Origin of the sequence: Photobacterium sp. GB-50 (assembly GCF_003026755.1) — a bacterium.
Classification (GTDB): Bacteria; Pseudomonadota; Gammaproteobacteria; order Enterobacterales; family Vibrionaceae; genus Photobacterium.
In genome coordinates this window covers 115,344-167,760 of record NZ_PYNX01000008.1, presented here as the reverse complement: position 1 = coordinate 167,760, position 52,417 = coordinate 115,344, and the positions used below count along the sequence as shown (strand labels likewise).

Annotated in this window: 47 protein-coding genes and 2 pseudogenes (1 of these 49 running past the window's edge); 29 read left to right on the top strand and 20 right to left on the bottom strand. The window is 39.9% G+C overall.

Going from position 1 to position 52,417, the window contains the following annotated elements; translation table 11 throughout:
- The first annotated feature begins 187 nt into the window (after window positions 1-187).
- Window positions 188-616 (top strand): hypothetical protein, encoded by a 429-nt coding sequence (locus C9J41_RS12635; RefSeq protein WP_107247964.1) that lies wholly within the window; start codon window positions 188-190, stop codon window positions 614-616.
- A 659-nt stretch (window positions 617-1,275) separates the two neighbouring features.
- Window positions 1,276-2,748 (top strand): group II intron reverse transcriptase/maturase, encoded by a 1,473-nt coding sequence (gene ltrA, locus C9J41_RS12630; RefSeq protein WP_199194440.1) that lies wholly within the window; start codon window positions 1,276-1,278, stop codon window positions 2,746-2,748.
- 265 nt (window positions 2,749-3,013) lie between these two features.
- On the opposite strand, the gene C9J41_RS12620 is transcribed toward ltrA, so the two are convergent.
- On the bottom strand, window positions 3,014-4,759 hold the full coding sequence (locus C9J41_RS12620; RefSeq protein WP_107294659.1) for a DEAD/DEAH box helicase: 1,746 nt from the start codon (window positions 4,757-4,759) through the stop codon (window positions 3,014-3,016).
- Window positions 4,760-4,934: 175 nt separating this feature from the next.
- Here C9J41_RS12620 and C9J41_RS12615 point away from each other — a divergent pair, with 175 nt between their 5' ends.
- Together C9J41_RS12615 and C9J41_RS12610 are read left to right on the top strand one after the other, a co-directional pair.
- A complete protein-coding gene (locus C9J41_RS12615) occupies window positions 4,935-6,005 on the top strand; it encodes an FAD:protein FMN transferase (RefSeq protein ID WP_107247929.1) in 1,071 nt (356 codons plus the stop codon).
- 226 nt (window positions 6,006-6,231) lie between these two features.
- Entirely contained in the window at window positions 6,232-6,645 is a 414-nt protein-coding gene (locus C9J41_RS12610) for a GNAT family N-acetyltransferase (RefSeq protein WP_233217923.1), read from the top strand.
- A gap of 145 nt (window positions 6,646-6,790) precedes the next feature.
- On the opposite strand, the gene C9J41_RS22115 is transcribed toward C9J41_RS12610, so the two are convergent.
- From C9J41_RS22115 to C9J41_RS12585, 5 genes are all read right to left on the bottom strand, one after another.
- Window positions 6,791-6,913, bottom strand: a complete 123-nt coding sequence (locus C9J41_RS22115; RefSeq protein WP_255418318.1) for a hypothetical protein — start codon at window positions 6,911-6,913, stop codon at window positions 6,791-6,793.
- 33 nt (window positions 6,914-6,946) lie between these two features.
- On the bottom strand, window positions 6,947-7,903 hold the full coding sequence (locus C9J41_RS12600; protein WP_107294658.1) for a DUF3137 domain-containing protein: 957 nt from the start codon (window positions 7,901-7,903) through the stop codon (window positions 6,947-6,949).
- A gap of 20 nt (window positions 7,904-7,923) precedes the next feature.
- On the bottom strand, window positions 7,924-8,487 hold the full coding sequence (locus tag C9J41_RS12595) for a LemA family protein (protein ID WP_107247926.1): 564 nt from the start codon (window positions 8,485-8,487) through the stop codon (window positions 7,924-7,926).
- A gap of 165 nt (window positions 8,488-8,652) precedes the next feature.
- Window positions 8,653-9,147, bottom strand: a complete 495-nt coding sequence (locus C9J41_RS12590; RefSeq protein WP_107288128.1) for an N-acetyltransferase — start codon at window positions 9,145-9,147, stop codon at window positions 8,653-8,655.
- A 310-nt stretch (window positions 9,148-9,457) separates the two neighbouring features.
- A complete protein-coding gene (locus C9J41_RS12585) occupies window positions 9,458-10,297 on the bottom strand; it encodes an isopenicillin N synthase family oxygenase (RefSeq protein ID WP_107247924.1) in 840 nt (279 codons plus the stop codon).
- Window positions 10,298-10,527: 230 nt separating this feature from the next.
- On the opposite strand from C9J41_RS12585, the gene C9J41_RS12580 reads away from it, so the two are divergent.
- From C9J41_RS12580 to C9J41_RS12570, 3 genes are all read left to right on the top strand, one after another.
- The gene (locus C9J41_RS12580) at window positions 10,528-10,893 is read left to right on the top strand and encodes a hypothetical protein (RefSeq protein ID WP_107294657.1); all 366 of its coding nucleotides are present in this window, start codon (window positions 10,528-10,530) and stop codon (window positions 10,891-10,893) included.
- 112 nt (window positions 10,894-11,005) lie between these two features.
- Window positions 11,006-11,701 carry a 16S rRNA pseudouridine(516) synthase RsuA gene (rsuA, locus tag C9J41_RS12575; RefSeq protein WP_107247922.1) on the top strand — a complete coding sequence of 232 codons (696 nt, stop codon included), beginning with the start codon at window positions 11,006-11,008 and terminating at the stop codon, window positions 11,699-11,701.
- 235 nt (window positions 11,702-11,936) lie between these two features.
- Complete coding sequence (locus C9J41_RS12570) at window positions 11,937-13,127, top strand: Bcr/CflA family multidrug efflux MFS transporter (RefSeq protein ID WP_107208726.1); 1,191 nt, start codon at window positions 11,937-11,939, stop codon at window positions 13,125-13,127.
- Between the two features lie 109 nt (window positions 13,128-13,236).
- Here C9J41_RS12570 and C9J41_RS12565 read toward each other — a convergent pair whose 3' ends face one another.
- The gene (locus C9J41_RS12565; protein ID WP_107294656.1) at window positions 13,237-14,436 is read right to left on the bottom strand and encodes a glycosyl hydrolase family 18 protein; all 1,200 of its coding nucleotides are present in this window, start codon (window positions 14,434-14,436) and stop codon (window positions 13,237-13,239) included.
- A gap of 409 nt (window positions 14,437-14,845) precedes the next feature.
- Here C9J41_RS12565 and C9J41_RS12560 point away from each other — a divergent pair, with 409 nt between their 5' ends.
- The gene (locus C9J41_RS12560) at window positions 14,846-15,499 is read left to right on the top strand and encodes a DUF2913 family protein (protein ID WP_107262126.1); all 654 of its coding nucleotides are present in this window, start codon (window positions 14,846-14,848) and stop codon (window positions 15,497-15,499) included.
- A 112-nt stretch (window positions 15,500-15,611) separates the two neighbouring features.
- Here the strand turns inward: C9J41_RS12560 and C9J41_RS12555 are convergent, their stop codons facing one another.
- Complete coding sequence (locus C9J41_RS12555) at window positions 15,612-16,784, bottom strand: MFS transporter (protein WP_107208723.1); 1,173 nt, start codon at window positions 16,782-16,784, stop codon at window positions 15,612-15,614.
- Between the two features lie 211 nt (window positions 16,785-16,995).
- Between C9J41_RS12555 and C9J41_RS12550 the strand changes: the two genes are divergently transcribed.
- The 4 genes from C9J41_RS12550 (at window position 16,996) to C9J41_RS12535 (ending at window position 21,352) form a co-directional block, all read left to right on the top strand.
- Window positions 16,996-17,772, top strand: a complete 777-nt coding sequence (locus C9J41_RS12550; RefSeq protein WP_107208722.1) for a helix-turn-helix domain-containing protein — start codon at window positions 16,996-16,998, stop codon at window positions 17,770-17,772.
- 346 nt (window positions 17,773-18,118) lie between these two features.
- On the top strand, window positions 18,119-19,294 hold the full coding sequence (locus C9J41_RS12545; protein ID WP_107288123.1) for a PcfJ domain-containing protein: 1,176 nt from the start codon (window positions 18,119-18,121) through the stop codon (window positions 19,292-19,294).
- A 39-nt stretch (window positions 19,295-19,333) separates the two neighbouring features.
- The gene (locus C9J41_RS12540) at window positions 19,334-20,122 is read left to right on the top strand and encodes a helix-turn-helix domain-containing protein (protein WP_107208720.1); all 789 of its coding nucleotides are present in this window, start codon (window positions 19,334-19,336) and stop codon (window positions 20,120-20,122) included.
- A gap of 45 nt (window positions 20,123-20,167) precedes the next feature.
- Window positions 20,168-21,352, top strand: coding sequence for an MFS transporter (locus tag C9J41_RS12535; protein WP_107294655.1), 1,185 nt, complete (start codon window positions 20,168-20,170; stop codon window positions 21,350-21,352).
- 52 nt (window positions 21,353-21,404) lie between these two features.
- Here C9J41_RS12535 and C9J41_RS12530 read toward each other — a convergent pair whose 3' ends face one another.
- Together C9J41_RS12530 and C9J41_RS12525 are read right to left on the bottom strand one after the other, a co-directional pair.
- Window positions 21,405-22,091 (bottom strand): peptidoglycan DD-metalloendopeptidase family protein, encoded by a 687-nt coding sequence (locus C9J41_RS12530; RefSeq protein WP_107291442.1) that lies wholly within the window; start codon window positions 22,089-22,091, stop codon window positions 21,405-21,407.
- Entirely contained in the window at window positions 22,088-23,338 is a 1,251-nt protein-coding gene (locus C9J41_RS12525; protein WP_107294654.1) for an MFS transporter, read from the bottom strand. Before C9J41_RS12525 ends, C9J41_RS12530 begins: the two co-directional genes overlap by 4 nt.
- A gap of 289 nt (window positions 23,339-23,627) precedes the next feature.
- On the opposite strand from C9J41_RS12525, the gene C9J41_RS12520 reads away from it, so the two are divergent.
- From C9J41_RS12520 to C9J41_RS12505, 3 genes are all read left to right on the top strand, one after another.
- Window positions 23,628-24,113: a GNAT family N-acetyltransferase gene (locus C9J41_RS12520; RefSeq protein WP_199194439.1), complete on the top strand. Its 486-nt coding sequence runs from the start codon at window positions 23,628-23,630 to the stop codon at window positions 24,111-24,113.
- A gap of 403 nt (window positions 24,114-24,516) precedes the next feature.
- The gene (locus C9J41_RS12515) at window positions 24,517-25,041 is read left to right on the top strand and encodes a GNAT family N-acetyltransferase (protein WP_005530754.1); all 525 of its coding nucleotides are present in this window, start codon (window positions 24,517-24,519) and stop codon (window positions 25,039-25,041) included.
- A gap of 851 nt (window positions 25,042-25,892) precedes the next feature.
- The gene (locus C9J41_RS12505) at window positions 25,893-26,645 is read left to right on the top strand and encodes a class I SAM-dependent methyltransferase (RefSeq protein WP_158259303.1); all 753 of its coding nucleotides are present in this window, start codon (window positions 25,893-25,895) and stop codon (window positions 26,643-26,645) included.
- A 222-nt stretch (window positions 26,646-26,867) separates the two neighbouring features.
- Here C9J41_RS12505 and C9J41_RS12500 read toward each other — a convergent pair whose 3' ends face one another.
- Entirely contained in the window at window positions 26,868-27,926 is a 1,059-nt protein-coding gene (locus tag C9J41_RS12500) for an IS91 family transposase (protein ID WP_107294652.1), read from the bottom strand.
- Window positions 27,923-28,813, bottom strand: a complete 891-nt coding sequence (locus C9J41_RS12495; protein WP_107294651.1) for a site-specific integrase — start codon at window positions 28,811-28,813, stop codon at window positions 27,923-27,925. The genes C9J41_RS12500 and C9J41_RS12495 overlap by 4 nt, the downstream gene beginning before the upstream one ends.
- Window positions 28,814-29,008: 195 nt before the next feature.
- Here C9J41_RS12495 and C9J41_RS12490 point away from each other — a divergent pair, with 195 nt between their 5' ends.
- On the top strand, window positions 29,009-29,611 hold the full coding sequence (locus C9J41_RS12490) for a bifunctional 2-polyprenyl-6-hydroxyphenol methylase/3-demethylubiquinol 3-O-methyltransferase UbiG (protein WP_107288019.1): 603 nt from the start codon (window positions 29,009-29,011) through the stop codon (window positions 29,609-29,611).
- A 219-nt stretch (window positions 29,612-29,830) separates the two neighbouring features.
- Here C9J41_RS12490 and C9J41_RS12485 read toward each other — a convergent pair.
- Window positions 29,831-29,989: pseudogene (locus C9J41_RS12485) on the bottom strand (integrase); the annotation flags it as partial.
- Window positions 29,990-30,193: 204 nt separating this feature from the next.
- Between C9J41_RS12485 and C9J41_RS12480 the strand changes: the two are divergent.
- Window positions 30,194-30,946 (top strand): SDR family oxidoreductase, encoded by a 753-nt coding sequence (locus C9J41_RS12480; RefSeq protein WP_107294650.1) that lies wholly within the window; start codon window positions 30,194-30,196, stop codon window positions 30,944-30,946.
- A 147-nt stretch (window positions 30,947-31,093) separates the two neighbouring features.
- Window positions 31,094-31,636, top strand: coding sequence for an N-acetyltransferase (locus C9J41_RS12475; RefSeq protein WP_199187152.1), 543 nt, complete (start codon window positions 31,094-31,096; stop codon window positions 31,634-31,636).
- 220 nt (window positions 31,637-31,856) lie between these two features.
- Here C9J41_RS12475 and C9J41_RS12470 read toward each other — a convergent pair.
- Window positions 31,857-32,015, bottom strand: a pseudogene (locus C9J41_RS12470) (integrase); the annotation flags it as partial.
- A 199-nt stretch (window positions 32,016-32,214) separates the two neighbouring features.
- Here C9J41_RS12470 and C9J41_RS12465 point away from each other — a divergent pair.
- Window positions 32,215-32,688, top strand: coding sequence for a GNAT family N-acetyltransferase (locus C9J41_RS12465; protein WP_107294649.1), 474 nt, complete (start codon window positions 32,215-32,217; stop codon window positions 32,686-32,688).
- 445 nt (window positions 32,689-33,133) lie between these two features.
- On the opposite strand, the gene mdtD is transcribed toward C9J41_RS12465, so the two are convergent.
- Window positions 33,134-34,513, bottom strand: a complete 1,380-nt coding sequence (mdtD, locus tag C9J41_RS12455; protein ID WP_107247674.1) for a multidrug transporter subunit MdtD — start codon at window positions 34,511-34,513, stop codon at window positions 33,134-33,136.
- A gap of 215 nt (window positions 34,514-34,728) precedes the next feature.
- On the opposite strand from mdtD, the gene C9J41_RS12450 reads away from it, so the two are divergent.
- Complete coding sequence (locus C9J41_RS12450; RefSeq protein WP_107208227.1) at window positions 34,729-35,034, top strand: hypothetical protein; 306 nt, start codon at window positions 34,729-34,731, stop codon at window positions 35,032-35,034.
- A gap of 93 nt (window positions 35,035-35,127) precedes the next feature.
- On the opposite strand, the gene C9J41_RS12445 is transcribed toward C9J41_RS12450, so the two are convergent.
- The 3 genes from C9J41_RS12445 to C9J41_RS12430 all read right to left on the bottom strand — a co-directional run bounded on the left by C9J41_RS12445 (window position 35,128) and on the right by C9J41_RS12430 (window position 38,364).
- Window positions 35,128-35,703 (bottom strand): hypothetical protein, encoded by a 576-nt coding sequence (locus tag C9J41_RS12445; RefSeq protein WP_107288015.1) that lies wholly within the window; start codon window positions 35,701-35,703, stop codon window positions 35,128-35,130.
- Between the two features lie 131 nt (window positions 35,704-35,834).
- Entirely contained in the window at window positions 35,835-36,335 is a 501-nt protein-coding gene (locus C9J41_RS12440) for a hypothetical protein (RefSeq protein WP_107290768.1), read from the bottom strand.
- Between the two features lie 673 nt (window positions 36,336-37,008).
- The gene (locus tag C9J41_RS12430; RefSeq protein WP_107288013.1) at window positions 37,009-38,364 is read right to left on the bottom strand and encodes a CynX/NimT family MFS transporter; all 1,356 of its coding nucleotides are present in this window, start codon (window positions 38,362-38,364) and stop codon (window positions 37,009-37,011) included.
- Window positions 38,365-38,458: 94 nt separating this feature from the next.
- Between C9J41_RS12430 and C9J41_RS12425 the strand changes: the two genes are divergently transcribed.
- The gene (locus C9J41_RS12425; protein ID WP_107290769.1) at window positions 38,459-39,247 is read left to right on the top strand and encodes a helix-turn-helix domain-containing protein; all 789 of its coding nucleotides are present in this window, start codon (window positions 38,459-38,461) and stop codon (window positions 39,245-39,247) included.
- A gap of 919 nt (window positions 39,248-40,166) precedes the next feature.
- On the top strand, window positions 40,167-41,738 hold the full coding sequence (locus C9J41_RS12420) for a BCCT family transporter (RefSeq protein ID WP_107294648.1): 1,572 nt from the start codon (window positions 40,167-40,169) through the stop codon (window positions 41,736-41,738).
- Between the two features lie 136 nt (window positions 41,739-41,874).
- Here the strand turns inward: C9J41_RS12420 and C9J41_RS12415 are convergent, their stop codons facing one another.
- Entirely contained in the window at window positions 41,875-43,335 is a 1,461-nt protein-coding gene (locus tag C9J41_RS12415) for an SDR family oxidoreductase (RefSeq protein WP_107208234.1), read from the bottom strand.
- A 281-nt stretch (window positions 43,336-43,616) separates the two neighbouring features.
- Here C9J41_RS12415 and C9J41_RS12410 point away from each other — a divergent pair, with 281 nt between their 5' ends.
- Window positions 43,617-44,984 carry an MATE family efflux transporter gene (locus tag C9J41_RS12410; protein ID WP_107208235.1) on the top strand — a complete coding sequence of 456 codons (1,368 nt, stop codon included), beginning with the start codon at window positions 43,617-43,619 and terminating at the stop codon, window positions 44,982-44,984.
- A 71-nt stretch (window positions 44,985-45,055) separates the two neighbouring features.
- Here C9J41_RS12410 and C9J41_RS12405 read toward each other — a convergent pair whose 3' ends face one another.
- Window positions 45,056-46,189 (bottom strand): cupin domain-containing protein, encoded by a 1,134-nt coding sequence (locus tag C9J41_RS12405; RefSeq protein ID WP_107208236.1) that lies wholly within the window; start codon window positions 46,187-46,189, stop codon window positions 45,056-45,058.
- A 402-nt stretch (window positions 46,190-46,591) separates the two neighbouring features.
- Here C9J41_RS12405 and C9J41_RS12400 point away from each other — a divergent pair, with 402 nt between their 5' ends.
- The 6 genes from C9J41_RS12400 to C9J41_RS12375 all read left to right on the top strand — a co-directional run.
- Entirely contained in the window at window positions 46,592-47,263 is a 672-nt protein-coding gene (locus C9J41_RS12400; protein ID WP_105060132.1) for an ABC transporter ATP-binding protein, read from the top strand.
- Entirely contained in the window at window positions 47,244-49,703 is a 2,460-nt protein-coding gene (locus C9J41_RS12395; RefSeq protein WP_107294647.1) for an ABC transporter permease, read from the top strand. The genes C9J41_RS12400 and C9J41_RS12395 overlap by 20 nt, the downstream gene beginning before the upstream one ends.
- Complete coding sequence (locus C9J41_RS12390) at window positions 49,703-50,794, top strand: lipocalin-like domain-containing protein (protein ID WP_107294646.1); 1,092 nt, start codon at window positions 49,703-49,705, stop codon at window positions 50,792-50,794. Before C9J41_RS12395 ends, C9J41_RS12390 begins: the two co-directional genes overlap by 1 nt.
- 117 nt (window positions 50,795-50,911) lie before the next feature.
- Window positions 50,912-51,322 (top strand): GFA family protein, encoded by a 411-nt coding sequence (locus tag C9J41_RS12385; protein WP_107208239.1) that lies wholly within the window; start codon window positions 50,912-50,914, stop codon window positions 51,320-51,322.
- 21 nt (window positions 51,323-51,343) lie between these two features.
- A complete protein-coding gene (locus C9J41_RS12380) occupies window positions 51,344-51,694 on the top strand; it encodes a hypothetical protein (protein ID WP_107208240.1) in 351 nt (116 codons plus the stop codon).
- Window positions 51,695-51,781: 87 nt separating this feature from the next.
- Window positions 51,782-52,417, top strand: the 5' portion of a protein-coding gene (locus tag C9J41_RS12375; RefSeq protein ID WP_107294645.1) for a hydroxymethylglutaryl-CoA reductase. The gene runs 624 nt beyond the window's last position; 636 of the gene's 1,260 nt are visible here — the first part of the coding sequence; it begins with the start codon at window positions 51,782-51,784; its stop codon lies beyond the right edge, outside the window.

Below are 52,417 nucleotides of genomic sequence, written 5' to 3'. Positions count from 1 at the left end.
TATCAAAGGAGAAGCTTACAAAATGTTTTATGTTTCTGATGGGAGGTCTACTATGATGGCAATTAATTGTCCAATTAGTTACTTAAATACTAATGTTGGGGATTGAATACTATCAGACTAAATAAGCTAAGTATAAAGTTCACATACAAATAGTTATGCAAATGAGCTTACAGGGAAGTAAATAGAAGTGAAAAAAGGTGATAAAGTATTTTATACTTTTTTAGTTATTATAGTTTTAGTTAATTTTTACATATTCAGGGGTAAATGGAATGACGACAGATTTTCACAGATAGAATCTCTAAGTGCTAATTCAAACTACAGTGCGCCACCTTATGCCGAAAAATATGGCGTGGCTTTACACGGAAAGTTAGGTGCCATGTACGATTGCTTAACGAAATATCGTTTGACAAGTATTAGAAGATACACCAAAGGCAAAGTAGGTCCGTCGGGGGGTATTGATATAAAGGTTGATGAGTATGAATTGTACTTAGGTTTCAATGATGGTGAAGTAGTTACTTCTACTCTAAAAAAGTATAACCATAGAGGTGAGTTTGAGTATGTAACTAGATCGGTCGCTGTGAATTGCGATATCGAGTTGCTGAATAAATTAGAGTAACTGAACTAATATTATGCCTCCCTTATTTTTCCTAATACCTACCAGCCCGAATACAGCAGAGTCCCTAACTCGTTTCTGTCCGTGCGACCTGAAGTCGTATGAAGCGTTGTTCACCGCTTTATGAGTGAACCGTCTGTATCACCAGATGAACCTACGAGCCTGAATAAAGCAGCGGCTCGGACAATGTAACGAAACTTGGCCGTTTGGCTGAGTGGGAAAAGAATCGTGAGAGGGCGTTCCTCCTGAAAACCACAATTCGGGTAAGTGCTAGGTAGTCAGTATGATGAACGTATGTGAATCCATCCAAGGTGCGTTAAACGATGAAGCAGCGGAAGTGGTTAATACGCTGTGGCCAAAATGGCAATGAGAGTCGGAAAGAAGTTGGACAGTATTCTTTCGTGATCACAGTACTCTCCGCACTATAGTGGGCATCTAAGCTGACATTTTACGTGACATACGGAACAGGGTAAGCCTGTATCATTCCCTCTGGGAAAGCCTTTGTGGCCGATAGTGATGCAGGTATAGGAGGTCGGAAAAAGCGAAAGCTACATTGTAATGATGTAGATACAGACTCATGTCTGATCACGAAAGTGAGCCCACTTCCTACTGGTCTCCCTTTACGAGAGAGTTTGAAGAATTTTATTCAAGGAGAAAAGCAAATGGTGATCTCGAAAGAGATTAGTGCATCTTCTGACGGTGCTCAATGGCAGTCAATAGACTGGAAATCCGTTGAAGCGCACGTATTAAAGCTTCAAATGCGTATCGCAAAAGCAACTAGAGAAAAGAAATACGGTAAGGTGAACTCCTTACAGTGGCTCTTAACTCATTCTCGCTCAGCTAAGCTTCTTGCGGTTAGGCGAGTATCTCAAAACAAAGGCAGTAAAACGCCTGGAATAGATGGTGTCATCTGGAACACAGATGCACGCCGTATGAAAGCAGTCAATCAGCTTAGTCGCAAGACTTATAAAGCGAAGCCACTTAAACGTATCTACATTCCCAAAAAGAACGGCAAACTCAGGCCATTAGGCATTCCATGCATGGTTGATAGAGCGCATCAAGCACTCCACCTACTAGCACTAGAGCCTGTGTCTGAAACACTTGCTGATCCCAATAGTTATGGATTTAGATCTAATCGCAGTACTGCTGACGCAGTCAGTCAATGCTTCAAATGTTTGGCTCTAAAGAAATCAGCTAAATGGATACTTGAAGGGGATATCAAAGCCTGTTTCGACAAGATCGGCCATCAATGGCTTCTTGATAACATCGCTGTAGATAAGCGAATGTTGAAACAATGGCTAAGGTCTGGCTTTATGGACAAAGGTCTGTTCTATGATACTGATGAGGGTACACCACAAGGCGGAATCATATCTCCGACCTTGATGTTAATGACTCTCTCAGGGCTAGAGCAGTGCATAAAATCCACTGCGCTCAAAAAGAGCGCTAGAGCCAACTTTATTGGTTATGCGGATGATTTCGTGGTCACCTGCTCATCAAAGGAAGTGCTAGTGAACGATATCAAACCGTTGATTGCTGACTTTTTGGCAGAAAGAGGGTTAACCCTCTCCGTAGAGAAAACGAAGCTTACTCACATTGATGATGGCTTTGACTTTCTGGGCTTCAACCATAGGAAGTACAAAGGAAAATTGCTTATTAAGCCGAGCAAATCCAACACGCTGTTATTTTTGAGAAACCTACGTGAACTCATCAAAAAGCACGCAACCATTCCTGTTAACGATCTTATCAAGTTGATAAATCCGAAACTCAGGGGATGGGCGAATTACTATCGCCACTGTGTTGCTAAGCAGATATTCGGGTATGTCGGCCACAATCTATTCCAAGCATTATGGCACTGGGCAGTTAGACGTCATCCAACCAAGTCCAAGGACTGGGTTGTTCATAAATACTTCCTTAACCGTAAAGGCCAATGGCAATTTCACGGTTGGCAGAAAGTCATGAACATGGATTGCCTGTTTAACCTATTCCAAATAGCAAAAGTGCCCATCGAGCGACATGTAAAAATCAAGAGTGCCGCTACGCCCTTTGATCCTCAATACCAAGAATACTTGGCAAAGAGAAAATCAAAGAAGCAATGCCGCAACTCTTGGCATGAACCTGCTCTCGCTGCTTTGTAAGTTGCTGGGTGCCAATCGGTGCCTTAGTGGAGGCTTGAGCCGTATGCAGTGAAAGTTGCACGTACGGTTCTTAGAGGGACGGCACTTGGTAACAAGTGTCGTCTACTCGACACAAATGAGTTAGTAGTTAAGCTAACTCATTTGTGAACACCAAGAAAGGGGTTGATTTGTGATTCATGGCAACACTGGCCGTACGCCTAGTAATAAAACGCCTGATTCATTCAAAAAAGAGATTCAGCGTCTCATCTAAAAAAGTATTACGACTTCAGTCTTTCTGATATTGATCTAAATCGAACAACTTGTCTCGAATAGCCCAAAATCGACCATTCTTACGGGCGATTACAATTTCAGGTGGACGTAAACGGTGCTCGTTATTGGCCACTTTTGTTGGGGCGGTATCGGTGAATGGGCGGTGACGATCCACTAAATGAGGATTAATAAAACGCTTAAGAAACTCTTGCTTCTGGGTTTTATTGGAAAGCGTCCACACTTCATTAATTTCATTACCTTCATCGCCGACATAAACCACTTTTAACTGAGGTTTATCGAATTTATTCTTGCCTGGCTCTAAACGCATGTCAGTACACTTCATGATCATGGCGTCTTTAAGTTTTAACGCCTCACGCAGTTTTTTATCAGGATCAACCATGACCGCATCACAAAGATGGCAGCGTCTTGCGGCGATATCGTTATCAGCGCCACATTCTTCGCAGTATTTAGCGCGGAAACGATAACCACATTCTTCACGCTCGCCTGTTTCATCATCTTCAAAATAGCCTTGGCAACGACGTCCATAGTGCTCAACTAAAAAGCCTGCGGGATCGAGTTTGCCCCAAAAGCTGTTTTTAAAGCCACAAGCAGGGCAAGGTACCATTACGACTTCACTCTCTGAGTTGGGTTTTGGATCACCTACTTCAGGTTGGTACAAATCGTAACAGTTACCCGCATACTCCAATACTAAACAGTCTTTTTTACCATCAGCTAAACGTAAGCCTCGACCAACAATTTGCTGATATAAGCTGATAGATTCTGTTGGGCGAAGAATAGCAATTAAATCTACATGCGGCGCATCAAAGCCAGTCGTTAACACTGAAACGTTAACTAAGTATTTAATCTTTTGCGCTTTGAAATCATTGATGATGCGATCGCGTTCATCAAGAGGGGTATCACCAATCACCAACGCAGCATTTTCACCGGATAAGTAACCCATGATTTCTTGGGCGTGATTAACGGTTGAGGCGAATATCATCACACCTTTACGATCTTTGGCGTACTCAATCACTTGTTCAATGATCATTGGTGTTGCACGCTCTGATTTTCCAATCACGCTATCTAAATCGGCTTCTTTGTAGTGGCCTGTCGATGAAGGGGTAATAGATGAGAAATCATAACCAATCACTGCCATATCCATGATTTTGGGCTCGGTTAAAAAGCCTTCATCTAATAGGTAGCGGATCGGTAATTCAAAAATACAGTCTCGGAAGAAGCGATCTTGTTCAGTACGAACCTGACCTCGGGTATGGTATTTGTAAATCCAGCCCATGCCTAAGCGATAAGGTGTCGCAGTTAAGCCAAGAATTTTAATGTTTGGGTTTACGTCTTGAACGTGCTTGATAACTTTGCGATAAGCACTGTTTTCATCGTCAGGTACACGGTGACATTCATCAATGACCAATAATGAAAATTGTTCTTTGAATTTATCTAAGCTGTTTGCCATTGATTGCACAGAAGCAAATACCACTTGTTGGTCGGTTTCTTTTCGCCCTAATCCAGCAGAAAAAATAGAGGCTTTTAAACCGTAACTTTCATATTTGGCATGGTTTTGCTCTACCAACTCTTTTACGTGGGTTAACACGAGAACACGCCCACGAGCAATACGTGCAAGCTCTGCGACGACAAGGCTTTTACCTGCGCCTGTGGGTAGAGCTAATACTGCTGGGGTGTTGTGTTTACGAAAATAGTGGATAGTGGCGTTAACACTGTCTTGCTGATAAGGACGAAGGGTATACATAGAAACTATTCTGGCGTAACTGAAAACCTAACTAGTGTACATTTAACCAGTGATTTGGCAAAGCCTTCATTCATTGTTCGCAGGTGACGCTAGATGCGGTGTTTTGCCTCTGTCTAGTAGTGTTTGGTAACTATTGGTAAACTTTACATACATTATGTATCAATAAGGTTTTTGTATGTTTACGAAAACGTCGAATGTTTTCCTGAAGCGAAGCTGCGCTGCGTTATTTACACTGTCTGCAACTATGATGTTGTCGGGTTGTAGTGAGCCTCCAAAGTTAGAAAAAATCGCGGGCTATGCAGAAGGCACTAGCTACCATGTGAGTTATTGGTCTAAAGATGATGTTTCATCGGCGAAGGTACAAGCCCAGTTTAATAAAGCATTAGACGCGATTGATAAAGAATATTCAACGTATCGCGGTGATTCGTATATTTCTAAGTTTAATAAGAGCACTTCAACAGAGTGGCAACCTGCGTCGAAAGATTTTATTTATATGTTGTCTATAGCAAAGGCGATCAATAAAGAAAGTCATGGTTGTTATGATCCCACTATTCAGCCTTTATATAAACTTTGGGGCTTCCAAAGCGATAAATTAAATGTGCCAACAGCCGCCGAGATTGCAAAGGTACGTGCTGATATTGGTATTGATAAAATTGAAATAGATCCTGAACACTTACGTATTAGAAAAACCATTCCCCAGTTGCAGATTGATTTATCTTCAATGGGTGAAGGTTATGCGATTAGCCGTTTAAGCCAAATTTTAGAGTCGGATGGTGTTGAGAACTACTTGGTTGAGTTCGGTGGCGATATGAAGATCAAAGGTCATAAGCCAATGGGTGAGAAGTGGCGTGTGGCGATTGAACAACCTGTAGCGCTAAAAGACGGTATTCATCCTTATCAAATCGTGACGATTAATGATGAGAATGGCGTATCACTAAACACTTCAGGTACGTATCACCATAACTTTAAGGATGGCAAAAAAGATTACTCACATATTCTTGATGCAAGAACAGGTGCGCCGATCACTCATGATCTTGTTTCAGCATCCGTGTTTGGTAATGATCCTATTCAAGGTGATGCGTGGGCAACAACCATGCTGTGCTTGGGCCCTGATGAAGGGAAAGCGGTAGCAAATGAAGAGTCATTACCGGTTTATTATATTCAAGATGTTGATGGTGCGTTTAAGAGCTCAAAAAGTAATGCGTTGATCCAAGATAAAAACATCACATTAAGCCAGCAGAAATAAAGTGTTAGTTTAGAAATTTCAATGCGATGTTGAAATTTCTGATTTAAAAAGAAGCCTTATTTAGAGTAACTCTCTAGATAAGGCTTCGGTGTTTTAATACGCCAGCTAAACCAAACTAAACGACATATAGGGGCGTTTACGTTTGAAAGGGTAGATTAATGTTAAGGATTAATAGAAGCTATGGCTTGGTAAGTTGTAGCTTCTTTTTTATATGGATTTCACGTTAATGGAAATAAAACCAATTACTTGGCAGCAGGCAATAACAGTTCGACATCGTGTTCTATGGCCGTCGAAACCGGAGTCGTTTTGTAAAGTGGAAGGGGATGAGACAGCAACCCATTTTGGGGTGTTTATTCATAATGAGCTCGTCTGTGTGTCTTCGGTTTATATTGAAGGAAACGTAGCCCGACTTCGTAAGTTTGCCACCCTCACTGAATATCAAGGTAAAGGTATTGGTACTGCGATGATCCAAGCGCTCTTTACTTATCTAAAAACGACTGACGCAGAGCTTCTTTGGTTCGATGCTCGAACGAGTGCTATTGGTTTTTACCAGCGTTTAGGGATGACCACATCTGGTGATAGGTTTTATAAGTCAGATGTGGAATATGTCAAAATGGGGTGTAACTTAAACTTGCTGTGAGGTTTTTATTAACTTAACGAGTTGCGCTTGTGCCTGATCTATTGGCGAGTTGAGAAAACATATCGGCATTATGATTCTTTATTTCTATCCATATGCCATGCCGTCACTGGGATCGCTCATTTTGATGATCTGGGGAAGATGGTGGTTAAGATAGTTCGGTGTAATGAATGTTCGTTTTATTTTCTTCAAACGTTTGCTGCTGTGCTTGTCGATCAATAATCGTAGGATCATCATCGCTAAGAGCAAGAATATAAGTAATGTTATTCATCAGCAGTGTGCCATTACGGTTTAAATATATGGATTAGCGCTTCGTCCAGATGCGAGTATTGAGATCTAAATCGCTTACAATATCGATGACAAATTGTAAGTCTTGGGCAATCGCTTTAACAGACTCCAGTGAGTCCGAGGATGTAAACAATGCGGGCTCAAAGTAGTTTTTATGACTATTCATCGCGATATAAATATTATGATCGATGAATGATAATGAGACACGATTTTTAGCTTTAGTAACAAAATCGACTAATCGTTCCATCATCGCAGGCGTTAATAAGTATCGCGCTTCAATTTGATCGCTACTATAGACCGAAAAGTATTGCTCAAAGTTTGGATTTTCTAGATCTACACGTCTATTTTCGCGGTTAAACAGGTGAGATACGGCATCACCAATTGCCGTAATAAATGCGTTTTTTGCCGGTAAAATGAGTGTCTGACTATTGAAGTGTTTATTGGCATCGGCAATAAATAAAATGCCATGAAAAATGGTTTCCCATTCCTCGCGTTTTTCTTTTTGATTCACGCGCTGCTTTTTAATTTGTGTCTCTAACTCTGAAAAACGCAGTGTCGTTTTTCCGATTGTACCTTGGACAAAGTCTTCACCACGAAAGCTATCATAATGCTGTGGAAAGAGTTGGCAGGCTTTATAGTCTTGTTCGGAAACAGAGCCGAGAGGCTGATAATCAAAACTCTCATTGATGTTAGCGAGTAGGGCGGTAACCACTTTTTGTTTATAACTGACGCAGTATTGTTGCTTCTGTTTTGAAAAGCGTACCAGCATAAAAATAGCAACAATAAAACTTGCGATAATACCCAAAGGTAAGGCATTAAAATGAAGTGCAGTTGGGATCGCAATAGCAGCTGTAATACCTCCAACCGCAAGCGCAATCCATAACTGTTTAACGACATGTAAGCGAGTAGACTCTAGTGACGACAGCTGTGTTCTCAGCTTTTGTTCGTATAAGGCTGAAATACGATCTTCCATGGTGAAACCTAATTATTGGGTTATTTATTATTAAACAGTTCAGCAGCATTGACGTTTTGACGCTCTACTTCTGGAATATCAAACAAAGGTAATGTGGTTAGCTTCATGTGGTTAGCGATGATGCTTGATGGAAACATCTCTACAGCATTATTGAAATTAGTGACAGATGCGTTAAAAGTACGACGCGCTGCAGACAGTTGAGCTTCAATTTCATTCATGGAACGCATTACAGTATCAATATTCTCGTTGGCTTTTAGTTCTGGATACGCTTCAACAGCCATGCGGAAATGAGAGAGTGCAGTGCTAACTTGCTTGTCTAGAGCGGCTTTCGCATCTGTGCTGGTGGCATTGCTTGCTTGGCTACGAAGCTCTGTTAATTCCGTTAATACCGATTTTTCATGTTGCATATATGCTTTGGCGGTTTCAATTAAATTTGGTAGTAAGTCAAAACGTTTTTTTAGCATTACATCAATGCTTGATTCTGCATTGGCAACTTGGTTCTTTTTACCAATTAAACCGTTACGTAGGCTGATGTAGGCAAGGGCAATAATAACAATAACGCCGATAGTGATGAAAAGACCCATAAAATTCCTTGGTATTTATATTGAAAAGACGTGATATAGCATTATAAATAAGCACGTAATTAATTGATATGCTTGTTTATATTTAAGGGGTTACGAAAAAGCCCTGCGAATGGCAAGGCTTTAGACGTGGTTCAATCCATTTTTACATAAAGTAAAGGGAGGCCGTTACGATGCGACGTGAAGTGGCATCGTCTTTTCAGCAAGGTTTTTGGTCATAACACAGAACTGGCGACGTGGCACAAAGCCATGGCGTTCGTAAAAAGTACGAGCACCCGCATTACCAATATTTACTTCCAGTGATAGGGCTTTAACACCATCGTTCATAACACGATCTTCAACTTGCGGCATTAATGATGCGCCAATCCCTTTTTGTCGCCACTCTGGTTTTAAATAGAATTGGTCAATAAACCCTACTTTACCGCCATGTTCAAGGCTGAAGGCATAACTCACCACAAGGTGTCCTGCGACACAGGTCTCACCATTTTCTTCAACTTCAATAAACCAAGCTTGCCCAAGCTCTGGTGTTGATAATAGTTGTTTTACCGCTGTTGCTGTTTGCTCTACCTTTTGCGGTAGGGCTTCGTAAGCAAATAATTCGTCAATGAGATTGAGAAAAGTATCAAGAGATGAAAGCACAGGTTTCGTTAACGAGATTTTCATACGGAGTCCCTAAGTAAGATCTATACACAACCAATTAAGCTATCAATGAACTATAGATCTGAAAGTCTGAATGTAAACGTAATCAAAAAATAAATGATGTATTGTTCGATATGCTAATAATAGATTGTTTGCATAATAAATAGATTTGTAACTCTTCGATAATGAGACCAGAAACACGAAAAAATGTTCATATTTTAGATTGTAACCTCATAATTTTTTTATGAAGTCTCTCGACTGACCGAACCCTAGTATCAAAACAGAGATCAAAGCCGAGAGCCATTTCTACACTTAGTGTTTTATGTCTTAGAAATTAGATAACACCAAGTTCACGTAAACGTTCCATTAAATACTCATGTGCGGTGTATTTTTCTGAAAGGATAACGTCTGGTTTTGGGTGTAAAAACAGAGGTAATGAAATACGTGATTTTGTTTTATCTGCGCCTTCTGGGTTTATCACACGGTGAGTTGTGGATGGGAAATAACCACCGGAAGCTTCTTGTAGCATGTCACCGATATTGATAATTAAATGACCAAAATCGCAAGGCACATCAATCCAACTGCCATCTTTGGCTTTAACTTGTAGCCCCGGCTCGTTAGCAGCAGGCAAAATGGTTAATAAGTTAATATCTTCATGGGCTCCTGCACGAATCGCGCCTAGCTCTTCGTCGCCTTGCAGCGGAGGGTAATGCAGGATGCGAAGCAATGTTTTCTCACTGCCATCAATCATACTTGATAGTGATTGAGTGTATTTAGCGGAAACCTCATTAGGTGAATATTGTTCAACCCAACTTAGTAACTCTGTCGCAAGCGCATTGGCTTCTTGATAGTACTGTTGAATATCTTGTTTAAGTTCAGCTGGGCACTGACCCCAAGGGTAGTAGTGGAAGTATTCTTTAATATCTTTTTGGGTATGCCCCTTGGCGGTTTCTGAAACGTCGGTTGGAAACAGCCCGTCTTGGGTTTCTACATTAAAATGAAACGCAGTTTTTTCTTCACTATTAAAAAAGTCATACCACTTATCATAGATTTTTTGGACTAATTTTTGTTGGATAGGATGATTTTTTAGTACCCCAAAGCCTGTCTCTCGTAGGGATTCGACAAAAAGCTGCTTTGCATTATCTGCTGTGTAATCTACGGCTTCCAGTTTCATTAATATGATTCTCCAACGGTATCTTTTTATTTGTAGTAATCGTTTAGCTGAGCGCCATATATTCTATTTTGGAAACAAAGATGTAACAAGGATGTGGCGGGTAAAGTTCAGAAACATAGTATCCATGAGAGGAAATAATCAATAATAGTGGTATTTATCTTGAGTGCAGTTAAGTAAAGGCTAAGGGAGTTGTTAACAAAATAGGATAAAAATGATGGAGAAGGCAGAAGATGAAAAAGAAATTAGCAATACTATGTTCCTGCTTATTCATTAGTATGAGTATATTCGCAGGTACGATTAATCCATTTACGATCTCGTCAAAGTATGAACAAGGTTATAAGGATTATCAAACCTATAGCGGTAACGTGGTGATGCATATTCGGCGTGGTATAGCGGTTAAAATCGCCAGTGCTCATATTCATAGCGATAAACTAGAAACGATTTATCAAGGTGATGTAGCGGTGAGCTTTCCTTTCACCAATGAGAAAAATCAATTCGTGGTGATAACCTCTGATAAGGTAACGGTTAGAAAAGAGCAAGATAATAGCATTACCTTGTTGGCTAATAGCATCAAGGTACATTACGAATCAGAGTAAAATGAGGACAATAAGGCATTTATCGCTTTGATGGGAGCAATAAGTTTTTAATGCATCTTTGTTATTTGGTCTTATAATACCGCTCTTTTGTAGCAATTAGCGGAGCCAGTTAATGAGGCTTGATAAATTCTTAGGTACCACATTGGGTATCACCCGTAGAGAAGCCGGTAAACTTCTTCGAGATAAAATGATTGAAGTTGATGGCGAAATCGTCCGTAGTGCTTCGTTTTCAGTCAGTGACGATAACGATGTGGAATTTAACGGTCGCCCGCTAAAGCTGCAAGGTCCTCGTTACTTTATGCTTAACAAGCCAGAAGGCTTCGTCTGCTCTCATGTTGATGACTTCAATCCAACTGTTTTTGTTTTGTTTGATGAAGTAAGCCCAGAGAAAATGCACGTAGCAGGTCGTTTAGATGGCGATACAACGGGTTTAGTGTTGTTAACCGATGATGGTCAATGGTCTCACCGTATCACTTCGCCACGTCATTTATGTTCAAAGACCTATTTTGTTGAAACGGCCGATCCAATCACTGAAGATTACATCACGCAATTTGAAGCAGGTGTACAACTTCGCAGTGAGAAAGAATTAACACGCCCAGCTAAATTAGAAATTCTTGGCGAGCGTGAGGCGTTGCTGACAATATCTGAAGGTAAGTACCACCAAGTAAAACGTATGTTCGCAGCGATGGGTAATAAAGTGGTTGGCTTACACCGTGAGCGTATTGGTACCGTTGAGCTTGATGAAGATCTCGCGCCTGGTGAGTACCGACCACTAACAGCAGAAGAAATTGCATCATTTCTAAAATAATTAGTTGGTGATGTTAATTTTATAAATTATATGCTGTAATAATAGGCGTAAATATGAAGACTTGTTTTTAGTCTGCATTGTTTATGCCTTTTATTTTATTAGATAAATACAGAATACGTGTAGCGAAGGGGATGCGGAAAAGGAAATAGCTCTTTTCCATATTAGAAAGGTTCTGTATACGTGTTTTATCGTAAAATATAAGCTTCATATGGAATATTAGCTCATAAGAGGTGCTATGAACCAGCAAGACAGCCCAAGGTTGAGCCTGCAATTGATATTGATCCTTGGCGCAATAGCTGCGCTTACGCCTTTAGCGATTGATATGTACCTGCCCGCAATGCCGAACATTGCCAAAGACTTTTTAGTTTCTCCCAGTTTAGTTCAGGTTACATTAACCGTATTCACCGCAGGTTTTGCTTTCGGTCAATTGATTCATGGGCCTCTGGCTGATAGTTATGGCCGGCGTCCAATTTTGTTACTCGGTACTATCAGTTTTACTGTTTTAACCGTATTAGGTGCATTGAGTACGAGTATCACAGAACTGACTGTTATTCGTGTTTTACAAGGTTTTGCAGGTGCTGCCGCAGCCGTCATCATTAGTGCATTAGTACGTGACATGTTCGAGCGTGAAGAGTTTTCTCGTACTATGTCGTTTGTTACTTTGGTAATGACAGTGGCCCCCTTACTTGCCCCTATGATTGGTGGTCATTTATCGGTATGGTTTGGCTGGCGTGCGGTATTTTGGTTTTTGTCTATTTTTGCTGTCATTGTTTTACTTTCTATTGTTTTTAAAATTAAAGAAACATTACCAAAAGAAAAACGTATACCTTTCCACTTTTTATCTATTATCCGCAATTATATAAAACTACTGTCTAATCCTGTGGTTCTCGGCTTGATACTGTGTAGCGGCTTTTCATTTTCAGGCATGTTCACTTTCTTAACGGCGGGGTCGTTTGTTTACATTGATCTTTATGGTGTAAGTGTTGAAAACTTTGGCTTTTACTTTGGTTTAAATATCATTTGTTTAATCCTAATGACCAGTATAAATGGGCGTTTTGTAAGGAAAAAAGGCACCCATTGGATGTTACGCCTTGGATTAGTTATTCAGCTGTTTGCCGGTGCGTTAATTGTTATTGGTCAGTGGCTAGATTTTGGACTCTGGGGCGTTGTTATCCCTGTTATGCTATTTGTTGGTGTGCTATCGATTATTGGTAGTAACTCAATGGCTTGTTTACTTGCACGTTATCCTCAAATGGCTGGTACTGCTTCTTCATTAGGCGGCACATTCCGTTTTGGTGTTGCATCTATTGTCGGTAGTATTGTTGCGTTAATGCCGGACAGCACGGCATGGCCAATGGCAGGAACGATGGCCGTTTGTGCAGTATTGTCTGCGGGTTTTTACTGGTTCTTAGCAAAAGACGCATAAAGCATTTTATTTTTACAGATGTCGCTAAAAAAGTACGCCAGAGAAGGTTCTCTGGCGTACTTTTTCGTAACTATAGAAGGTAAATAGTTACTTTAAACACTGTTTTAATTTACCAATCGTAATGCTTCATAGGATCATCTTCACGGTAAACAATCCAACCAGTTACATTTTTATGTGTATCGCAAATATTGCGATAAGCAGTGTCCTGTTTAATGGTGGCATTGATGGTTTCTATAATAGAAAGATCTTTATCTTGTGGATTAATATCATCACAAGGCAATTCCCATAACATGACCCCACCTAAATGATAGTCGTCTTTAGCTAAATGGACTTTTGAGCGGATCGTGGGTAGCCCGTTATAATAATGTGTCGTGTTATTCTTTGTTACAGTATCACGACAAGCGTAATGTGTATCTTCTTGGACTAATACGCCGTAAGTGGGGGCATGACGAGGGTAGGCAGGTAACCCTAATGTAATACGTTGCGGATCTAAGTGGCGCTCTATTAACCAGTAATTTAGGGCATTGACTGAGTCTTTATAGCTTGAGTGATCTTCATTTTGCATGTCATAAGTCATTAAATGGACCGTATCAAAGGCATTTAGTGCAACATCGAGATAGCCAGCACCTTTTCCATCGTCATTAGGTTTGTCTTTACTACCGATGATCGCTGCGGTGAAATACTTACCTTCAGCATGAAGCCTATCTGCTAAACGGTTAACAAAATCTGCATATTGATTAGCACCATCACCCACTTGAGGGTACTCCCAATCAAGATCAATACCGTCAAAACCGTAGGTATTTACAACATCCATCATGTCGTTGATTAGGTTTTCTCGATATTCTGGCGATGCGGCTATTTTTTCGTAAACGATGTCACGACCAATGATGTTATCGTCACTTTCATTTTTCTCGCTATCTCGCCAGCCACCAAAGGAAATAAATACTCTTCCATCAGGGTTTTGCTCTCTAAATTTTTGAATAGTGGAAGTAAGCTTATTTATTTTATCGGTAGATAGGGGAGCAACGTGTCCGTCAGGGTGATATATCCCTTCTTTATCCATATTGGCGCTAGGGTTCATGAAGGCAATATTCAGATCACTGATTTCATTTGAATGCGGATTATCAAACCACTGATCATTGGCATCTTTCATGTAGCTCGCATATACCACATTACGAAACTCTGTAATCTTTGCAGGTTTTGGTTCCTGAGCAACATATCCATTATAGTCATCCGAAGAGTTGCTACTGCTGTTACATGCGGTTAGTGATGTGGCAGCAATTAAAGCGGCTAAAAGGGTGTATTTCATCTATAAACCTTATTCCTTGTTAATTGATAACGTTCGCAGTTATTATTCACAAATATATATTCACCACCTGAATGAGTGTCACAAAGCATTTTTCTTTAAAAGTAACGTTATATTGCAATTTTAAATTTGTATTTATTATAATCAGTCGAGTTAATTGTAATAATTAGATTTATTTTGCAGATTAATATTCTGTGTTGGTTGGTTAATTCCATCTTAATTGATAGATAAAACCAGCTAAAATTTTCAATACATTGCTGCTTTTTTATTAGGGTATAACTCGTTATTATTGCCACCTATCTCACCTGACAGTAGCGTACGATAAGTGGAAATTTCTAACAGGAACCTTGGTTCTTGGTTAAACATTCGTAAGCTTGTTTTTAGCCGTATTTATTTTTGATTTTCTAAAATTATGACTTCTTTTTATAACGAAATTCTACATGTGGTAACGGAAGGGTTATCAACTCTGGTTACTGCGCAAGAGTCTGGTAAAACCCAGAAAAACCCGGTCAGTGAGACGGTTTTTTTAAGCGCGTGGGTGACGAAGATGATCAAACAACAATGTTTTGATCACTGTGTGTCTAAGACATTACTGCAATGGCAGAAACAATCTCGCACAATGGGCAAAAATGCGCAGCTTAAAGTACAATTTGAGCGCATTAAAAATACCCTTAGTGCGTTAAATGATGCTGATGGTCATTCAACGGTTATTACCGCTGATCTAATAGAGGATTTCTATCGTGTTGTAGAAGCCGCAGATTGGTTAGTGACTAACGAGTATGAAGTGAACCGCAAAGTGTCTCATCATACCGATGGTCAAGCATCATTAGTGGTGTGTGCTGCGCAATACAAGTCTGCGATGAATGAGCAGGGTACATTAATAAAACCCCTTTCTTTTTATATTCGTGGTAATGCGCAGCAATTTATCGATTTGGCCTACCAACAAGGTATTTTGCTGTTTAAGATCACCGACTACAAATCTAAAGTGAAATTCCACGGTGAGTATGTGATTTATCCTGATAATGCTGGTACACATTTACCTGAATTACCCACTGTGACGAATTAATCGCTTACAGAAAAAAAGAAAAGCCGCATAAGACTCTTTTAAAAAGATGACCTTATGCGGCTTTTTTGTTAAGAGAAGTTAACTTTACGGTGAGTTTCAACTCACTTGTCGATTAACTTGCTGTTGCGTTTTCACTGGTTTGTTTATTGGCTTTTGCCGTGATCAATTTTAATAGTACAAGTACAAATGAACCACCACCACAAACCAGTAATGTTAATGCTAGATTGCCGACATGTGCGACATGATCTAGGCCAAAACCGATGATTAAGTAATAGAACAAGCCAAGTAATGCACCCGCTGTTCCTAGGTGGTTTCGGTAATTGATTAAAGCAGTACTTAACAAGTTAGGTAATGTTAAACCAAATGACAGTGATACCAATGCCATTGGAATGAAGAACCAAACAGTTTCTTGTAGTAAGTAAACACCTAAACCAGCTGTCAGCATCATTAATGTCGATAACATTACGATGAGTTCACCGCGAATATGTAGGCGTATCAAACGAATATTAAGTAGTGAACCTAAAATTGAGCCAGCAGCTAAAACAAAGCTCGTATTACCAAAAAACTTAACGCTAGCTCCTAAGTGTTCAAACATAAATGGTGCAATGCTGTAGTAAGAGAACAGGGCAATATTTGCCAGCCCTATCATTAATACGATATACCAAATATGGCTGTCACGGAGCATTTTATTTGCCACTAAAAACAAGCTATCACGTTTAATGTGGTTTGGTTTTGTCTCTGGTAATGCAAAGCCACCCCAAAGTAATAGTAGTGATAACATGATCACCATCGCTGCGAAAACCCAAGTATAGCCACCGTGAGCCGTCAACCAGCTACCAAGTAACATACCAATCACAGGGCTAAGACCAATACTTGTTGACGCAATAGAGAAGATTCTTGCTAAACTCGCGCCTTCAAAGCTATCTCGTAAAATGGTTTGGGTACATACAGAGCCAACAGCTGCACCAAAAGCACACGCACCAAAACCGTAAAGTAACCCCTGAAATGTTGGTGCAAAGTAACAAAATAGTGCGGCAGCAATACAAATTGCTAAACCTAATAGGGTTGATAAACGACGTCCAATCACATCACACATGGTTCCCCAGAATACGACGCCAACGGCAAAGACCATAAAAAAGATCGATAGCGCTTGAGCTGCATCTGAGGTGGTTACTGAAAAGTGATTCTTAATCGATGTTAGCGCTGGGCTATACATCGTCTCTATGAGCTGTGGAAACATTAACAGCGAAATCGCTAATAATGTCGAGATTGTTTTTTTATTCATGACTTCCTCTTTGACGCTTGATCATCCACCGACGAAGGCAAAAAACCGATATTGTTCAGTGGATGATACGTATTACTGCCATCGCTAATTCGTGAAGTGCGAGACTGTTATTTCAATGATGAGAAGTATATAGTGTTCATGGGTGGTGCAATATTAATATAAGAACAACAAATGTCACTTTAAGGACAAGTTGCAGAAAGGAGCTGCTAATATGGCTTATATTCGAATGGAAGATCAGTTTTGTGCTGATGATTATCATGGTCTTGTTGTTGGGCTTGCTGCTGATTTAGCAGAGCATGATTCTGGTTATCACACTCATAGCAAAGATCAGTTATTGTTTTCTCATCATGGTTGCATGGTCATTAGTTTAGATGGTGTCAAGTGTGTGTTGCCGCCAATGCGTGCAGCTTGGATCCCAGCAGGAGTGGAGCACAAAGCACAAACATCCAATGTTACGCAATACCGTTCTTTGTATTTTGACCAAGATTTACAACCACAATTGCCGAGAGAACTAAAAATATTTGATATTAATCCTTTAATGTCGGCATTAATGGAGCGTATGGCGTTTTGGGCGTTTGATAAACCCAATAATGAGCAAGTTAATTCGGTGAACCTCTTAATTGAAGAGCTCAACCTTGCGAAAGATAGTCACTTGAATTTACCTATTCCAGCAGATCCTCGTTTATCCTCATGGTTAGCTGATATTGATGATGAGGGGTTTGTTGCTCCATCATTAGCAGAACTTAGCCTTATCGTAGGAGCGAGTGCAAAAACCATCACCCGTATTTTTAATAAAGAAGTGGGTATGCCATATCAAAGTTGGCGCCAACAGTGGCGTTTATTAGCCGCTATTGAATTGCTGTCATCAAATTGGCGAGTGACAGATATTGCTCATCGGCTAGATTTTTCAAGTGATAGTGCTTTTATTCGTTTTTTTCATGATAAGGCTGGCGTTACACCCTCTAATTTTATTACAGAGTATAAGTAACAATTTTCGATGTTCTTAAACTGTCTGCTTTATTTGGTCTTAACTGTGACGAGCAAAAAAATAAAAACGTTATTCATACAAGGTAAGCTACTTAAATAATCGTTTGAATTGACGCCATCCTTGACCTGATTTTTGCGAAAGAATTACCATTGGTGAACATAAATGACGCCTTCATATTATTTAATATATTTTCCGTACTAGGTTCTCATCCTTGTCGTTTTGCAGTTGAATCTTCATCTCGCTAAGGCATGATATATTTATCAGTTATTATTGTTTTTCATATCAAGACACATTGAGCAGATAACGATAATCATTATTCAAGGCTAACAGACATATATGGATATTTATGCTTGCTTGTTGTGCTGAGCGCGAAGAGTTTCATCACTCAGCGCCGTTAGTTTTATCATTTGATGAAGCCTTAACCTTTTTTCCTTTTCAGCTTGAGTTCTATGACTGGCATGACTGTCTTGCTATGTATCGAGCATACCCAGATGGGCACCGGGAACCGTTAGAGGGGAGCTGTTCATTCTATATTGAGCACATCGAATCATTAGAAGGGGGGAAAGCATGGGTAGATAGCATTCCTACTGGTTTAGTTGAAAAAGCCCGAGGCTATGCTGAATTTGGGGTGTACATGCTCAAGATTGCAGCAATGAGTCAGAAAGCCCGAGAGCTATTACTCCAACGTCCTACCTTATTGTATTTGGTATGCGAACAATATCCGTTAGATCAAGATGAAGTGTTAGCACTGTGCGAATTAGGTCAACGTGAAATCCTTACTCAACTTGGCTTAGCTTCGAGTCGTTCAGCATTGCGTTTTCTTGATCGGATTGAGAGTGATTTTTCAACCCGTTCGATTGTGATTATTATTCACCGCTTGCTCGATCCTGAATTGATGTCGTTTCAACTGTTTAAACATTATAAAACGATCACTAACTTAACCTTGCAGATCTATCTGCAATGGCCAACGTTAACAGGTACGCCGCTTGGACGGCATATAGCGCAAACCAATCAGCGTGAACGTTTTCAAATTAATCAAATTTTATCTGACGTTTTCCAGCTTGCTTATCGCGTATTAGATGTTGATTCAATCAAGCGTATTCATGCAGTGACTTCTTATGAAGAGTTACGAGCGTTACACGACAGGTGGGTGGTGGCGCAACACAGTATCAATTTTGTGCCCGATGCTAATTCCAATAAGCCTTACGTGATCCCTTTTGAAGGTAATAACAACATTGTGCCTATTCGCGATTATCAAGAACTTGAACAAGAGGGGATTGAACAAAATCACTGTGTGGCGATTTACCACAACCGGATCATTAAAGGCGAATATTTGGTGTATAAAATGTTCATGCCAGAGCGTGTTACCATTGGTTTAAAACGGCATTATTTCGTTAATGGACGAGTTAGTGGGACATATACAGTGGATCAAATCCAAGCCCGTAATAATAGGATGCCATCTTCTGAAACATTAGAGGCTGTTTATGGTTGGTTAGACAGTATGAAGTCAGCTAAGCCATAATACGGGTTGAATTTATTGGGTTACTCTTAAAGGAAAGCAATGCGGTTACTTCATTCGATAAAACGTTATGCCCCAACAGAAGAAAAAGCACCGCATTCTCACGACGATTTTGTACAACTTTTTTATATCCACCAAGGTTGCGGTATTGCTAGAACAGAGGATAAAAGCATACTGGCTGTTAGTGGACAACTTATTTGGGTGCCCCTAAATCACCGTCATCACTTGAAAGTGTTGAAAGATACCAGCTTAAGTATTATTCATGCTTCACCAGATGTTATTCCTCATTTTTACAATGAGATGGCGATCATCTCGACCAATCGCTTAATGGTGCAGGTGATGGCAGAAATTGAGTCGCAAGACATTGGCTGTGAGCAAGGTGCTGACAGCAATAGCGATGTTCAACACCATTATTTAGCGGTATTTCTCGATCAACTCAAGAAACAAAATTACCAGAGCGATGCTTATCAAAGTAATCATGATATTGATAAACGCTTGTTGCCGATTATTGAAGCGCTGACTATTGAACCTGATATTAAACTGTCTTTAGACCGTTTTGCTGAGCACTGTGGTGCATCTTCTCGTACTCTCAATCGTTTATTTATCAGCACATTTGATCAACCATTTCGCGAAATAAGACAGCAGTTGGTTATGGCAAAAGCATGGCAGTTGAGTCGCGCAGGTGTCGCGCATACAGATATCGCATTAGATTTAGGTTACAACAGCTTATCTGCCTTTTCTCATGCCTTTAATCGTTTTAAACAACACAAAGCTAGCCAGAAGTTGGCGAAAAATCACAACTCGTTGTCGCTAGTTCAACAACAAGACTAAACACATCTGTTTAAGATAATGACATCAATTAAGGAGATTGTTGTCATGTCTTTACTACGTTTACTTTCTATCAGTTTATTAATGGCGTGCAGCTATTTCTTCGCCTCTGATATGTATGCACCTAGCTTACCTGTAATGTCTAAGGCATTGAATGTGTCATCGACAGCAGTACAACAAACGGTGAGCACGTTTTTCATTGCGTTAGGTTTAAGTCAATTAGTGTGCGGTGCTGTCGCAGAACGCTTCGGTCGTCGTCCTATCGCGATATTAGGTGCGGTGATATTTATCATCGGCTCAGCGCTTTGTTTACACGCTGATCAACTATCAGGTTTAATTATTGGACGTGCCGTACAAGGTATGGGTGTTGGGGCGTTGTTTTTATTATGCCGAACCATAATGCAAGACTCATTAACTAAAGAGCAGTTAGTGGATGTGATGTCATGGTTTAGTATTTTATTTATGTGTTTACCCGCCTCTACACCGGCTATTGGTGGTTATTTAGAAAGCCATTTTGGCTGGCATAGTAGCTTCTGGTTTATGTTGGGGTTAGCAGTACTGCTATTTGTGGTTATTGTCTTAGGTTTAAAAGAAACCCACTTAGAAAAGAATATTCATGCGACAAAACCAAGGGTTGTTGCTCGTGATTACTCCATGATTGCAACTAATCCGCAGTTCTTACGCTATTTAATCATGATGGTGATGGCGAATGGTGGTGCGCTGGTGTTTTATTTGATGGGGGCGTTTATTGCGAATGAACAATACCATTTACCTGTGCAATATTTTGGTCTGTCTTCATTGTTGCTAATTGGTTGTAGTTTGTGCGCGCGTATTTTTTATATTCGTTTTCTAAAATATACCACGACAGAAGGGCGAATCATTAAAGCAGCAAGTTGTCTTATGTTGCTTGGCGCGCTGACGATACTATCGAATGTGGTATTTCACAGCATGGCGACGATCATTATCGGCATGGGTATCTATTGTTTTGGCGCGGGTTTAACAACCTCTGTCGTGGCTGTCAGTGCGCTGTATTTATTCCCTAAGCATAAAGGACAAACGGGAGCACTGTTTGGCTCATTACAAATGGTTGGGATCTTTACGTTAACCTTTATTGTGAGTCATTTAGCCAGTGTTGAATGGGTGATGGCATGTGTACTTACAACGATGGCATTACTTAATATGTCTGTACAACGCTGGTGGAATGATAATTCTGTCGTGTTGGCAAAAGCGTAAATAAAAAGCGCCTATTGGCTTGAAGGCTAATAGGCGCTTTTATGTATGCAGATTAATCTAAATCGCTACGTTTTAGGATTAAATTAGGATTCGGGCAATTATCTTGGTAAAAATCAAACTGCTCAGGATCAATCACACCAGGATAATCATTACTGTAATCACCCATGTTTTTGATGATTTGAAAATGCAGATGAGGCGCCCACCCCCCATTTTCTTCTGTGTTACCCACAGCAGTAAATTGTTGGCCTCGACTAATATGCTGACCAACAGTTAATTGCGATAAATACTCAGTCGCTGTATGCCCGTAAAGAGTATAAAAAACATGCCCATCGAGCACGTGTTTTAAAATAACAGTAGGGCCATAGTCACCGTTTGCTGCATGATTTGCGATACCATAAACTTCACCATCAAGTGGGGCATAAACAGGAACGCCAGCAGGTACGCCTAAATCAATCGCCATGTGAACAGTGCGATTAGGAGAGTCGGAAAAGTTCTCTTTATCTTGATAAATCAAGCGGTGTTCAGCATATCGACCAATGACTATTTGTGCATTGGTGGCAATGGCTTGTTTTACGATTTCATCAGCGAAAGTATGCTCGTCAGTTACTTGCTGCCATAAATGACTACTTGGTGTTAAATCGACAACGTATCCTGTATCGAATTGTAATTCTTTGGGTATCACAGGATGAAACTCATGTGCACTGAGTACATTTTCGAAAGGGGTTTTCGTTTGTGTCATGCTGCTTCCAAATCTGATTGTGTGTTTTTATTCGTGCTCTTCGTTGGTACCACCACCATTGCGGCAAGATAGCCGATGACAGCAATCCCCGTTGGTAATAATAAGTGCACATTGACCATCATAGCAGTCAAATAACCAGTTAATGTCCACGCCAAGCCAACCATTGCACTAGAAAGCGCCATAGCCCAACCTTGATCAATATCACTCGCGCGATCTGAGAGGGCAGTGATGTAAAGAGGAAAACATAACGCAACCATGGATGCTGTAAAGATCATCGCAACCACATGAGAGGTTGGGGTTGGAGTGATCGCAAGTAATAACATGCCAATGGCAGATAATGCTGTTGTTGTACGTAGTGCCGAATTAACTGAAAAACGCGATAAGATCAGACGTGGCAATAGTAATAGTGAAAGGATCATTACGACACCAATTCCCATCATAAAGTATTGGTAGAACTCACTTTCTACCGAAATATTCCATTTCTGCGGGAAGATAAACGCAATGTTTTGGAAATAGAGGCTCCAGCTAAATTGGCAAATAAAAACGATAAACAAACAGTTCATTAAGCCTTTTTGACTACGTTTTAACGGCTTTACAAACGAGAAAGGGTTTTCTGTTTTTACAATGTGTTGAACAGGTAAACGCACCACAAACATCAAGATTAAACTAATAAGTGCAATGACGAGGCAGGCATAAAATGGTGCTTGAGCGCCATAACTAGATGATAATTTACTGCCAAGTGCTGGGCCAAATGACATGGCTGCTGTCATAACAACAGCAACTAAACTCATCAATGTTGCTTTGTTTTTCCCTTTGCTGTTATCAGCCAAAATCGCTTGTGCAATAGGTTGGCTTGCCGAGCCTAAGCTGTTGATCATATTACCGACAAATAAAATGATCACCGAGCTCACCACAATCGCATAAATCGGTAAGGCGAAACCAATAGCTGCAATAATCAAACAAATGGCAATCACGGTCTTACGACTGAACTTATCGGCAAAGCGCGCAATAAAAGGGGTAAAGAACATCGAAATAAATGGGGCGGCAGACATTACTGTACCAAACAACATACGACGTTGTTCAATTGGCATACTCTTGGCAAATTCCAACGAATGATCAGTTAAAAATAAGCTGACGTATGCAGGGATCGTAATAAAAAATCCGGCAGATCCAAGAAAGATAATGATGTATAGCGTTATAAGCGTAAATAAGGGCAACTGTTGAGCCGTGCGGTGTTGGTTGTGCATCTTATTCTCCCAGTGAATATGCGCGCTATTCTAATTCTCTTGGGGTAATTGGCAAACACTATCGTAAAGTTTTGAAATTAATTTTTAACAATTATTGCTAAAAAGCAAACTTATACAACTGAAAGTGATTCGCATTCAGATAGTTGTAATTAACTATATTTTGTTTTGAGTTATCTACTGTCTACATTTTGATGGAAAATTGACTGTAATCGAAAAGGCTGCATGATAGGTGTTTTAAAGGCGGCTAAAAGTCGTATAAAGTGTTAGCCGATAACCCGGAATTTGAGTTATGGAGAACATAGTGAACGTAAGGAAAGCGAACAAACAAGACTCCGGTAAGTTGCTAGAACTTATTGGGTATAAAGCCGAGTTTGACCGAAGTATGAAAGGGTTCAACGGCGAAATCTCCACAAACAAAGGCAAGATTGAACGAACCTTATTTGGCGACGTTCCGTTTGCTCACGCTTTGCTATTGGAAGTCGACGGCAATGTTCTGGGTTTCGCCTTATTTCATTATCGCTATTCTTCCTTCCGAGGTCAGCCATCTATTTGGCTTGATGACTTGCTAGTTGTTGGTCGGCATAGGTTAAAGGGATATGGTGCCGAACTTATGCATGCTTTGAAAATTGAAGCAGGAAAGTCGTTAGCTTCTCACATTTCATGGACAGCTAGCCCCTACAACACCAAAGCCCATAATTTCTATAAGAAGCTAGGCGCAGAAGTTGAACGGATGGATGGTCAGCGTCCGTATTTCCGTTGGGCAATGTACGACTAACAAACGGTCAAGAAATCAAAATACCATTCCTAATCTGACAGAATCGCTTGGTGATCACATATGAGTTAGCTACTAGGCTAACTTATATTTGCCCCATTATCATTCAGATCAAATACTCATTCATATCGCATTAACGTAATTTTGGATTAGTTTTATTTACTGTGTATATCAACAGTTATAATGAAACGTGGTGATTTTATCGTTTGAGTTCTGTTTTTAATAAGACTGATCAAATACATTTCTTACTTTTTACACCCTCTTTTAAATCTTTAAATGTAAAAAATTGCCAGTAAGTTCATAATATGTAAAGATTATATCGAGTATGGTAAAGGTATTTTATGCGTGTATTTTTGCGCGAAAGTAAGAATGCTTATTAATATACTGTTAGGCGAATGGAGGCATAATGAACTACGAGAATGACGTTTTTAGAATTAGGGAGCTTCGAGAAACTGATGCAGACTCATTGTTTAGTTTGTACTCTGGCTCAATTTCTTCTGCAAAGTACATTTCGACATTGCCTCATGATACGGTGGGAACTACGCTCTCAAAAATTCAGCAATGGAGAAAATCCTATTTGGAAAGCCGTCCCAAAGTGCTAGTTTATGGTGTCGCAGAAAGCCAAAATGACTTTGTGTTTGGGGTGGTTGTGTTTGTGTTCAATGAACAGCATGCTGAGATCCATTTTGGTATATCAGACAAATTTAGTAATCGTGGAATTGCGACGCAATTGTGTCGTACTGGCTTGGAATATTTAAACAGCTTGGGTATCAAGGAAGTAAGAACAAATCCATTTGTTGGGCACATAGCAAGTGTAAGGGTTTTAGAAAAGTCAGGTTTTTCAAATCATGGAACGCTAAAAAACTATGCGCGTTTTCCAACTTTAGGTGACGGTCTTTTCAATTGTGCAGATATGCGCATAAGCCTTTGAAAATTCGCCTAACAGATAAGGATATGTGTTGCGAAGCCGACACCTATCCGAAGTGTTGGACAAGCCCAAGCAACCTTATTATAAGTAAATATTGGAAATATCATGAAGGGGGATGCTAAAAAGAAGTCGAGCGTTATCCTTGGTGTGAACCAATAACTTTAACACTCTGATTTATAATAAAATCCTCTTTAATTATGAAGCGTGAAAGCCATTATCCTTATTATTTAACGTCGGTTATCTGGGTCGAAATATTCCCGTCAATTGCATGACATGTTGGCAGCAGGGGCAAAAGGGTTGGGCTTTTATACGTACCGTTTTATTCGGTGAGGGCAACGTCAGTTACCCAGCTAACATGAACATAAATTGGATCGCTTGAAGCTGTATCTTATCATCACCACAAGCCGCAATAATGCCTAAACATGGAGATGAACCCTACTTTGTCTCCATCTCTCTTATCTCCATTCTCTTTCTTTTAGTACTCGTGTTATTCCAATATCAATTTAGGCGAGATATTTTTGATTTCTGCTAATGAATAAACCTGTTTATTTGTCCAGTTATAATGCAAATCGTAAATTTTGATGCTTAGACTTCGTTTTAAATAAGAAAAAATGCTTAATTATCTCAGCTTCTATTTATAAGATATTGATATATATGATGTAATATTCATGGCTGTGTTTTTACTTTTATCGTGAGTAATTAATCAATTGAGAGTGTTTTTTTGCGACTAAGGTAATAAAAATAAATGTTTTTATTTATTAGAATGTTGAGATTTGCTGTATTAATAAAGCGTAAAAGTAAGAATGCTTATTAATATACTGTTATAGCGCATTCATGCTCAAGGAGAAGAGTCGTTGAAACAAAGCAAGAGTGAATTTTGGTCAGGCGAGGAATATGATGCACAGTATGGTGAAGATTATGCTAATGAAATCTCATTTCTACGTGACATATTAACTTCCCAACAAGCGTCATCGCTTCTAGATGTGTGTTGTGGAACAGGCATCGTCACGATTCCTTTATCCAATGAGGCTTCTCATGTAGTAGGTATAGATTTTTCAGGGGCAATGGTCGAGTTCGCTATAGAAAAATCCGCAACGATAAACAATATTTCATTCTATGAAATGGATGCGACCAATTTCGATATAGGCACCAAATTTGATGTAGTCTCTATGACTGGTAATGCGTTTCAAGCATTTATCTCTGATGCTGACCTCTTGTCCATGCTAAATCAGATTAAAAATCATATGGGTAACAATGGTACATTCATTTTTGATTGTCGGCTTCCATCCCCAGAGCATCTAGAAGTAACCAGTGGTTATGAGTATTGGTCTTCATATATAAGCCCGAAGGGGGGAAAAGTTAAAGTGTACGGCTGGGACTGTGTTCACCCTCATTCCAATGATACGATGCTTCATCACATCCGTAGGGATTACGAAAGTGGTGAGCAATACCATAGTGAAATAGAGCTCAAATATCGTTCAATAGATGAGATCGTTAACTGTCTAGAAAGTGCTGGCTTACAGCTAGTAGGACATTATTCCGACTGGAAAAAGACCCCTTTTACTAAAGTATCAAATAGTATCGTGGGTGTTGTAAAAGCGCTATGACAAATAAGGATATGTGTCGCGAAGCCGACACCTATCCGAAGTGTTGGGCAAGCCCAAGCAACCTTATTATAAGTAAATAATGGAAATATCATGAAGGGGAATGCCAAAAAGAAGTCGAGCGTTATCCTTGGTGTGAACCAATAATATTAATACCCTGATTTATAATAAAACCCTCTTTAATTCTGAAGCGTTAAAGCCATTATCCTTATTATTTAACGTCGATTATCTGGGGCGAAATATCCCCGTTAATTGCATGACATGTTGGCAGCAGGGGCAAAAGGGTTGGGCTTTTATACGTACCGTTTTATTCGGTGAGGGCAACGTTAGTTGCCCGGCTAACATGAACATAAATTGGATTGCTTGAAGCTGTTTCTTATTATGACCCCGCAGCAGACCATAATCACGTATTCGTCGAAACCCTTTTGGTAACACATGTTGCAATATCAACCAAAGAAATTGCAACACGGGTAACGTGCGTGTCTTCATCGTTTGAGTTTGGCTATCTTTATAACGAAATGTCACCTGTTCATTATTGATATACAGAATGTCTTTATCCGCAATTACTCCTCGATAAAGGTATGTCGATAAATACAATAATGCAGGCTTTCCTTGCCCTACATGCCGACAATCAACCACCCACTTTTTCGTGATGTGATCGGGTAACGCCCACTTAAGTTCAGTAGTGAGATAGGCTAACAATCTTGCTCGCCATACTTTTGCGAGAGCAAATGCATTAAAGAGGTAGTGGTTTTTACAATTTTTCCATTGTCGTTTCTTGTCATCAAAGCCACCGCCAGTGATCACCATATGAATATGAGGATGTAAATCTCGACGCCGATTATGAGTGTGTAAAACAGAAGTAAAACCGATGCGATTACCAAGGTATTTATCATTGTTAGCGAAGCTTTTTACTACACTGGCAGTCACAGTAAACATGGCTTGATAGAGTGCTTTAGGATGTTTTTTTGCCAGACATCGAAGCTCAGTTGGCAGCGTGAATGTCACCATAAAGTAATTAACAGGCAACAATTTCTGTTGCTGCTTTGCTAACCAATCGGATGTTGTTTGGTGCTGACACTGAGAACAGTGACGGTGTCCACAAGACATCGCATATTCAGATTGATGTTCGCAATGCGAACATTGCCAGCGACTATGTCCTTGTTTTTCAGTGTGACACGTGAGTATCGTTTTCATGGCATAACGTATATCGTGATTGATCTGGGTTGAGTACGTAGCACAAAAGTCATCGTAATAATCGCGCAATAATGATTGAAAAGTCATAGGTTCAGTTCCCATGATAGCGTTAAATCATTAGTGAGTTGATTAATGGTTGTTGTTGTGTTTTTACGGGAGATGTCGGTCAGATGGGTGTACTTAGCGGTCGTATTTAAACTGTTATGACCTAATAAATGCTGCACTGAACGTAAATCCAAGCCTCGTTCTAACAGGTGAGTGGCATAACTATGACGTAAATTATGAGGACTGATAGATTTCGTGATCCCACAGCTTTTAATGACGGCTTTCATTGCTTTTTGAACGCCACCGCGATCCATCACGGTATGGTTAACATTGAACGGTGAAGGAAAAAGATAACGACTATTTTTGTGGGTTTGCCAATAATATCGCAGGGTATACAGGGTTCGCCTTGGTAGTGGGATGAACCTGTCTTTACCCCCTTTGCCTTGTCGAATATGGACAAACATACGATGGCTATCAATATCACCCACTGTGAGATTTAACCCTTCACCTAGCCGTAACCCGAGGCTATATAAGGTCAGAAAAAACACTTGGTAACGCAGTTGCGAAGTGGCATTGATCAATAGGCTCACTTCGGTTGGCGTCAAAATGTCAGGTAAGGCTTTCACGTGTGGCGGCTTTACAATGTTCAGCCACTCCCAATCACGTTGAAGGACATGCTTAAAGAAAAACTGTAAGCCATTGCGATCAATTTTCACGGTACTCCATGAATGTGTTTTGATCAGTTGTGTAAAATGTTGTTTAAGATCTTCGGTAGTTAATGTGTCTGGTGATTTATCCAGTTGATGGGTAATGCGACGTAGAGCACGACTATAAGCATCAATCGTAGCGGGGCGTTTACCTTGCAAGGTGAGATGGGTAAGGTGTTGTTCATAAAGATAATCTGAACGATGTTGCTGTGCTTTATTCATGATAAATACTCCTTTTTTAAAGGTATATTTACCGCAGTCGAGCTTATGGGCTTTCACTCTGCCGCGAAGCGGCTTCGTTCAACAAAGCATTTAAGAGTGATACGCAACGCTTGGCAGTTTCGCTTCGCTAAAGTATAGCGAAGCACTGCTCACACCTTAATGCGGCGTCATGTATTTTGAGGGAAAACGAAGATTATGGATGATCGAAAAAATAGAGAGAATTGGCGGAAATTCTATGAAAAAGCGTTAAATCGACCTCATTCTGCACGTACTGAGCGAGCAGTGAACTTGGATGAATCTCAAACTAAAGTCGCGATAGATTGCGGCTGCGGAACTGGTAGCGATATTGATTATTTAAATTCGCAGAATTATGAAGTGTTCGGCTTTGATATCAATCCTGACTCAATTGCAATATGCCGAGATAGGTTTGGTGGTGAGTCACGTGTAAATGTTGTTCAATCGTCATTTAGTGATTTCAAATATGTCGATGCTAGCCTGATAGTTGCCAATGCGAGTCTATTTTTTGTAGACCCCACAAAGTTTCAATCTGTTTGGTCAAGCATCGACGCAAGTCTCGCAAAGGGAGGTGTCTTTGCTGGTGATTTTATGGGTAAAAATGACTCTTGGGTTGATGGTTTTCATACGCCGTTGACGACCCTAAGTAAAAATGAATTACTGAACTTATTCTCAAACTTTGAAATCATCGAGTTAACAGAAAGAGATGAAGATGGTCAAACAATGGTTGGTGAATCAAAGCATTGGCACATTTATTCGGTGGTGGCGATAAAACGTACATAACAAATAAGGATATGTGTCGCGAAGCCGACACCTATCCGAAGTGTTGGACAAACCCAAGCCACTTTATACAAGTAAATATTGGAAATAGCATGAAGGGGGATGCCAAAAAGCAGTCGAGCGTTATCCTTGGTGTGAACCAATAACTTTAACACTCTGATTTATAATAAAATCCTCTTTATTTCTGCAGCGTGAAAGCCATTATCCTTATTATCTAACGTCGGTAATTAATGTGTCTGGTGATTTATCCAGTTGATGGGTAATGCGACGTAGAGCGCGACTATAAGCATCAATCGTAGCGGGACGTTTACCTTGCAAGGTGAGATGGGTAAGGTGTTGTTCATAAAGATAATCTGAACGATGTTGCTGTGCTTTATTCATGATAAATACTCCTTTTTTAAAGGTATATTTACCGTAGTCGAGCTTATGGGCTTTCACTCTGCCGCGAAGCGGCTTCGTTCAACAAGCAATTAGACAGGAATTAAAAGCAGTGGGCTCTTCGCTTCGCTCAATTTTAGCCCACTATTTTTAACCCGTTAATCGAGCGTTATGCATTCCCTTAACTCAGAATATAAGGATTGATTTATGAGTATTCAAAAAGTGGCAATTATTACAGGTGGCGGGCGAGGAATTGGAGCGGCTACGGCTCACCTTTTTGCGAAAGAAGGCTACGCTGTATGCATCAATTATAAATCCAATTCAGACTCAGCGAATAAATTAGCTCAATCAATAATGGCTGAGGGTGGAAAGTGCATTACTGTTCAAGCTGATGTTTCTTGCGAAGATGATGTGATCCGAATGTTTGCCACTGTTGACCGCGAATTAGGTGCAATATCAATTCTTGTTAACAATGCAGGGATCTTAAAAAAGCAATCACGCTTAGAAGATATGAGTGCCGAACGAATCAACTCAATACTTACTAATAATGTCACAAGTTATTTTCTATGCTGTCGAGAAGCAGTAAAGCGAATGTCGACACGAAATGGTGGTTTTGGTGGCGTAATTGTTAATGTTTCTTCTGGTGCTGCTCGTTCAGGTTCACCAAACGAATATATTGATTATGCAGCATCGAAAGGAGCAATTGATACTCTAACGAAAGGTTTATCATTGGAAGTTGCATCTGAAGGTATCCGAGTAAATTGTGTTCGTCCTGGGTTGATTCATACTGAAATGCATGCTGATGGTGGAGAGCCAGAGAGGATCGAAAGGTTAAAAAGTATAATTCCGCTTCAAAGAGGTGGGAAACCAAGTGAGGTTGCAGAAGCCATTTATTGGTTAGCCTCAGACAAATCATCATTTTCCACAGGAAACTACTTGGATTTAGCTGGTGGGCTGTAATGCATAACAAATGCATCAACACGATTTGCTACACTCGGCATTGTCAGTTTGCCTTTAGTTTCAGTGATTAAGGCAGTAAAATTCAGGTAAGTCTGTATAGTAGCAAACGTGTTATGCAGGCGTTAGGCTTTAGGGAGGAAGTTGTTAGTGTTAATACCACAATGGGAGTCAAAAAATTTAGTTTTCACTGAGTTTTTAAGTGATGAGGCGGAGCTAGCCAAGTCAATTTTTGACAGTAACTCAAATGTAAAAGCAATGGATCCAACGTTCAGAGAATGGCCCATCACAGAGTATGAAAAGTTAATAGCTGAAAGCAATAAGTCAAAATTACCTGACGAGCAAGGTGCATTTTACCTAAGAAAAATTAGCACAAAGAAAGGTCAAGTGGTTGGCTACATACAACTGGAGTTTCATGCTCCTTCAACTGGCACTCTTTGGCTTCCTATGTTAACAATTCTACCGAGTTTTAAAGGTAAAGGATTGGGTTCTGAAATAGTTAGTAGTGTTATCACCGTAGCATGTGAATACGCAAATCTACAAAATGTAGCTTTAAATGTTTATGCAGAAAACATTTCTGCTTTTAGGTTCTGGTACAGACAGGGTTTTACACAAATTAGATCTTTCGATAAAGAAATAGAACTTGGTAAGGAATACAACTGCTTAGTACTATATCGTGAGTTAAAAGCCTAACAAATAAGGATATGTGTCGCGAAGCCGACACCTATCCGAAGTGTTGGATAAGCCTAAGCTACCTTATTATAAGTAAATATTGGAAATAGCATGAAGGGGAATGCCAAAAAGAAGTCGAGCGTTATCCTTGGTGTGAACCAATAACTTTAACACTCTAATTTATAATAAAATCCTCTTTATTTCTGCAGCGTGAAAGCCATTATCCTTATTATCTAACGTCGGTAATTAATGTGTCTGGTGATTTATCCAGTTGATGGATAATGCGACGTAGAGCACGACTATAAGCATCAGTCGTAGCGGGACGTTTACCTTGCAATGTGAGATGGGTAAGGTGTTGTTCATAAAGATAATCTGAACGATGTTGCTGTGCTTTATTTATGATAAATACTCCTTTTTTAAAGGTATATTTACCGTAGTCGAGCTTATGGGCTTTCACTCTGCCGCGGAGCGCTTCGTTCAACAAGTCGTTTAAAAGGACAAAACAGTTGGCTTTTGCTCCTACGTCGCTAATTTTAGCCAACAATTTTTCGCCTCTTAAGGAGGCGTTAGGTTAATCTACTTAAAGTACGGAGTGTAAAATGGAATTTATTCCCGTAAAAATTGAAATGGATGATACTCTCGATTTATGCATGCAATTTCGACGAGATGCACATGCAGTAAGCTTTGGGAATGATGCCGGTTTTAGTGTTGATGAAACTAAAGCGTGGTTTACAAAGCTAAGTACATTTGATAATTCTGGCTTTTATCATGTTCTAAAAAACAATGAGGTCATCGGTCAAATAGAATTTCGAAATGGCTTGATGGATGAGCAAGGTATAAAGTTTGGCTATATTAACTTGCTGTATTTGTTACCTGAATTTCGTAACAACGGTTTAGGTAAAAAACTAGTGGATTTCATATGTGCTCAGTTCAAAAACGAGCAATGTACATATGCACAGCTACGCTATATTCCTGCAAATTTGCAAGCCGTTAGTTTCTATCGCAAACATGGTTGGTTTGATGTCGGAGAGCTTGGTGAACGTGGGCAATTGGCAGAAAAACGATTAACCTAACAGATAAAGATATGTGTCGCGTAGCCGACACCTATCCGAAGTGTTGGACAAGCCCAAGCCATCTTATATAAGTAAATATTGGAAATATCATGAAGGGTGATGACAAAAAGCAGTCGAGCGTTATCCTTGGTGTGAACCAATAATATTAATACCCTGATTTATAATAAAATCCTCTTTAATTCTGAAGCGTGAATGCCATTATCCTTATTATTGAACATCGGTTATCTGGGTCGAAATGTTCCTCTTAATTGCATGATATGTTGGCAGCAGGGGCAAAAGAGTTGGGCTTTTATACGTACCGTTTTATTCGGTGAGGGCAACGTTAGTTACCCAGCTAACATGAACATAAATTGGATCAATAAAGCTGCGGTTATTACTCATATATCGATGTGAGCATCAGTATGTTTAGTACAGATGCTCACTTATTTCATCGCTAACATGAATGTTATCTGTGTATTAAGTTATTACCATCAGAACGCTTCAATGATAAAAAGGACACTGCAGAAATAACGGTTAGCAGGCCCATAGCGATGAATGTCTGGTGAAAATGAGACATATCATTGCCAGCGTAATAGGTTGAGAAAAAGTGTAAAACACACGCGCAGATAGCAAGACCAAAACTAATTGAAAGTAGTTGGGTTACCGCTAGCATACTGTTGCCTGCACTTGCATGATTATCATCTAAATCAGCTAATGTTATGGTGTTCATTGCGGTAAATTGTGTTGCGCGAACAATGCCTAACGCAAACAGTAATGGTAGGGCTAACCATAGAGATAACTGGCCTGATATAAGGGCAAATGCCGCTGTAATAATACCAATAACTATAGTGACCCAAAATAATGTTTTGCGATAGCCTAGACGTTTAAGGGTTCTTTCGACATACGATTTACCTAATAATGCGCCAAAGGCTAAGGGTACCATCATTAACCCTGCATATAAGGCTGATGCTCCCATCCCAACTTGCAACATAAGTGGTATAAGAAAAGGAATAGCCCCTGTACCTAAACGAGAAAATATATTTCCACCGATACCAACAGAAAAAGTCCTAGTCTTAAAAAGTGATAAAGGAATAAGCACGTTTTGTTTTTTTGATGCGTAATAAATATAAGTAACAAGAAGAGTAAAACCAATTAATAAGGTTATAACTGGAATTAAAGCCGTCTCTGATTTAGTTAAAAGTTCAATGCCGCTTAAAAGAGTAATTAAACTTGAGCTAAATAGAATAAATCCCCAACCATCAAACTTACTCGCAGTTGAAGTAAAGTTAGGCATGTAGCGTTTGGTCATCCATAGCCCAATAATACCGACAGGGATATTAATTAAGAATATCCAATGCCAACTAGCATAAGTGACTAATACGCCACCAAGTACAGGGCCGACAACAGGACCGATTAATCCCGGCATTGTTGCTAGGTTTAACGCGTGAACAAATTCATTACGTGGATAGCTCCGTAATAATGCTAAGCGTGCTACAGGCACCATCATTGCGCCACCAACACCTTGGAGAATGCGAGCCAGTACCAGTTGCGTTAATGTGCCAGATAATCCACACGCCAACGAACCGAGTGTAAATAAGCCTACAGCCCAGCCAAATATAATGCGGGTGCCAAATCTGTCAGCAAGCCAGCCACTGATAGGAATTAAGATCGCAACAGTCAGGGTGTAGCTAATGATGGTTAGCTGCATCGTTAAGGGCGATTCATGCAAGCTTTTCGCCAATGAGGGGATGGCTGTATTTATTATTGTGGCATCAAGAGTCTGCATAAAAAAAGCAATACCCGCAATCCATGGTAGCCATGTCAGTTGTTTTGATGGTTTCACCATAGTCACCTCATTAATGGTAACGATATTCCGCGCGCAGAGTAGCCAGAAGCATAAAACAGTGGAGAGGAAATAACGAAGGTTATACGTAATGTATTATGACTATACCAGTTGTAACTTAACCTGAAGTGAATCGCGAAACATGCTTATTACGGTATAACATAATCGAAAATATGCAGCTAAACTGGTGTTGGGAATATGAAAAGGAGAATCGGTCAATGAATAGAAAACGGATTTTTGTTATCGCATTTATGGTGCCTATTATTTACGGCATAATTTGGTTTTTATCTCTGTACGTAAGTACGGATCTTAATCATTTGTTTTATGAAAACCATATCGTCTTTTTGTATTTAGCTTTGCCATGGTCGTTCTTTACGATAGAAGTTGGCGCAATGTGTAGTACCTATACCAGCAGTTATATCTGCAATCCACTTACTATTTTATTAATAAGCATTGGTTTTGCTGTAAATGTTGTTGTTAGTGCGATTGTGTTAGGTGGGTTGGGTAAGATGCTTAAAAGATAAGATTCTGATTGTTAATAAGTTAATGGTTTTTAAGAATAAAAAAACGACTGTGGTAAAACAGTCGTTTGCTAGAATTTGAAGACTAAACGAAGTTTATTCTGGTACGTATTCTAATGGGGCTTCTAAGTCTTTAAGTACCATTTTTTGAATATTAATTCCTAACATCATGATGATTAAACACCAATTGAGGAAAGGGAGTTTGCCTGTTTGAATGCTTTCAACAAACTTACTTGGGTTCCAACTAAATAATTCACAAATATTCTGCGCTGTCATTTCTTCAAATAGGCCGCTATCAATTAGCTTGGCAAATTGTTCGTTGGTTGGGCATACAAAAGTATTACGAGCACCAAATGCTGATGGTTTGAATAAGCGTAATACGCGACGAATATCCTCAACTGGGATCACTTTGCCATTAGTTGCAATGCTTTGTTTGCCAATTAATGCCGCTAAGAAACACCAACATGGGTATGGAATAGTCGACACATTGAAAGGTTCTTTTTTGTATTTCGCTGTCCAGCTACTTACATTCTTCTCTTGCAAACCAGTGACTAACGCTAACTTCTTTGCATCATAGCCATGATCTTTCAGTAGGTTAATGATTTCAGCGACTTCTGATACGAAAGGTTTTGTCCAATTTTCGTATGAGGTAAATACATTTTCTCTAATCAAAATGCTATTCCAATATGGGATTCAATAGATTGGCGCTGATCATACGTGTTCACACGACGATGTCCATTAATATCCCATCACCTTGTTAAAATCCTTAATCAATTACCAATTAAATTTGTTATTTCATCTAGTTAGCTGGCTGGCTTGGAACTCAGTTCTTGGATTACCTTCAGATCATCAGCAGCTAAAGTGAATGAGTCACTAAGCTCTATAGTTTTATTGCTTTCTTTCTTGGCGTTAACAAGTGTGGCGGTGTAGTGAATTTTTGCACTATGTGTTGTTTTATTAATATATTCTAGATCTAACACGATACCTGATGCTCGTGCTTTATCGATAATATAATGCCCATCCCAAGTTAAGTTGGCATCAATATTTTTATTTTTTTGATTGAAGTTTTGGGTATTTTGACCTGCAAGTAAGGTTTGAAGGCTGTGTTGATTTAGTGAAATAGTTAAGTAATGTTCGGTGTCTTTTGACAAGATAATACTGACTGCTGGGGTGTTGTTTAAGTCGAAGTCAGTGGCAATGCCGACGTGAGTTAATGTACCGTGGATTTGGTGATCGTGTTGCTGATTACATCCAGTGAGTAATACGGTGGCAAGTAAAACACTCGCGATGGTTATTCCTTTCATACTATCTCCTCTGTGACGCACTGTATTGTGCCGTTAGCAAAACTAACTCTTTGAGGATATAGACTTTATTGTATGTTATGTCAGTAGATTGTGTGAATTACACGTTGCTTTCTTATTATTAGGTTAGATGATGAAAGAGTAAAAGAGATAATTCCTGTAAGAACACTAGCCATAGTGCGCAAATTTAATGGTATATGACATCTTATTATTCGCCTATTGATGGATGGAATTAAAAACAAAACCCAAGAAAATAGAATAAGGCATAGAAACAAATAAAGCCGATCACAAAACCAATGAGATGGTGTATGAATGAAGGTATCTCCGGTTTATGTTTGCGTGCTTTGTTTTTAGTTACACGGTAACATGCAAGGGCGATCAAAAAGATGATGGTGACAGCAAGGATATAAAATACGTTTTGTTGTGGCTGTGATTGCGTAGATTCTGCTAGTGCAAGGGGAGAAAAAAGAGCAACACTCGTAAGAAGATAAGATAGTTTCATTGTGGTTTACTCATAAGAAATAAAACTTACGTTAAAACTAACTGCTATTAGCGGCAATCATTGTTATTACAAGCTGTTATTGCATAAGTGTATGTTAAGCAGATAAAAAAATATCGGCGTCCTGCCGATATGTAAGTAATAAGAGATTGGCGTCCTTGCCAATTTAAGAGAGCTTTATAATTTTGCGTTAAATGCTTTTTTAAGTTCGTTACGCTCTTCAGTCACTAGCGCTAATTCATTTTTTACGCGTTTAAGTTCTTCGTGAATATTTTCATGAACGGGTGCATCAATAACGATATCTTTACCGCTTTGTGAGCGAACGATAACGTGTGAGCGTCCTGCAAACAGTGCTAAGAATCCCCATACCACACAGACGGCAAGTGTCATATATAGTGGTGCTTCCCAGCTATGTGTCGATTCATGTAGCGAGCCAAAAATAATAGGGCCAGTTGCTGCAAGTAAGTAACCCATACATTGTGCCATACCTGATAGTGCGGCTGCTTGGTGGGCATCATGAGTACGAATACCAACAAATGACAGGCCAAGAATAAAACCACCACCACAGCTAAAGCCAAAGCAAATTACCCAGATTAATGCGTGTTCCGGCATCATAAGTAGGCCAAGAATACCGATGAAGGCTAAGACAGCCATCGCAAAGCTCATTGCACGTTTGTCTTTCATTTTTGCCATAAGTGGAATAAGCACGAGTGCTGGTATGGCAGTTGAAAGCTGTAATACACCATGTAAGTAACCCGCTTGGTTCTCTGTGTAGCCGTTATCAATTAGGATACTTGGTAACCAACTGATAAAGATGTACATGATAAAAGAGTTTAAGCCTAAAAAGATGGTAACTTGCCATGCTGCCGCTGAACGCCATAGGTAGCTATGGCTATCAATATCAGCCGTATCAGCTGAAGGGCGAGTGTGACCTGATAATTGTGGCAACCATACAATAATTGAAATAATAGGGAAGATCAGTACGGTTGCTAAAGCAAATGCCCAATGCGGAATTGCCGTAATGCCCATTGAACCTGCTAGGTTCATCATTGGAATAGCCGTACTTGAACTTAACGTTGAGCCAATACCCATGATTAATACATAGACAGCAGTCAAAGTCGTGACTTTTGTTGGGAAGTCTCTTTTTAGTAAGCTTGGCAGTAATACGTTACCAATCGCAATACCGATACCGATAATGCATGTACCTAAAAATAGCATTAAGGTTGAGCCACCGGAACGGATAAGCACACCACCACCAACAAGAACCAGAGCTATCATAAGAGATGGCTCTAAGCCGATTTTACGTGCAAGGCCAGATGATACCGGTGAAAATAGGGCAAAGGCCAACAGAGGCAAAGTAGTTAACATACCGGCTTGTGTTGCACTTAAACCTAAATCTTGTGAGATGAACTCTAGAATAGGTCCTAATCCTGTAAGTGGCGCACGTAGGTTACTTGCAATAAGTAAAATACCCAGGATAACCAATGCTGGTCGTGCAACTTTAGGGACTGTTTTTTTATTTTTATGTGACATAGCTCTCTCCTTAAATCTTTAATGACATAATACCTCTCCTAATTTTTTCTGTATTAAGTTATATTGACAGTAGATATCTAAATTCGGACAAATTATGAAGTACAGTATCCATTTCCCTGAGTTTGACTCCGATCTTTATCCACAAAAGGTCGTTGCATTGCGCCTATCTGGGTTAGAGAAGGATGAAGAAATCCCAGTCCATCAACACCGTAAAGGACAACTTGTTCTTCCTTTAAGTGGTTTTGTTCGTTGTAAAATTGCTGACGCTATCTGGATGGTTCCCGCGAATTGCGCAGTTTGGATCCCAAGCCAAGTACCTCATAGTAATAGTGTTTCTCCTGATGCCGATACTTGTATGCTATTCGTTGATCCAGATGTAGTTGGAATGCCATCTAAAGCGTGCACATTATCTATTTCTCCACTTTTACGTGAGCTTATTGTTCGTTTAACAGAATCCGATCTCTCCTATACATCCGAATGTAAAACCGCAAGGTTAGTGGATGTGTTGATTGATGAATTAACGAGCATGCCATCTGAACATTTTGATTTTCCAATTCCGACTGAGAGTCGATTACACAGTATTGCTTTAGAGCTCATTAATAACCCAAGCGATCGCAGTACTGTTGGTGAATGGGCAAGTAAATATGCGATGAGTGAAAGAACCTTGGCGCGTTTAGTGAAGCAGGAATTAGGATTAACCTTTGGTAATTGGCGTGGACAGCTTCATATTGTGATTGCATTGCAAAAACTGTCATCAGGGGAGCCTGTACAGCGAGTATCAGAAGATTTAGGCTACGAATCAGTAAGCGCCTTTATTACTTTCTTTAAAAAAACCCTCGGACGACCGCCTAAGCAATACATTAAAAAACGGATTAATGATTAAATTTTTAGATATGTGCTTATATCGAGATTTAGACTTGATTTTAGCCAAGGTAAAGAGTCCGCTTTTCATTCATATGACAAAACCAGATGGGGGCTATGTCTCGTTGGCTGGCCTTTCACGTAAAATCGATTTCTCTCTCTGAATGGATTTATCAATCAGAGCATTCGCTAATCCTTCACATGTTAGAAGAGCGAAAAGCCTTAACTTTGTGAACGGTGATGGTTTCGGTTGGTATTCCGATCGCGTGTAACAGTACAAATAACACTGCGCCAGCGATATATTAAGCAGCAGTTAGGCTGTGTGACATTGGCTTCTGAACCATTAGAGTAAACGAATGATTAGCTTTTAATACCTAGGCAACAAATTCTGCATATTGATCATATTCACTCACTGACTGTTTATGAGCTAATTATGGATGAATCTGCTGTTACATATTCGAATTTATCCCTTCTTCATTAGACAACATTTTTCATTAGCTGATCTCTTTGCTTCGATTAAGTGATATCGCAGTGCCGACGAGTAAACTCAGTCGAAGAGGTGAGCAGTGAAAGTGATGCTTTTTCTCATTATTGTACCTATTACCACGAATTATAGAGACGTTAACCTGCCAAATAGACGGCTATTGCTGCATGATTATCTACTGTATTTTGTAATACCAGATGGGGAATGGTTAGAGCAATAAAGACTTTCGATGTTTGGTAATTATTATCCTATCAATACAGCCTGTATAATAAATATTCAATTTTTTATCGTTAATCAAAATTTGTAATATAAATATGTAACGTCATGATCTACCAATTAAAAAGCTATGCAATGATAGATTGCATGGTCTTTTTATTGAAAATAAAGGAGTTTTTGACTGGTCTTTATGCTTTTTAGCTGCTAATCTCTCGTCCCTCACAAACAACGTGAGATATTTATGCCAAGTAATGCATGTCAAATAGCTGATAGTAACAACACATCTTTGAACTCAGATTCTTCTCGTTTTGAAGCAAAACTAGTTCCAATTCTAACTATTGGTTTCATTTCCTTATTCATTTTTGCTGCACTGGCTGATATGTCCAGCTTTACAGCATTAATTCAAACTAGCTTTGAATCTGCAGCCAATGCTTTTGGTTATAGCTGGCAGATCTTAATGCTGGTTAACTTTCTTATTGCTTTAGCCATTGCTTTTAGCCCTTTGGGTAAAAAGGTGATGGGAACCGTGAAAAAACCAACAATCGGTACTTTTCGTTGGTTAGCGATGATCATGTGTACTTTATTAGCGGGTGGTGGCGTATTTTGGTCTGCCGCTGAGCCAATTTACCATTTCATTACACCACCGCCGACATTTGAAGGTGTTGTTGGATCTACACAACAAGCTGTCGACCCTGCACTGGGTCAAGCGTTCTTACACTGGGGCTTTTTAGCGTGGGCTGTATTGGGCACGTTGGCAACTATTGTATTAATGTATGCACACCATGAACATGGCGTAAAATTACGTCCGCGTGCTTTGCTTTTTCCTATCTTTGGAAAGAAGTTGGAAGATCATTGGTTAGGTAGTGTAATTGATGCTTGCTCAATTATTGCCGTTGCCGCAGGTACAATTGGCCCTATTGGTTTCCTAGCATCGCAGTTAGGTTATAGTTTAGAGTTGCTAACAGGGCTTGAAAATAACGTTCAATCTCAGTTAATGATCCTTGCCGTCGTTGTGTCGATTTATTCTCTTTCTGCTGCGTCAGGAATGGATAAAGGTCTACAGTGGCTATCACGCTTAAACGTGATTGGTGCGTTTGGGCTATTACTAGCAATGCTATTCTTAGGCCCAACGAAATTTATTTTAACTGAGTTTGGTAGCGCGTTTGGTGATTACATTCATCATTTTGGCGAGCTAAGCTTAGCGAATGATAAGCCTTCTTGGAATGTATGGTGGACATGGTTCTTCTGGGGGTGGTTTATCGGTTTTGCACCGATGATGGCAATCTTTATTGCACGTATTTCAGAAGGGCGTAGCATTCGTGGTTTAGTTCTTGCGGTTGCGGTTGGTGCGCCTATCGTGACGAATTTCTGGTTCGCTGTATTAGGTGGTACTGGTATTTTCCTTGAGCTACAAACACCGGGTGTAATTTCTGGCCCACTGAATGACGGTGGTTTACCGGCGGTATTATTAGCATCACTGTCTAACTTGCCATTAAGCGGTATTTTATTACCTGCGTTTCTTGTGTTGACGACAACCTTTGTTGTTACCACGGGTGATTCAATGGCATATTCGATTGCGATGGTGGTTTCTGGTGATAATGAACCTGATAGTAAGCATCGTTTGTTCTGGGCGATCACTATGGGTGTGGTTGCTGCGGTATTATTGCTTGCAGGTGACGGTGGCTTAAATGCACTGCAATCGTTCATTGTGATAACGGCTGTCCCGGTTTCTATCTTGATTGCGTTCACATTGATCAGTGGCCCAATCGCTGCATACAGAATGACATGTGCAACAAAACAAGTGGCTGCATAATACGGTATATCACCTATTGATGGTGACATTCCGTAAATGAAAAACGCCCGATATTGCTGTTAGAAATAACATGCACTATCGGGCGTTTTTTATTACGGATTATAAGTTTTGTTAGAAATGACAAGCAAAGCCAAGGTTATACCGTATCAATCTGTCCATCTTTCGCTTTCGCTTTACAACGTTTGACTAACTGTAATGTCATGCCTCTAAAAATGAATAGGTGTGCAGGCATCATAGCGAACCAGTATAAAAGACCTTTAAAACCTTTCGGGTGCCACCATGCTCGAATATCCACTGAGCGGTGATCACCATGATCATTAATGGTAAATTCTAATCGTCCTAAACCTGGCGCTTTCATCCCAAACAGGAGTGATAAGAAATGGTTTTCTTCAAGACTGATCACCTTCCAAGAGTCAATGCGATCGCCCAATTGTAAATGTTGAGGATCACGGCGATAACGTTCTAGAGCATTACCACCAATCATTGAATCCATCCATTCACGAATACGCCATAGACTGTTGGCAAAAAAGTAACCTTCTTTTCCACCAACGAGCTGAACTTGTTGCCATAAATCTTCAGCACTCGCATCGGTTTTTAACGTGTAGCCCGCTTGTTTAGGGTAATAGCCATAATTAGATTTCCAGCGCGATAATGCATCAGGGTCAAATCCCCAAATCTCACTATCAATAATCTCATCATTCATCTCTAATGCTTCTGATACCGCATCATCGTAACTGATTAAGACTTGTGGGATGTATTGCTGTAACTTGCTTCCATCAGCTGGTAAATCATATTGCAACCCGTTGATCAATGCTCTCGCAATATTGGTCGGTACTGAGGTAATAAAACGTAGCCAATAAGTTGCCATAGCTGGACTTAAGAATTTAAGCGGTATCACGCGAATTTTCTTATTAAGCAGTGTACCTAAACGTACCATTTGATCGCGGTAGGTAAGTTGTTCTGGTCCTGCAACATCAAAAATGAGGTTTTCATTATTAGGCTTTTTAATCAGCTCAGTTAAATAAAATAACAAGTTTCTAAGCGCAATTGGAGAATTGCGAGAACTGACCCACTGTGGTGTTAGCATCACAGGTAGATGACTTACAAAATCGCGCATCACTTCAAAAGCGGCAGAGCCAGGACCGATAATGATACCTGCACGTAATTCGACGATAGTTTTGCCACTATTGCGAAGAATATTACCTGTTTCTTTACGAGCTAGCAGGTGAGTTGAAGCTGCATCTTCAGATTGTAGCGCGCCTAAGTAGATAACCTGCTTAACCTGACTATGTTCTAAATATTGGCTAAAGTGGCGCGCGCAGTCTAATTCAAAATCAATAAAATCATGACCATGGTTCATACCATGTACAAGGAAGAAAACGATATCAACACCGTGAAAGAGATCCGTAAGGTCACTATCATCATTGAGATCAAGGTAAATTAATTCAAGATTATCAAGATCATTCCAGCCACGCTTTCTTAGCAATTGTAAGTTGCGTCCTGTGGCTTTAACGTGATGACCTTGATTTAGCAATTCTGGCACTAAATGGCTACCCACATAGCCTGATGCGCCGACCACTAGAATTGTTTGTTTCATTACCTCATTGCTCCATTTCCTTATGGTGTGACTTAAGAAGAGTTATCGTAGATATAAAGATTTATATTTTTGTTAATTGTAACCAAGTTCAGAATAATAGGTATGGCATCAAGTTATTTTCGCGATTAGCATAACATTTCACGTCAAATTGATTATCTATCAGTATGCTTTATTTTAGATAATTACTCTGCTTTATCACGACAGTTTATCAGTAAATTTTACCAATGGTTACACGATAATAACTATTATATTATCGATTGTTGTTATTAGGGATTATTGCAATGCCGACACTCATTCTTCAACAATTTGATCGAGGCTTCCTTCGTTCGTTATTTTGGATTGCTTTACCTATTGCGTTGCAGTCAATGTTGTTTTCAAGTCGAAGTCTTGTCGATATTTTGATGTTAGGCCAGTTAGGGAATGCCCAAGTAGCCGCTGCTGGTATTGCAGGTAAAGCCTTTTTTGTTGCCATTATTATGTTATTTGGCGTCTCGACAGGCGGTGCGATGTTGACTGCTCAATATTGGGGGGCGAATAATAAGCAAGGAGTACGAGAAGCAACAGCCTTAACCGTGATGATCAGCGGTTGTTTTGCTTCAGTCGCAGCGGCACTGTTTTTATTTGCGCCAGAATGGATCATGGGCCTTGCGACACAATCGCCAAAAGTTATCGCGTTAGGTTCTGATTATTTACGTATTACGGCATTTAACTTACTCGGCGCGGCATTTGGTATTGGTATCGCTGTGGGTTTACGTTCGATGCACCAGCCCGGTGTTAGTACCTTTTTTAGTGCGATTGGTATTAGTGCCAATATGTTCCTTAATTGGGTATTTATTTTTGGTAAATTTGGTTTGCCAGCGATGGGGATCAAAGGTGCTGCATGGGCAACGTTGCTTAGTGGTGGTATTGAACTGATATTACTGGCCTCGTATTTATATGGGCGAAAACATTTATTAGCGTTTAATTTACAAACGGTTGTAGCTGTTTGTAATAAAAAAGATATTCAGCGTTTTCTTAAACTATCATTACCGATTACATTTAATCACCTTGCATGGGCGGGGGGAATTTTTGTTTACCATGCGATTATAGGGCAATTAGGTGTAAATGGGCTTGCTGCAATGTCGGTGATCACGCCGATTGAGTCACTGTCACTTGCAATGCTGATCGGTATTTCAAATGCGTCAGCTGTATTTATCGGCAATTTACTCGGTGCCAATAAAAATGATGAAGCCTATTTAAAGGCGTGGGCATTCTCGTTACTTAACTTAGGTTTTGCTTTATTAACGGTATGTGTGATGTTTTTAATTAAACAGCCGTTATTAAGCTTATTTTCAGGATTAACAGAAGATGTACGCGCGTTAACTGATCATTTCTTTGATATTTTTGCAGTTATTCTGGTGTTAAAAAGTATTCCAATGGTAATGATTGTTGGTGTATTACGAGCTGGTGGTGATATTAAGTTTTGCTTCTATCAAGATATTATTGCGCAATGGATGATCGGTATTCCCGTCACCGCATTCTGTGCATTTGTTTTACATTGGCCGATAGAGTGGGTTTATGCTTTATTAGGTTTAGAAGAGCTAATTAAATGGTTTGCATCATCATTTCGTGTACATTCTCGTCGTTGGATGAATAATTTAGTGGCTTAAATATACGGCCTAAAAGAAGAGGTTGACTCCCGCTTATTTAGGCCATTTTTAGTCTGATAACATGACTTTATTTATTCTGCTAAGTACCAATATCCAAGGTTTATAAGCTGAGTAAGTAGCGTTAATACGGCAGGGTGATGAATGGCATTGCCTAGAGATTCAGCAGTCACGACTTGCTCATTACAAAACTGTTTTGCGGTCTCTGCACATTCATCGGGTAATGCGTATTGTTCACCATTGATGAAGATGATCTCAGGTTGAGCATCATGATAAAACGCACGTAAGCCGCTAATGCGATTAAAGCTATCGCCATTCATTAAGCATTGATAGGTTTCTTCATTACTCCACTCAGGATCAGACGGAACAATATCTAACTCGTGACGATTTTGGCTTAAATGTTCGCCCATCCATTGTTTTAACAAATGCGGGTGATCAAGCAAACTGCGCATCATGGTTTCAAGATCATGGTAATCTTGCTCTGAAATTGCACCATTACAACGACGGGTAGAGAGGGCTGGATTGTGGTAGTGGACATCACCAATATCATTTGAAATCACGAAATCAGCAAAGGTGCTTAATAACTCTTGTTTTTTAGGCGAACGGAAACCGACAGAAAAGCTCATGGATGTTTCCACAGAATAGCCATCATGTGGGAAACCAGGTGGAATATATAAAATATCTCCCGTTTCTAACACTTCATCAATGATTGGTTCAAAACCTTTAATCTGGCGTAATGCCGAATGACGAAACTCTTCCTCATAATCATCGCGTTTCTCACCCACACGCCAATGACGTTTTCCTGAACCTTGAACAATAAATACATCATACTGGTCAATATGAGGACCAACACCGCCACCAGGGGTTGAATAGCTGATCATTAAATCGTCAAATAACCAGCCTGGAAGTTGACGAAAAGGAGTGACTAATTGTGCTGCACCTTCATGCCAATGATTAGCGGCTTGTACGATGAACGACCAATTCTCTTCTGGCGTATTATCGAAGGTTAATGGCCCATGCAGGACTTCCCATTGGTCATCTTTTTTTGCAATGTAGCGAGAATCAACTTCTTCTTCCATCGCAAGCCCCGCTAATTCGTCAGGGCTGATAGGATCGACAAAGTGCTTAAAGCCACCTTTAATAATGGTTGGCTTTTTTTGCCAATATTGGGTGAGAAATTCTTCTAGGGAGAACGTTAATTGATACATTCGCAAGCTACTGATTATGAAATAGGCGATGAGTATAACGTAATTAAAAAACATCGACGGATTTTTATGTTGCTAAGTGTCATAGATATGTAAATACAATCTGGAATTAACGTCTTTATATTCATGATAACAGATGAAATAACAGAAAATATATTGACGTTAGGCATAGTTACAAATTCACAGTATAAGTTATAATTTTTTTATAAAAGTTAAGATTGTTAATAATAAGTTGCTTAAGTTAAGTGATACTATTTATCGCGACTTTGACAATTGAAATAACTTTAATGACAGTGCTATTTGCTGTAAATTTGCCGCGTAAATGCGTGACGTATTTATTTAGTTATTTTAATCAATTGCTCAAATTTTAAGTAGTTGATGTGATTTCAAGTGTTGGTGATATAAATGTTACGACTCGCAGGACTCTGCAAAGGATACCGTGACGGCTCCGAATTTCATTTTGTGCTTCAAGGAACGAATTTAGATCTTGAACCCGGTGATCAAGTTGCGTTAATGGGTGAAAGTGGTTCAGGTAAAAGTACGTTATTAAACCTAATTGCAGGGCTAGATACTCCTGATGAAGGGGAGATTTGGCTGGGCAACACACCCATACATTCTATTTCAGAGCGAGAACGAACGGCCTTTAGGCGTGATAATATTGGCTTGGTTTTCCAGCAATATAATTTATTACCAACATTAACCGTTGCTGATAATATTAAATTTTGCCGTCAGCTTAAGGGATTAGCGTCAGATGATAAGTTATGGCGTCAATTGATCTCTGCATTAGATCTTATGCCGTTGTTAGAGCGTTATCCTGAAGAAATATCAGGAGGGCAGCAACAGCGTGTAGCGATTGCACGTGCTATTTATATGGAGCCTAAGATCCTGTTAGCCGATGAGCCAACGGGTAGCCTTGACGAACGCAATGCTGAAGCCGTTATTCGGTTACTTCTATCTCTCACAAAAAAACTTCACTGCACCCTACTTGTTGTAACACACAGTAAGAAAGTCGCATCACACATGCAAGGCCATGTTCGTCTGCAGGGAGGGCAACTTCATGTTACGCCCCGTAGTTAATGCGTTATGGGGGCATTATCGACGTCACCCGTTTCAAATTGTTCTTGTATGGTTAGGCCTAACGTTAGGTATTGCCTTACTTGTTGGCGTTATGGCCGTAAATCAGCAAGCCAAAGAAAGTTACCGCGAAGGTGAACAACTTTTTTCTAATCCTTTCCCTTATCGCATTCGCCACGTACAAATGGGGATGAAAGTCCCACAGGGTTTTTATATTCAAATGCGCCGAGCAGGATTGAAAACTTGCTCGCCGATGGAAGAATATCGCATCGTGACTGATCAGCAACGTGACTTTCAATTGCTAGGTATTGATCCCGTTACAATGATGTCTGTGTCAGGTTCGAATGGATTAGATGAAGGTAAGGTAGAACTGCTGAAATTGATGCGTCCACCTTATCCGATCATGATAGGTCAACAGCTCGCAAATTATATTGGCTTGTCTGATGGCAGTATGATCACGTTAGATTCTGGAAAAAAAATCGGTCCAGTCGAGATTATTCAAGACAAAAGAATGAATCAACCTCGTATGATTGCTGATATTGCATTGTTGCGAGAATTGAACCCAAGTTCTGGTTTCACTGCTGTTGTTTGCGGGGAGATGAGCCGAAAACAATTAAGTAAGTTAACTCATATTCTTCCTCCAGGATTAACCTTAGAACGTAAACAAAGTGCGAAATTAGAGCCCTTAACTAATGCATTTCACTTAAATTTGTTTGCAATGGGCATGCTATCGTTTGTGGTTGGGTTATTTATTTTCTATCAAGCGATGTCACTATCTTTTGCTCAGCGCCAGCCTTTAGTCGGTGTGTTACGTCAATTAGGCGTCACCAGTGGACAAATAGCGAAAGCGTTAGTTTTTGAATTAATCGCTTGGATTGTTTTAGGCTTGATTGGCGGTAATTTATTGGGCTTGTTATTAGCTCAGCAATTACTGCCTAGTGTCGCAGCATCTCTCAATGATCTTTATAGTGCTAACGTTAGCTTGCAAATTCAGTGGCATTGGATGTGGGGACTGGCAAGTTTAGCCATTGCTTTCTTTGGTTGTGCGTTTGCCTGTACTTGGCCTTTGATCCGGTTAGTGAGATCGCAACCATCACGACTCGCAGCTCATTTGTCTTTAATTCGCTTTAGCGGTCGAGAATTTGCGTGGCAAGCATTGTTTTCAGGTATCTTCATGTTGATTGCCTTTGGCATCTATCAACTGCCTCATGGACAACTAGCTGGCTTTGCGCTGATTGCATTTATCTTGATTGCTTCAGGCTTATTCATGCCATATCTGATGTGGAAATTGTTTTTATGGCTCGGCAAGCTTTGTCGCTCGGCACAATTACGATGGTTTTTTAATGATGCCGCGGCAAGTTTGAGCTATCGAGGTGTTGCTGCGATGGCATTTATGCTGGCTTTAGCATCAAATATTGGTATGGAAACCATGGTGGGTAGCTTTAGAAACACCACTGAAAGTTGGCTAGAGCAACGGTTAGCCGCTGATATTTATATACGTCCATCAATGAATATGGCACCACGTATCTCTAAGTGGTTACAAGACCAACCAGAAGTTGCGCAAGTTTGGTGGAGCTGGCAAAAAGAAACGCCGTCTGACGCTGGTACTATTCAAGTCATGAGTATTGGTGATACTTCTGGCGAGAAAAAAGCGTTAGTCGTTAAAAAAACAACTTATGACTATTGGAAGACACTGCATAAAAGCCGCTCGGTTATGGTGAGTGAGTCTATAGCACTTAAAAATCATTGGGATGTCGGAGATATCATTAATTTGCCCGCACCGATGAATAAAGGTTGGAAAATTGTCGGTATTTATTATGACTATGGTAACCCTTATGGTCAGGTATTAATTTCACAGTCTAAGTGGCAGCGTTTCTGGCCCCATTCTGGGCAAGTTGGATTAGCTATTCACCTTAATAAGAACGCAAACCCAGATAAATTACTTGCCGATCTTGGTGCTCGTTTCCGTTTACAACCTGAACGTATTCGTAATAATGCAGCCTTGATGAAAGAGGCGATGGGGGTTTTTGATCGCACGTTTGTTGTGACCTCAACACTGGGACATTTAACCTTGTTCATTGCGATATGTGGTTTATTTTTTGCCACAATAGCAGGAGAAGTATCACGTCAACGTCAGTTTGCGTTGCTACGTTGCATGGGAATGACAGGACGAGAATTGGCGTTACTTGGTGGTGGGCAGTTGCTGTTTATTGGCGTGATGACGTCGTTGATAGCATTGCCGCTAGGCTTGTTTCTTGCCCAGCTATTAATTGATGTGGTGCTTAAATACTCCTTTGGTTGGACAATGCCAGTGCAATATTTCCCTGTGGATTATTTGACGACATTGGGTACTGCCTTATTAGCCTTGTTGGTGGCTGGAGCGTGGCCTGTTTGGCGTTTGGTTCGTCGCTCTGCAATCTTGTCTTTAAGGGAGTCATTCTAATGAAGATGTCATTAATATGGCTCTGTCGCGTTGTAGTTACCATAACGTTAGCGTTGCTTTTAAATGCTTGCGATAACCAAAAACCACCGAGCAAATCTGTGGAATCACTAACTCAATCAACCGACTATGTTTTTGAGCCTGTAGTGAAAGGTAACAAGCTGCAATTTCCTAAAGATTATGGTTCACATCCTGAATATCGTGCTGAATGGTGGTATTTCACCACTAACCTTGAATCTGAAAGTGGCAAGCAAATAGCGTTGCAATGGACATTATTCCGAATGGCGACGGGGGATGAAGAAACCAAAGGTTGGAAAACGCCACAAATGTATATGGCACATGCGGTGATCACAACTGATAAGAAAACATGGCGAGCAGAGCGTTTTGCCCGCGGTGGAATAGGGCAAGCAGGGGTGGTATTAAACCCATTTCGAGCATGGTTAGATAATTGGACATGGCGCTCAAAAGATAATTCACCGTTTCCCGGTAGGCTTGAATTTGCTGATGATAATATGAAAGCAATTTTAGATATCACACAAGCGGGAACGATAGTTTTACAGGGTGATAATGGCTATAGCCGGAAACACCCACTGCTAGATATTGCCTCTTATTATTACAGTGCGCCCTTTTTGAATGTAAAAGGGATGCTAGAGCTTGATGGCGAAACCTATCGCGTAAAAGGCCAAGGTTGGTTTGATCGTGAATGGAGTAGCAGTATGCTTAGCTTGCAGCAGCAGGGATGGGATTGGTTCTCTATTCACCTTGATGATGGCAGTGCATTGATGGTTTCTCAACTACGTGAACACGGTAAAAAGCCTTACTTTTTTGGTTCTCGTTCTTGGAAAAATGGTAAAGTGGTTAAGCTTGATAACCACCAGATCCGCATGAAACCGATTAAATATTTTTCCGTTAAAGGAAAGCAGTTCCCGTTAATATGGGAAATCGAGATACCATCACAATCCATAAAGATTAAAACTACCGTTGTTCGTCGAGAACAGTGGTTACCTTTTATTTTCCCTTATTGGGAAGGACCTATTCGGGTCAGTGGTAGTCATAAAGGAAAAGGCTTTATGGAGCTTACCGGATACGAATAATATTGATAAAAGCCGACGAGTTCGGCTTTTTTCTTATCTGATATTTGTGAACAAGATCTAAGTTTAAATTCAAGGCACTGTTACTGTGATATTTTACTTGAAAGTGAGAGATTATTTGTGGAAATAAAAGCGCAATGCCAGTGTGGTCAGGTTTCTTATGTATTAAAAAATAAGCCATTAAAAGTCTTTGCTTGTCATTGCAAAGAGTGCCAAAAACTATCAACTAGCCCATTTAGTATTACAGCGGTGATTGCTGCAGAAGATATTACATTTAGTGGTGAATTAAAAATGTGGAGTCGTGAAGCCGATAGTGGCAACACCAATACGGCGGTATTTTGCCCTGAATGTGGTAATCGTATTTATCATTTTAACCCTGATGATCGCTCTACAGTTAAGCTTAAACTTAAGCCTGTTGCTTGCGTTGACGATGTTATGTTCAAGCCACAAATGCATGTTTGGGTAAGTGAAAAAGTGAGCTGGTATCAATTACCTGAAAATGTACCGTGTTATCCAAAGCAACCTCACTAAGCCCATTTAAAAGAGGTTTTAATGAATTTTACTTCTATTGATGATGGTGAAATCTTGCTGTTAGCAACACCTATAATGGATAACTTAATGGATGCGTCAACAAGGCAAGATCATTCAGCACACGTTCGCGATTTTACTCCGCGATTAAAGGCTATTGTGACGAAAGATTACCTTAAGCAAGTGTGTGAACAGTACCAATCTGAAAAGGGCTTTTTTACTGAACGCTTTCCTGTTGCTGTGTTTAAAAGACCTGATTCTGTTGTTATTGTGTGGAAGCAATTTTTCAGCAAAGCAGAAGGTGAGTTTATGGCTGAAATGGTATTAGTTTGCCAAGAGGACCGTATTCTTTGCGACCATGTTATGGTGCTTTAGTCTCTCAATTTAAATCTTATCTGGCATGAGCAGTGAATGGTGCGTTTAGCGATATAATACGCATTCATTTAGTAATGTGTTGTATTCATGCCAAAATTTAACTTACATCGTCCGGATTATGTGACCTCCATGTTAGGTCAGCTTTCTTCTTCGCAATTACATCAACGCCTTGATCCCATAGTAAAACAATTAACAAAAAAGTTACCGCGTAACCCATATATCAGTGATCGTATCATCGCCAAACGCTGGGAAGTGTTGAATAACATTAACTCTCAAACTATTTTGTATGATACCGAAACTCAGCAACAACAGCATTGCTACGAAAAGAACATAGAAAACTTTATTGGCTCAGTAAAGTTGCCGTTAGGTATTGCAGGGCCTTTAAAAGTGAATGGTCTATTTGCTAGTGGTGAGTACTTTGTGCCATTAGCAACAACAGAAGCGGCATTAGTTGCATCTTATCATCGTGGGGCTCTTCTGATCAGTGAAGCAGGAGGAGCAAGTGCTATATTGTTAAATGAAGGCGTAACACGAGCACCAGGTTTTGCGTTTGAATCACTTGTACAGGCGAGCAAATTTATTACTTGGGTCACAACACAATACGATACTTTTAAAACGATTGCAGAATCAACCACGCGCTACGGTAAGCTATCAGACATTAATTTGAGCATGGAAGGTAATCATGTTTACTTGGTATTTGAATATCTAACCGGTGACGCATCT

Excerpts from the sequence above, each read along its gene's own strand:
- ltrA (WP_199194440.1), top strand. The coding sequence starts at position 1,276 with ATGGTGATCTCGAAAGAGATTAGTGCATCTTCTGACGGTGCTCAATGG.
- C9J41_RS12620 (WP_107294659.1), bottom strand. The coding sequence starts at position 4,759 with ATGTATACCCTTCGTCCTTATCAGCAAGACAGTGTTAACGCCACTATC.
- C9J41_RS12615 (WP_107247929.1), top strand. The coding sequence starts at position 4,935 with ATGTTTACGAAAACGTCGAATGTTTTCCTGAAGCGAAGCTGCGCTGCG.
- C9J41_RS12610 (WP_233217923.1), top strand. The coding sequence starts at position 6,232 with ATGGAAATAAAACCAATTACTTGGCAGCAGGCAATAACAGTTCGACAT.
- C9J41_RS22115 (WP_255418318.1), bottom strand. The coding sequence starts at position 6,913 with ATGAATAACATTACTTATATTCTTGCTCTTAGCGATGATGATCCTACG.
- C9J41_RS12600 (WP_107294658.1), bottom strand. The coding sequence starts at position 7,903 with ATGGAAGATCGTATTTCAGCCTTATACGAACAAAAGCTGAGAACACAG.
- C9J41_RS12595 (WP_107247926.1), bottom strand. The coding sequence starts at position 8,487 with ATGGGTCTTTTCATCACTATCGGCGTTATTGTTATTATTGCCCTTGCC.
- C9J41_RS12590 (WP_107288128.1), bottom strand. The coding sequence starts at position 9,147 with ATGAAAATCTCGTTAACGAAACCTGTGCTTTCATCTCTTGATACTTTT.
- C9J41_RS12585 (WP_107247924.1), bottom strand. The coding sequence starts at position 10,297 with ATGAAACTGGAAGCCGTAGATTACACAGCAGATAATGCAAAGCAGCTT.
- C9J41_RS12580 (WP_107294657.1), top strand. The coding sequence starts at position 10,528 with ATGAAAAAGAAATTAGCAATACTATGTTCCTGCTTATTCATTAGTATG.
- rsuA (WP_107247922.1), top strand. The coding sequence starts at position 11,006 with ATGAGGCTTGATAAATTCTTAGGTACCACATTGGGTATCACCCGTAGA.
- C9J41_RS12570 (WP_107208726.1), top strand. The coding sequence starts at position 11,937 with ATGAACCAGCAAGACAGCCCAAGGTTGAGCCTGCAATTGATATTGATC.
- C9J41_RS12565 (WP_107294656.1), bottom strand. The coding sequence starts at position 14,436 with ATGAAATACACCCTTTTAGCCGCTTTAATTGCTGCCACATCACTAACC.
- C9J41_RS12560 (WP_107262126.1), top strand. The coding sequence starts at position 14,846 with ATGACTTCTTTTTATAACGAAATTCTACATGTGGTAACGGAAGGGTTA.
- C9J41_RS12555 (WP_107208723.1), bottom strand. The coding sequence starts at position 16,784 with ATGAATAAAAAAACAATCTCGACATTATTAGCGATTTCGCTGTTAATG.
- C9J41_RS12550 (WP_107208722.1), top strand. The coding sequence starts at position 16,996 with ATGGCTTATATTCGAATGGAAGATCAGTTTTGTGCTGATGATTATCAT.
- C9J41_RS12545 (WP_107288123.1), top strand. The coding sequence starts at position 18,119 with ATGCTTGCTTGTTGTGCTGAGCGCGAAGAGTTTCATCACTCAGCGCCG.
- C9J41_RS12540 (WP_107208720.1), top strand. The coding sequence starts at position 19,334 with ATGCGGTTACTTCATTCGATAAAACGTTATGCCCCAACAGAAGAAAAA.
- C9J41_RS12535 (WP_107294655.1), top strand. The coding sequence starts at position 20,168 with ATGTCTTTACTACGTTTACTTTCTATCAGTTTATTAATGGCGTGCAGC.
- C9J41_RS12530 (WP_107291442.1), bottom strand. The coding sequence starts at position 22,091 with ATGACACAAACGAAAACCCCTTTCGAAAATGTACTCAGTGCACATGAG.
- C9J41_RS12525 (WP_107294654.1), bottom strand. The coding sequence starts at position 23,338 with ATGCACAACCAACACCGCACGGCTCAACAGTTGCCCTTATTTACGCTT.
- C9J41_RS12520 (WP_199194439.1), top strand. The coding sequence starts at position 23,628 with ATGGAGAACATAGTGAACGTAAGGAAAGCGAACAAACAAGACTCCGGT.
- C9J41_RS12515 (WP_005530754.1), top strand. The coding sequence starts at position 24,517 with ATGAACTACGAGAATGACGTTTTTAGAATTAGGGAGCTTCGAGAAACT.
- C9J41_RS12500 (WP_107294652.1), bottom strand. The coding sequence starts at position 27,926 with ATGACTTTTCAATCATTATTGCGCGATTATTACGATGACTTTTGTGCT.
- C9J41_RS12495 (WP_107294651.1), bottom strand. The coding sequence starts at position 28,813 with ATGAATAAAGCACAGCAACATCGTTCAGATTATCTTTATGAACAACAC.
- C9J41_RS12490 (WP_107288019.1), top strand. The coding sequence starts at position 29,009 with ATGGATGATCGAAAAAATAGAGAGAATTGGCGGAAATTCTATGAAAAA.
- C9J41_RS12480 (WP_107294650.1), top strand. The coding sequence starts at position 30,194 with ATGAGTATTCAAAAAGTGGCAATTATTACAGGTGGCGGGCGAGGAATT.
- C9J41_RS12465 (WP_107294649.1), top strand. The coding sequence starts at position 32,215 with ATGGAATTTATTCCCGTAAAAATTGAAATGGATGATACTCTCGATTTA.
- mdtD (WP_107247674.1), bottom strand. The coding sequence starts at position 34,513 with ATGGTGAAACCATCAAAACAACTGACATGGCTACCATGGATTGCGGGT.
- C9J41_RS12450 (WP_107208227.1), top strand. The coding sequence starts at position 34,729 with ATGAATAGAAAACGGATTTTTGTTATCGCATTTATGGTGCCTATTATT.
- C9J41_RS12440 (WP_107290768.1), bottom strand. The coding sequence starts at position 36,335 with ATGAAAGGAATAACCATCGCGAGTGTTTTACTTGCCACCGTATTACTC.
- C9J41_RS12430 (WP_107288013.1), bottom strand. The coding sequence starts at position 38,364 with ATGTCACATAAAAATAAAAAAACAGTCCCTAAAGTTGCACGACCAGCA.
- C9J41_RS12425 (WP_107290769.1), top strand. The coding sequence starts at position 38,459 with ATGAAGTACAGTATCCATTTCCCTGAGTTTGACTCCGATCTTTATCCA.
- C9J41_RS12420 (WP_107294648.1), top strand. The coding sequence starts at position 40,167 with ATGCCAAGTAATGCATGTCAAATAGCTGATAGTAACAACACATCTTTG.
- C9J41_RS12415 (WP_107208234.1), bottom strand. The coding sequence starts at position 43,335 with ATGAAACAAACAATTCTAGTGGTCGGCGCATCAGGCTATGTGGGTAGC.
- C9J41_RS12410 (WP_107208235.1), top strand. The coding sequence starts at position 43,617 with ATGCCGACACTCATTCTTCAACAATTTGATCGAGGCTTCCTTCGTTCG.
- C9J41_RS12405 (WP_107208236.1), bottom strand. The coding sequence starts at position 46,189 with ATGTATCAATTAACGTTCTCCCTAGAAGAATTTCTCACCCAATATTGG.
- C9J41_RS12400 (WP_105060132.1), top strand. The coding sequence starts at position 46,592 with ATGTTACGACTCGCAGGACTCTGCAAAGGATACCGTGACGGCTCCGAA.
- C9J41_RS12395 (WP_107294647.1), top strand. The coding sequence starts at position 47,244 with ATGTTACGCCCCGTAGTTAATGCGTTATGGGGGCATTATCGACGTCAC.
- C9J41_RS12390 (WP_107294646.1), top strand. The coding sequence starts at position 49,703 with ATGAAGATGTCATTAATATGGCTCTGTCGCGTTGTAGTTACCATAACG.
- C9J41_RS12380 (WP_107208240.1), top strand. The coding sequence starts at position 51,344 with ATGAATTTTACTTCTATTGATGATGGTGAAATCTTGCTGTTAGCAACA.